This window comes from Ruegeria sp. CG3 (assembly GCF_056537205.1).
In genome coordinates this window covers 273,360-329,425 of sequence record NZ_JBQFRC010000003.1, presented here as the reverse complement: position 1 = coordinate 329,425, position 56,066 = coordinate 273,360, and the positions used below count along the sequence as shown (strand labels likewise).

The window sequence follows — 56,066 nt, the reverse complement described above, 5'->3', positions numbered from 1 at the left end:
CGCCGCTGTACAAGGTTTCACGTGGAAAGTCAGAGGTTTACCTGAAGGATCAGGCGGCGCTTGACGACTATCTGATCAACCAGGGTGTCGAGGGCGCCGTGCTCAAGTTGGGCTCGGGTGAAGAGATCGTGGGTCAGGATCTGACCCGTGTGGTGGACGAGGCGCGCCAGCTCAAGCGCGTGTTGGATGCCTTCCCGACGCATTACCCGCGGCACATCCTTGAACAGGCCGCCGTTGCCGGGGCGTTTGTGCCCGGGGCGGTGGATGCCGACCTGCAGGGCGTGGCCGACAAGGTCGCGGCGCGGCTGGACCTGATAGCGCTGGAATACGAGCGGGGCTGGCAAGGCCGGATTACTCAGGATCACGGTATCCGACTGGCGCGCATCCTGCGCGGCGTCGAGGAAGTCCGCACGCTGGACGGTCCGATGCTGCGTTCCGGCGAGGCACGTAAGACAGGCAGCTTTACCCAGAGCCTGCAGGACGTCTACAACCTGCCGGCCACGTTGGTCCGCCGCGACCGGTCGCAGGCCATCCACGGCCCGCTGGATCTGCTGCGCGCCATATTGGAAGAGGGCGAAAAAGGCCTGTCGCTCCAGCGCTACAAGGGCCTGGGTGAGATGAACCCCGATCAGCTGTGGGAAACTACGCTGGATCCGGATGCGCGGACATTGCTGCAGGTACGTGTCGATGACATGGTCGAGGCCGATGACTTGTTCACCAAGCTTATGGGCGACGTGGTCGAGCCGCGCCGTGAATTCATCCAGAAAAACGCGCTGAGCGTGGAAAACCTGGATTTCTAGTCGCTTGTAGGTTTGCGCATAACACTTCGCACACACCATAAGTTTGCGTAGTTTGCCCATAGTTTTGCGCTACTAAAAAAATGTGTAGGCGATCAGCAGTTGAGAGAAAGGCTTGGTCAAGTATCCAGAAAGCTATCGAACCTGTTTGTGCAACAGGACTGCTGACTTGCCTTAACTAAGGCAACGTTCAGCCCATTGCATGTTCCTAATATTCTCCGATCTCAGCCGCGTTATTTTGAAACCAAATGGGTCTTCATGGATCTTGGAATCATGCACTGTTATATTGCAGAATTCTCACTAGCTTCTGGATTGCGAAACAGCATGCCCTTGTACGATCTCGACGTAAAATTCTATCCGTCTTTGAAGTGGCTTGAACCCACCGTTTTGAAACTGGTCATTGTCAAGTAACGCTGTAATAGCTCCGGTTTTGACAAAATTGTACGCTACTCGGATTCCGAAGCAGCTTCTTCAACAGACGAATCAGGCTGCTCCTGAGGTGCAGACTTCAGCGTAGCGCCGAGCCAAACGCCTGCTAGTCCGATTACGGCCGAGAAAATTGTCGCCACCAAAGGTAACCACCAACGACTATCCTGCCTGTCTTGCAGTGCCTTTGAATGAAGGCTGTTGGCAACGTCGATCAACATTTGCAACTCTCCTTCTCCAAGGGGTTCTCTGGTAATTCGCGATTGTCCTTCTGCGTCGCGGCCATCGCGTTCTGCCTTAGTCACTATCTCTAGGGTGTCTACGTCAAACAGTTTAGGTTTCTGTCGACGCAACACCAAGGAAACCTTTGCATCATCCGAACTGAACCGGAAAAACTCTGGATGTTGGCGGAAAACCTTTTCCCAATGCTTGGCCATGTTTTTGTCGCCACTTATGCGCGAAGACCACTTCTCTGATGTAAGCTTATAAAATCTGTAAGTTCCGAGGGTTTGGATTGCCGACAGCACATCACCCAGTCTATCATCGTGCGCAAGATATGGAGATTTCCTCATTTCCAACCCCTAATTATTGGTGACAAATTGACTTCCAAGAGCAATTATTGTTGTTTTTTTTGTAATACTCCCACCGAAGTGTCTTAGCCCCGTAAAACTGTGCCACTATTTTGGTGTCACGGAAGGGATGATGGATGGCTCGGAAGCGGTATTCGGATGAAGATGCGTTGAAGCTTTTGCGCGAGATCGACGTGCATTTGCATGATGGTTTGGATGTTGTGAGCGCTTGTCGGAAGGCGGGGATTTCAGACAAGACGTATTACTACTGGCGCAAGAAGTTTGGCGGCATGGGGCGGTCGCAGTTGTCAGAGATGCGAGCGCTTCAGAAAGAGAATGAGCGGCTTAAGAAGATCGTGGCTGATCTTCAGCTCGACAAGCTGATCCTGAAGGAGAGCCTGGATCATTTAAAGCCCAAGGCCTGACGGTTGATGGGTTGCGTCAGGCCGTGATCCACACCCGCCAAAAGCTGGATACATCGGAACGTCGAACCTGCGCTGTGTTGGGTGTGGCGCGGTCCAGTCATCGCTATCGGTCCAAGGCTACTAGTGATGATGCGCTGCGCCTGGCGATGATCCGGCTGGCCAAGCAATACGGACGATATGGTTATCGGAAAGTGACAGCGCTTTTGCGGATAGAGGGCTGGCAGGTCAATCACAAGAAGATCGAACGATTATGGGGCGAAGAAGGCTTGCAGCTGCCACATCGGCATAAGAAACGAAGGCGGCTCTATCACAAGGGCAGCTCTGTCATCCGGCTCAGGCCCACGCATCCCAACCATGTCTGGGCGATTGATTTTGTCCATGACAAGCTGAGCAGTGGGCGGAGCTACAAGATGCTGACTGTGCTTGATGAGTACACCCGTGAGGCGCTCTGCGTGGCAGTGCGACCCAGAATGAATGCAGCTGACGTTCTGGACGTTCTGCACCGGCTGCTGATGAAACACGGTAAGCCCGAGTTTATTCGTTCAGACAACGGCCCGGAGTTCATCGCTGCACCGCTTCAGGAGTGGCTCCGACGGGTCGGTATCCAACCGATCCAGATCTACCCAGGGTCACCGTGGGAAAATGGCTACAACGAACGCTTCAACGGAACACTCCGTCGCGAAGTCCTCAACGCCGAATGGTTCCACACAACCAAACAAGCTCAGGTCGCCATCAATGTCTGGCTCAGACAATACAACCAGATCCGGCCACATCATGCTCTGAACATGCGCCCACCTGTGCCTGAAACCTTATTAGAGAAACCTCAATTTAGTGGTGCCGAACGAGGGGGCTAGACAGTCTGGGAAGACGCTAGTTGACGCGTCAGGATTGACAAAACCTGCTATTTTCAAGCTGGTTAAGAGTAAATTCTCGCAGAGCAGTGAGGTTTGGGCAGCTATAACAGAACCAGAGGAGTATCAGCCTACCGAGGCTGATCTAAGTGCCGCGATTGGAGATGGTGTAGAGTTTTGGGGCGATGCCGGTGTAGATACGCTTTCGGACATTCTCAGCGGTGATAAATTACCTTATAGAGTCGTGATCGTTGAAGAGCTTCGTTCCGACCCATCACGAAACCGTAAGCTCTGTGCATTCTCTTCAGCAAAACACGGGCGACTACTACATCTGGTTGAAGAATTTGCTTACGATGAAATTGATGTATTTGTTCCTTCAGGAAAGAGCTACCGCCACAAAGTAGCTCAAAAAACTGCCAGCATTGCTACTAGAAGCGGGGAATTGGGGTCAGCTATTGAGTTTTCAACGAGTGAGCCGGGTGGACTTGTCAGCGCTCTATTTGAGAACCACTTGGAAGCCTACCAAACACTTAGATCAAATTTCGAAATCGCACTGACTGGCGGTAAACTTGAAACAATAATATGCGGCTTGGCCGCTGCGGTTCTTCCAGTAAATAGGGTGGTCTACGTGCGGCCGGCTGAGTTTGATTCAAAGAATTTTTCAGTTGGTGTTGGCGACACAAAGGTCTTTAAGTTCTCGTTAGCGGAATGAGGCACAGACGCTATCTTCCTTCGCGAAGTAGCTCACACTGTGTAGAACGTATTGTGAACATTTTGCGCTTGGGCTAAACAAGGTTGCACCAGATTCCGCAACCTGTTGTATTGCACTGAGGAGGATCATCTACATGCTGACATCTCTGGAACTTTGTGCAGGAGCTGGCGGTCAGGCTCTTGGTCTTGAAAGAGCCAGATTTCGTCATCAAGCGCTGGTGGAGATTGACAAGCACTGCTGCAATACCCTGCGTCATAATCGTCCTAAATGGAATGTACTCGAGGAAGACATGCGTGTCTTCAAGGATGCAGCAAACCAGTTTCAAGGAATTGATCTGCTGGCTGGAGGGCTACCATGTCCGCCATTTTCCAAAGCTGGAAAACAGCTTGGGCGGGCCGACGAGCGCAATCTTTTTGATGAAGCCATTGACATCATCAGTGTTATGCGTCCGCGTGCCATCATGATTGAGAATGTACGCGGTTTCCTTGATGCGGTGTTTGAAGACTACCGGCTACATCTCAAGAAGCAGCTACGAAAGTTAGGCTATCACTCTGAACCTAAATTATTGAATGCATCAGATTTCGGCGTCCCACAGCTACGTCCGCGCGTTATCATTATGGCAGTTGAACAAAGCAGAGTAGAGCATTTTTCCTGGCCGGAACCATCAAAGCGGAGGCCTAAAACCGTCGGTCAAACTCTCAAGCAAATGATGTCTGAGAATGGCTGGAGAGGTGTCGATGCTTGGGCGAAGCAGGCAAATGAAATTGCGCCAACTATTGTTGGTGGTAGTAAAAAGCACGGAGGGCCCGATCTTGGGCCAACTCGTGCGCGTAAGGCTTGGGCTTCACTTGGGGTCGAGGGGAGGACAATCGCTCCAGAGGCACCAGGACCAGACCACGTGGGTATGCCTCGCCTGACGGTCCAAATGGTAGCCAGGCTTCAAGGATTTCCCGACAACTGGCATTTCACTGGTGCAAAGACAAACGCATATCGCCAAGTTGGTAATGCATTCCCTCCTCCTGTTGCAGAAGCAGTTGGAAAACAGCTTTTTTCCGCGCTAACCGCGCGCGCCCTCCACGCAGTTGCTTAGCGCCGAGAAGCTACGTAATTTTTCAGTCGTTTCGACTCCACATCTGACCTGGTTGCCGACAAAAAAAATTTCATGAAGATGTTACCTTCAGTTGTAGATCAGGCGCATCCAGACTTCGAAGAGCTGGATCGAATACGATTGGGAATTCTCGATATCGCTGGTGGTGAAACGGCCATAAGAATGGCGTTTCCGCAGGCAGTCCGTGATGCCATCGATTTTGTACTTGACCCAATCCGAACAGGACGAACCGAAATCGGCGAACTCGACAACGTGGAAAAGACCTTTGTGGGTCTCAAGATTGAGCACTACGTTCGCGACTTTCTTGGCGCTCCGAAGGGGATCCGCGATCTTGTGATCGGAAGTAGAGACGTCGACATCAAAAATACGCTGGACAACGCTTGGATGATTCCGCCCGAAACTTACCGCGACGAAGGGCCTTGTCTGGTAATTAACTCTAAAGAGGAAGAAAGCCAATGCTGGATGGGGGTAATGCTCGCCCGTAAGGAATACCTCAACGCTCCGAACCGCGACGGAAAACGGGGTGTGAAGTCAGGAGCAGTTGTTAATGTACTTTGGTTGGTCGAGGGTGCGAGTTATCCGACCTCCGTTTGGCGAGCGTTTGATATGAAAGCTTTCCGAGAGCTCCGAAAAGTTATGCCTGGTACTGCGCGCGCAGCGGAGTTTTTCCGTCGAAACCTTGACAAGCCTGTGCCGCGCGAAGTGGTTGAAGCGCTTCTTTTTGATCAAGATGATCCAATGAAGCGTCTGCGTAAGAATCAAGGCGCACGTGGTGTACTGGGGCCAGAAGGAATAGCTTTACTTTCAGATACCTTTGGTAACGCGCTGCTAGATGAACTGGGGCGCGGTCGACTTCCTCCGCGAACATTCATGGCGATCATGCCTAAAGATGCAATTGAAAGAGAAAAGTTGCTAAAAATCGGCGCAATTGATCCTTAGTTTTATGACTTTAGACTTCTACTCCTGAACCACCAAGTCTTCAAAATGCTTGGCTCCAGCTTCCGGTAGTGTCGCAAAACGAATTCCATCAAGACCAATTTCATCTCGAAGCTTTGCCAGATGTTTTAGGTCATAACCAGAGTCTTGAGGTACGATTAAGAGCGCCTCTGGTACAAGTCTCCTAAGGAGCCAAAGATAGCCAAGTGTGTTTATTGCGAACTGTCTTTCTACTCTCGTCCTGTGCGCGTTTATTTCGACCGCTACTTTGGGCTTCCCATCAACTTCGATGACGTAGTCAGGATACAATGAACCTAGGCTCCTTCCGTCTTTGAGCACCGCGTTATCGGATCCGAACATCTTGGGGCCATATACCCTGAGAAAAGAGAAAACAGTTTGATCAAAAATTTGCGCGCGTTGAGGAGAGGATAGTTTTGAAAGATTTGTATCCGAGTGCTTTTCTGCTCGCTCCTGTCGGAGTCGGTCGAACTCGGCCTTTAGCTCGACTTGTCGCATTTGTCCGCCGAAGACCTGGGGTGCTAGTCTTTCAGCAGTCGTCGGATCCAGTTCTTCTATTTTCATCAAAAACATGACCAGGGTCATACCCAACCAAGCGGGTCTATCTTTTTCTACGTCGGGAAATCTCTTTTTTAACCACTTGTATGCTTCGAGCGGGTTTCTCAGGGTATGAGCACGCTTCCCTCTTAGTTCCGCCACCAAATTCAGAACTTCCGAAGATGTGCGAAGGTCATATTTTATTGGGTTTTCGACCGCTTCTGCTAGGGCCTCACCAAAATCTATCCAATTATCTTTTTTTGCCACGTCTTCGAGGCCGTTGCTTTTTCGCATCGGTTAGTTCACCATTATTGTACATCGTCAACAATTATTTGCAAAAGACGACGCTGATATTGTAGGGAATACCCTATGAAAATCGACAGTAGAGCAGAAATCCCTGCGCGCCAAGCTTGGCGAAGAGGGCAAAAAAAGAAGTCGCATTTCTTGTCCACAAGAAAAGCAAAAGGCGTGATCCAGACTGAAAGTGGGTTGGAGGCAAGTTTTGCCTTTGGTTGTGACCTGCATCCGAAGGTTAAGGCTATCCGGCCGCAACCCTGCACTTTCGATCTGAAATCAGGTCGTGTTTATCCAACAAAAGCGGAGCTCATCACCAAGTTCAAGGGAACGGGATACAAACCAAAACCTTACACCCCTGATTTTGAAGTCATCTGTTTTGATGGCCGGAAGCTCTTCGTGGAAGTGCGACACTCTAGATTGTTGAAGCACAATGAGAGCACGTTGCTATTGCCAAACATCTTTAGAAGCCTCGGTTTAGAGCTTCTGATCCTCACCGATCAATTTCTTGCCAGAGATTTGGTGCACAATATCCGATCTCTGCATCCCTACATTCGGAGGGCTCCGACTGACGAGTTCCTTCGCAAACTGTCTTTAATTGAAGCACAAACGTTCCGGTTGGAATTTCTCCTGCAAGAACTGGGTTGTAGCCAGATCGATGTACTAAGTTCAATCGTATTGGGCCACATCTCAGTTGATCTTAGAGCAGGCATGCTCCGACCCAAATCTGTTGGACGGTTAGCCTACGGCCAAAAGTCTCATCTGGAGATCTTTCCACTGTGACGCAGCAAGGCCCCAACTATGTCGGATGGAATGTTCTCATCGGAACGGAAGCTTTCGTGGTCAAGGAGTTTGATCATCAACGAGACCACGTTTTGCTTCAGGATGAACAAGGGACATACAAAGAAATTACCAATGAAGAATTCAGGACGCTTTATTCTCTCGGTGTGGTAAGCAGCCCGCATCTTCATGGTACGACTTCCAAAAGACTGGGTACACCAGAGGAAAACAACGAAACGTGCTTTCGAGAACTGATCCTTGTCAGAGTAACTGAACTACAAAGGCAAGGATACTCGTGGTCTAAGATTAGAGACAAATTGGCAGATGAGTTCGCCGCGCATCCGCTTCATGTACATCGGAAGAAACCTTTTCCGACTGTAAGGACCATTCAGAATTGGCGCACGCAGTACCTACTTTCAGGAAAAGCAGGTCTACGATCCAAGACAAGTAATTCCGGCAATCGTACTCCGAGGTATAACGCGGAGTTCCGGGAGGTCGTTTTGGATCTTTTGGAAGACCATTTTCTTAACAACGACCTAAAAACTATCACTTGGATTGCCCGGCAAGCCAAGCGGCTGTACCGAAGGCAATGCGAATCCGAAGGCAAGGTGCCCGGTCCCTGCGGAAGAAAGTGTGTAGAAGCAATTGTTTACAGCCTGCCACATGCCGGACTTTTAAAACGGCGACTGGGGGACGAAGAGGCAAACAGGCGCTATCTAATGGCGCTGGAGTACCAAAGAGTATCCACCCCGCTCGAAAGGGTAGAATTGGATTGCACCACGCTCGATGTTTGGTGCGTCGATGATGATGGAACCCCAATTGGCCGCCCCCACATTTGCGTAGCAATCGACTGCGCAACCGGTGTTATTCTTGGGATGCAACTCAGCTGGAGCCGTCCCGACACTGCATTGGTTTCTCGAACCGTAAAGGAAATCTTGGAGCCCAAAACACCAGCATTTTTCATGATGCACGGTATCGAGAACGATTTTCAGACATTTGGGACGCCTCAGCTGTTGATTACAGACCAGGGCACCGAAAACAGCGGTGACGTCTTCCATACGATCATCGATTGTTCGAGCCTGGAATGGCGCAAGATGATCCCAGGTCGACCGGATAAAAAACCGTTCATCGAACGTTTCTTCTTGGAGCTGAGCCGGTTTGTCACTCAATTCCCTGGTGCTTCGCAAACGTCCCTCATCGGCCCGAGAGATCGGACGGACAAGGCACAAAAAGAGGCCCGCCTAACTCTGCAAGAGATTGAAACGCGACTGCAAAAATGGCGCTACGATGTGTACTTACGCATGCCCAGGCGACGCGTACAACACGTGCTCCGAAGACTGGAATCTCCGATGCAATCTTGGAAGAGGACTCTCCGAGAGTGCTTTGTACCAATGCCCCCAGATCCCCACCAACTCAGAGAAATGTTTATGGTTCAGGCCGCGACGAGAACTGCGCAACGGTACGGTATCTCCTACGGAGGAGTGACATACCATAGCGCTGAACTCGCCAACTACTTGAAAATGGTAGGTGTACCCACGACGGTCGATATCCGCGTTGACCCGAATGACATTCGAGAAATTGCGGTTTTGGATCGCCTGAATAATGAGCATTTCTTCGTACCCGCAAAGTATGAAGAGTGCCCGGCTCTATCCTTCGATGAGTTGGCGAGACTGCGAAAGCAAACCTTCACCCCGGAAGACGAAGAGCTTCAAGAAAAGGCGCTGATCGCTGCGATGGCTCTGCACCTTTACGAAGAAGAACCAAAGGCAAGGACAAAGACCGCAAAGTCTCGGGAGAAGGCCGCCAAAGAGGAGCGAAGACAGGAAATCTTCGCCCAATCCAAGAAAGTCATGGATAAGCACGGGCATTCAGAGCCCGCTTACAGGGCGGAAAAACCTGAGTTTGATCTGCCCAGCAAACTGCCAAGTTTTGTCTCTAAAGGAGGGTGTCCGCAATGACAGAGCGAGTGTTTGAAGTTCTGAACCGCACAATTGAACATCCGAGCTATGTGGTTGCCAAAGACAAATTGGTTGAAGCCGTCTCCATCTCTCGCAAGTTAAACGGCGCCGCAGTTTTCTTGTCCGGACCTACACGCTGCGGAAAGACGCAACTCTTGAATGACGTTCAAGTTGAACTCGGCAAGCGACCAGATCTCAGTAGCGACCTGCTTGAGTATTCTGGTTTGAGCGGAGCAAGTGATTTTGTCATCGGAAGTATTCCGACCAAACCAAACAGTAAGACACTGCTTACAGCGATGTTGGAAGCCGTTGGGGTCAAAGCCGGACCAACCCAAAGCGCGCACGATTTACAGGCCCGTCTGTGCTTCGCTGTGCGTGAAAAAGGTATTCGCACAATCGCGTTGGATGAATGTAGCCATTGCGCCGAACGAGGTGCTCATCTGTCAAAACGTGGCGCAACCGACCATTTCAAATGGCTAATCGATCAAACAGGGGTCACGTTGATCCTCGCCGGTTTGCCTAAGTTTCAGGGGCTCATTGATGAAAACGAGCAATTGAGGGACAGAACGCTGTCGACTATCGAGCTGTTTCCGTATGCTTGGTCGAATGGCGCCGATGCTACAAGCTTTGCCGCAGCGTTCTCTGAGGCTCTTTGCAACATGCAAGCCGCCGGTGGCCAGTTTGACTTTGATTTCGAAGAACTGGTGGTCAGATTGTACGGCGTAACTGGAGGTCGTGTCGGAATGCTTGTGCGCATCCTCCAAGTGGCCGCGCTCAAGATGAAGTCGAAGACGCTGACATCCAAGATTATCTCGGACAGCGCAATTCAGTTGACGCAAAAGAGCCTAAACGCTGGTTACTTTTTTGGGAAGGAAGCACCGCAGAAAATCGACCTTGTTCGATCCTACATCCATGTCATGCAGGACGCAGGCTTGGATGTAACACCAGAGTCACTCATTGACCTGGAGGCGCTAGAGGCCGCATGACATCGAGACGCTCTGACTTTCTGCGACCAGAAAATTCAGAAAGCCTGTTGGGCTATTTTAGGCGCTTAGGGCGTGCAAAAGCACACTACTTCACGTCGGATTTCTTTGCAGAACTTGGTAATAAATACGGGCGTCGACTGGTCGATGATATCGTAGCCATTGAACAGGAGTTGGGGGTCCCACCCGGGACACTTGAACGTCTCGCACCTAGCTCGCCACCGAAAGATCCTAGTCGAGACTGGCAATACGAACGTCTTCACTCTGACCCAGTTTGCCCCCAATGCCTCGCGGAAAAGAAACCATATCAAGCGCACTGGCGGCACTCCCTGGTAACTGCATGTCATGAACATCGATTGAGGCTGGTTGATGTTTGTCCAAATTGCTCGGAGAGATCGACACCACATGTGGGTGGCTATCGATTGTGCAGTTGTGGATTTCCCCTTGATAAACTGCCGCGCTATCAAGCTTCAGAACACGAATGCGATATTGCATCCGCAATCTCAGGCACCGGTCCATTGATCCCACATGCCGAAACCGGAACCAGACCCCCGAGCAACGTCGGTAAGTTCGTTCATTTCTTAGCTTCTGGGTTTCAAGCTGGCCGTACGGGTAAGTTCGGAAAAACGAAAATTCCAAAGACCGTTGAAGACGCGGTTCGACTAATGGCGCCGGTCGAATCCCTTTTGGCAAACTGGCCGCATGGTTTCGAAAATTATGTGAAAAAGCTGCTGCATGAAGGTGATCCCGATGCAACTTCCGCTCCTGAGCGGCTTGGCAACTGGTATCAGCGCCTAATGCGGTTTCGAGAACCTGAATACGATGTGTTTAAGGACGCAGTGGCACGTGTGATCGAGAGAGAATTCAGTGGCTTCCATCCGGGTCGTTTGGCGTCTACTTCATCGAGAGAGTGGTTGCCCGCAACGGAAGCGGCACGACAACTCGGAATTTCTGCACAGCGTCTCGTTGCGGCAGTCCAGAAAAAAGAGATCGCTGGCAAGATCAGTCAACGCGGATTTGGACATAATCAAACAGTCGTTCCCAAATTCGAAGTTCTCAACATTGCAGCAGATCGTCGGCGCTTCTGGAGCGCGGCAGAAACATGTGACTACCTGGGAGTTGGACGTACACAATTCCAATTTCTCAAAGAACTTGGTGTGGTCGGCGAAGTCCCAGTTTCAGATCGGCCACCGCTCGTGGATGGCCGGTTCCACTCGAATTCTGTAGAGGAACTTGTCTTTAAGATTAGAGCATCGGCCACTGAATTGACGGGAGAGGCAGTTTTGTTCAAAGAGCTTACGCTTAATCGAACAACTGACAAGACGGCGCTGAAGAAGCTCATTCGTCTCATTTGTGAAGGTTCTATCGCTGCTGAATTGGAAGATCAGGATGTCCTACTGGGTGATTTCAGGTTCCAGAAATCGGACGTCGAAAAGGTTCTGCGATCTGAGCGGCACTCGTTGGACTGGACTGCAAATGATGTCGCGAAGTTAACGGGTTGGAAGGCTCAGGCGGTGACACATTGGTGCAAGCTGGGCCTGCTCGGATCTCGCAAAGTTCCGCACGGCCCAAGCGAGTCTTTCTTGGTCAGACCACAGCAGCTTGCGATCTTTCAAAGCGAGTACATGCCCGTCGCGACACTGGCGAGGTCAAGAGGTACAACATCCCGAAAGCTACTGTCCGATTTTGAGAGCAAAGGGATTGAGACACATGGCGCGCAAATTGAAGGTAAGACGACGCGAGGGCACCTAGTAAAACTAAGTGACCTGGCTTCGCTGCTGCCTGAGGCCGCCTAGTGCTCGCCTGCACCATCCGAAAAGAACACCACTGAAATGCGTTGTCCAATTGCGGGTTCGTGGTCGCGTGATACCTGCTCAGCTTCTTCGATGACCCGGACCATCTTTTCATGGATCTCAGCGGACGCCTGATGATCGCTTTCGAGTTTTTCCAAGATAACCTGAAGCGCGATGTACCCCTTGGGAAGCTCCTCATAGGCGAAGCTGTCACGCACTTCGTGTTTCGCTTGTTCCCAGAAGGGATCAAGCTCACGGCTCCACGCCTCGCACACCATTTCCACGGCAGGCAGTGACAGATGGCCAAACCACTCTTGATCACTGAGTTCTACACCACCTTTGCGTCCCATGAACTCGGCGCAAGCTTTCATGAGGCTCTCAACGCGAGCGGGGCGCAAGTCCCACTCGGTCAGCTTGCCGATCTGCTCTGAAATCGTCTCTAGCGCTTCAGAGAGACCTTCCAGTGACATGTGGACGTGCTCCATGCCAAGGCTTCTGGTCCGTTCGTATGCAGTCTCCAGAGATTGGACGCAGGCCAGCTGGTCGCGTTCCAATATCAGGCCTGGCGCGGTATCCTTAAGAAGCAGCAGGCGAGGCGGAAAGAAGCTATTGCTCTTGCTAAGTCCTTTGAGATGTAGCGCCGTGAATTTCTCACGGGCCGATAGGAGCGCCAACTCCGCGCCCCAGGTTCCCTGGATTTTGGCTTTGTCGATGAGTTTGTAGCGGTCTTCGGGGATTGTTTGCTTGGTGCGTTCCAGAACGTCGTGAAAGTTGTTGTCGCGAAGCTGCCTTGGGGATCGCAGATACTCAACAACACTTGCAAGGATCACTTCTGCGTCTTCCGTACTTTCTTCCAGGACAGCATCGATTAACGCTTCCCCAGCCAATGTCTTATAGTTCTCTATGCGCTGGGCGATTTTTTCGTCAGATGCAAACTGACCTACTGGCACATCAACAAGGTGGTAATTGACGAGCCCGAACTCACTATCGATCCTGTCGATCCTACCCAGACCTTGGATGAGCTCTTTCAGGTTCGAGGTCAGACCAAGCAACACCAGCGTGTCTGACGACTGAAGGTTGATGCCTTCAGCCATCTTGTAAGTCAGAAAAACCGATGCGGATCCTTTTGGTTCGTTCTTTCCTCCAGGTCGGAAGTAAGACTCCACGAATTTGCCCTGTTTGATACGCTTGAAACTGTCGGGGCCATCTCCAAAGATCGCCTTCACGGCGCGATCTTCACCCTTGGTTTGGTTTCCCACGACATAGTTGGTGTGGTGGCCTCTGCGCGAAAGCGCTTCTGCAAAAATCTCGAGTGTGTCCGTCCGTTCTGCGAGAAAGACGACCCTGTCTTTTTCATTTTGTATTCTCAGGCACGCCTCATACCGCTTCTCATCAAGCTCCTTGAGAACACTGAGACCCAGTTTTTGGTTTAGAGCGTCGCATTTCTTTGTGGGTTGAGGCGCTTCTATTCCCAGTGCTGCGAACATGTCGGACTGGTCGCGGTGGGATACCTTTTTCTTCGATTTTCCACCACGCTCGAAGTCGCGAAGCGATTTGCCAATAGCTCCTTGAGACATCTCCCAATGGGCTTGGGCGGCACTCACGCGCAGAATGTTCAAAAGGTTGCGGATGTGGAGCTGATCCTGCGTGCTTTGTTGCGTGCTGACGTGTCCGAAGCGGCTTTTCTCGACTGCGGTCACCCTACCGCCAGGCGCAAGTTCTTTGCAGAGAGCAACAATCTCATCCAGGCGCGTTTGCTGAGGCTTTGTCACCTTAAGTTTCTTCGGGCGCCCGTGGTTTTCTAGTCTTGGATAACTGTGCTTGGTCGGATCTTCGTCCTCGCCAATGCATTTCCGTTGTCTGCGTGTTAAAAACGGCGAAACCAACTGAGCGAGTGCGTTGCGAGCCTCTCGCGTGAGCGTCGTGTCAGGCTCTGATAGGACGGCCAGTTGCGCATCCTGGTTGAAGATATCCTTAGGAACTTGGGTTTCGCGCTCGAACAACTCGCCCATGGCCTGAATGAAAGTCGGCGTCATGAAAATGGACGCGCGTTTCTCCTGCATATGGGTCAACCAATCGACATCGCGGTTCCCAAGTAGGGTTGCGGACAGGCAAACATTCCAGCTCGGCGGGGCAAGCTCAATAGCGGATGCCATTTGAGATGCCTGCTCAAAGCCCGGTGTAACAGTATGGCTCTCATCAATGATCAGAATGCCATATTGTTCGAGCCTGAGCCCGGGTTCCTTGTCATCCCCAGCGCCTCGCAGGTTCTGTTTTGCCAACTTGGTATTCGGCTTCGCGTCCAGAGATGGAGTTGAGTATTTTTCCCAACTTGGGATGACCTTAGGGGGTGCAATCACCACCGCATTATTGCGCGCGACACCATGCACCGGAGAGCTGGGCACGACCTTTGAGTAGGTCTTCGTCAAAGCTTCTCCCAAGTGACATCCGATCTCGGTTTTGCCCGAGCCGGTTGGCGCTTCTACGAAAGCGATACCATGGTCATAGACGATGGAACACGCCTCATAGGTCAGGTCCTGTTGATACCCAAACAGGATATGACCCGTGATCTCTTTTCGATCACCGGTGAGCCAGGGTTCAAACCCCTTTTGCTCCGAGATCGTACGCGCCATCGCGTCTTCGGCGGTCACCGGTTTGATAAGCTTTTCTAGTATCTCCAGCGCTTCGGTATTCCAATCGACAGATACATCCCAAGCCTGCTCAGCAGCTTTTGTGCGTTCGACCTGAAGTTCATGAGTGCCCGCGTCCAGGTCATCGGCATACTCGATGTTTCTGTAGAGCCCTGAGTAGGAAAAGTTTGCGGATCCGGCGACGGCACCTTTTGGCGAGCTGACGATTTTTGAGTGTAGCCGCCGATCCCCAGATATCCCCAACTTGCGTTTTGCGAGTTCCGGATCGAAGACACGCAAATCTATTTTCCCGGTTTTGATGGCGTGTTTTGCTAGCACCGCGATAAGATCGTGGTCCTCTTCCACTTGAAGCCCGGAGCGCTCCAGCCAGTAGAGTTTCATTTCTTCGGTGACTGGTTTGGGGTTGGTCAGCCTTTTGGTATTCGCTGTGTCGATCCCGAACGATATCCGTATCCGGATATCGCTGTCGTTTTCCAGAACCCGCAGTTCGGGCAATTCTTTCATCAAAATCGACAGCGAAGACAAGAAATCCTGATACCCGGTGACAATCAGACAATCCCCGGAGGTGATATGGGGTCGATAAAGATTGATGACCGGCCGGTCGATATTGGTGCCGACCTTCGCAACCGGTTCGGCACCAAGCTCGTCTTCGGGCTTTTGATTTGCTTCGGTGAGCTGCTTTGGCTTGGAACGCAGCCAATCAGGGAGTGAAAACAATGAACAAGACTTGGATTTAGGACGCTTAGTCTAATATTGATACTGCGGGCATCGTCCTTCAAGACATCACCGAAAGAAACATTCGTTTTCCTGAAACTGTCGAAAACGCGCACCGGTTTTGTGGCAGAAAGCCGGGATATCGAGATTTAACATAAGTCGCAATTATAGAGCGTTTGGGCTCTCGTCGGCCAACCACCGCCGCACGAGAAAAACGGCCAGTCGTGAGTACACTTTCAGTGGTTACCTTGAGCCCAAGGTACAAAATGTTTCACCGGAAACTAAGGTCAGCTATGCGCAGAAAGCGGACTTTGCAAAGTCTCGCTAAGGCACCAAAACGGACGCTTATCGCTGTCTCGTATGCAGCAGGTTAATATCCCAAAAATGATCGTTAGTCTTCTGTGCCGCTGACCCAAGCCACCTTCAAGTTTGGATCGAAGAGCAACGGTTTCACCTCGACTTGCCTAGTTCTAAGCCAGACAGGCTCAAATTCTCTGTTGTCCGCCAAAGCATCAAGGCTTGTATCGTGCGTAGTCGAAGTCCATATACACGAGGCTTACGTTTTTCTTTTTCGACCTGCTGTCTCCCCAATTCGGCGTTCAGTCTTTCGATTCAGACCGACCACGCCGAGTCGCCGCAATGATGCGGGCGGCAAGTATTAGGAGACTTCCACCATGGCAAATGGCACAGTAAAATGGTTCAACTCGACCAAAGGTTTTGGCTTTATCGAGCCTGAAGATGGTAAGCGCGATGTGTTCGTGCATATCTCGGCACTTGAACGTTCCGGCATCAGCGAATTGAAAGACGGCCAGAAGGTCACTTTTGACGTCGAAGCTGGCCGTGACGGACGCGACAGCGCCGCCAATCTGGCACTGGCCTGACCTTTTACGGGCACCCTTATGGGGTGCTCGTTTGCACAACGGGCTGCTAAAAGCCCTTGGAGAACAAGTCAGTTGCAACAGCAGGAATTGACCCGGGCGCTCGCGCAATACCGTGTGCCCGATACGAAGCGTAGCGTTTTTGAACTGACAATCACTGTCATCCCCTTTTTCGCGCTATGGGGCGCAGCGTGGTTTGCGCTATCCCTTAGTATCTGGGTCACTGTTCTACTGGCCATCCTGAACGCCGCATTTCTGGTGCGTATCTTCATCATCATGCATGATTGTGGTCACGGATCTTTCTTTAGAAGCCGCAATGTTTGCAATTGGACTGGCCGGGTTCTGGGTGTTCTCGCCCTGACACCCTATGACGTCTGGCGGCAAAGCCATGCGATTCACCATGCCTCAACCGGTAACCTTGATCGGCGTGGTATGGGTGACATTCCTACATTGACCATTGAGGAATACCTGAAACGGAATTGGTTCGGGCGTGCCGCTTACAGGTTAATCCGGAACCCCTTCATCCTGTTCTGTATCGTACCGGTCTACACGTTCGTTTTTCAAAATCGCTTGCCCTTTGGTTTCATGCGGTCAGGCTGGCTGTATTGGGCAAGTGCAATGGGAACAAACGCCGCGATTGCGGTGGTCCTGGCTCTGATTTTTTGGACCGGAGGCCTGGATGTACTGGTTTTTGTATTCCTTCCAACCATGATCGTCGCCGCGTCGATTGGTATTTGGCTATTCTATATTCAACACCAGTTTGAACACACGACTTGGGAGCGGGAAGAAGTGTGGAATCTTCAGAACGCCGCATTCTATGGAAGTTCTCACTATGCCCTGCCAGGCATCCTGCGGTGGTTCTCTGCCAATATCGGTGTGCACCATGTTCACCACCTTGCCAGCCGCATACCGTTTTATCGGCTAAACGAGGTATTGCGTGACCATTCCGAGTTGGAAAATTGCCAGCGTATTACTCTATATGAGAGCCTTCATTGCGCACGATTGCATCTTTGGGATGAAGAATGTCAGCGCCTGCTGACGTTTTCTCAGGCTTTGTCGAACGCCAATCCCAACAAGAGTTTAGTGTAATCTGGCGCGGACCAAATAGGCATCGACCGTATCGCCGCCCAAGGCGCGAATGGCCTCTAATCGGTGAAGGCCTTCAATCAGCACGAACCTCTTGTTGTCCGAGCGTATCTGGATCGGGGTCTTCTGGCCGTTCTTCAGGATATCTTCGGCCAGCGTCAGAACTTTTTGTTGATCAAGCGTTTTCGCCCGTTTCACAGGTACATAGATCAGGTCGAGCGGATATGGTCTTTTCTCCAACATAAGCTAAGTGAGCAACCTCTCGTGCATTTGTTCCGGTTCGAAGTTCGCTACAAAAGCTGGGGCTGGAACGTATGTCATAGAACCGAACGAACAGCGTCGCGAAGTTCCTGATGCATGATCCAGGTTGCTGGCTCATCTTCACTTTCGATGTGAGAAAATGCCAGGACCTGCGCGGATCCATCATTGTGTGCCGATCCGGCTTCAGGAAGTTCGAGCTCCAGATATTCCGCAATCAATAGTCCGATTTTCTTGAATACCTTGATGGCGGCTTCGCGCGATTTGTAACCGGCCGCCTGAGATAAGTGACCAATGGTCAGACCTTCCTTACCAGCGATTGTAAGTGCTTTGAGCATTGTGACTTGCGCAGGGGTGAGCCTGATCTGGCGCAATGCCTCGGCATATTCTCTTTCACTGGGAACGAGGGTGCCGGAGTTTCCCTCCAAACGGCGTTGACCGCTACGCTTCCTGTCTCGTTCTTCGAGAACTTCTTTTAAGGCTTCAATGGCTAATGCCGGCGTTTCGCCAACTGCATCGGCAATCATTGCCTGCGTTTTAGCTGGTGGCATGGGAAATGCCCGTGCAACACTATTACCGCTCAGAACGCCAGCCTTAATCAAGTACTTTCCAAATTCTACTTCAATCACTCCTGATACGTCAGCGTTCCGCGACTTACGAACACTGCGGTCCTGAAACGCTCTTTGTTCCAGACCATGAGCTGACATCTTTGAACCGGGAAGGGTTACCTGAGGGGCATTTTTACGCATCAGAGAAACACCACTACAATTATCGCTGCAACGCACACTGCTGACGCAATAGATATCTTAATCCCATAGGACCGGCGACGCGCCTTTTCGGCTTTGAGACTTTTACCCAGGTTTTCGTCAATCGAGTTATGGTTCACGGCTTAGTCCTTCCGGATTTGTCAGGCGGCTTTGGTTTCCACCGACTTATTGTCGCGGCACATTTTCGGTGCACTTGTCGTTCTGTCTCGTGAACGGCCGATTGCATTCCCAACCATCACCTCTTCGATTCAAATGAGCGTTTGAAGGGACAAGGATCGCAACGCACCTGTCCCGGTTTGCGCGAAAACCACGCTCGCATTTCCATCCGGAATAAGTTTCAGGCGCAAGATATGCATGCTGTGGAACAGCCACTGGCTCACAGCCGCTCTCCGCTGCCCTGTAACCTCTGAGGCATACCCAACCATCCGAGCTTCTTTTGTCGCTCAGACGACCGTTTTTTGGGACAACTATTGCAACACACTCCTGGCTTTCCTTACGAAATCCCCAGTTGCAGTGTACTTCTTGCGCACCAAACCGCGTTTCGACGTACCCATTTTGAGGTGCAATCAGTTCTTCGCATTCTTCTCCAACACGCCGGAACAGCCGATTGCATTTCCACTGATCTCCGGTTGATACAAGAAAGGCATTTTCAGGAACTCTTATTTCCTCACAGAGTTCTCCGACATTCTGAAAACCGTGATTGCATTCCCAGCCGCTGCCATAGGAGCTACCAGTTAAATATGCGTTTTCTGGTAAGTCTATTCTTTGGCACGATCCGTTCTTGTTTTCGAAACCTTCGTCACAAACCGATCCATCGGCATTGCCTGCGACTTGGGCAGGAAGCTGCGTTCCTGAGAGCAACACCAAAAGTGTCGGGATCAAACAAAGAATGCAGCGCGTAAACACGATGAATGACAGATTGATACGGAGCGTCAGACTTGATCTATCTGGCATCAAGTACGCAATTTATGAGCCATGTGCTGTTCATACGGCGCCTTCTTTCATGGGTCACGCGATGACTGGGGCTTGTCAGGTGACGGTTGCGAATGCTTGCGAGGAACGAGCTCATAGCGAAGACCCCAGCGAAACCCGTTCCTATGCTGGGGCACATGCTACAGTTAGTCTGAAGGCCATTGGATTATCGTAACCGGCAGCATCGCGGCGGCGAGTAATCTTTTACCAATGCACTCTTGTCGTTCCTAGTCTGTGAAGAGTCAAGGACGCACGCTCGTCAAGAAGCGTGTGCTGCGGAATGGTCAATTTTTGAGACCGGCGAGTTATTAGGTGGTTAAGAGAATAACTGAGAGGCAAAATTCACTTTGGGGCAATTTAGGTTGACAATTCGTCTGTGAAATCGCCGGATTTCTTGGGCAACAATCTTGGAGGTGGTGAACGCTCGCCGCGCCAGCCTATTGCCGACACCGAACTAGGAGATTCGCAATTTCTATCGACAGTTTTGCGGACACTGAGATTGGAAAACACCTCGCCGACGCTGCACGTCGTTGCCGTATGGTTTTCTTCACTGGATTACCAGCGTCTGGAAAGTCATTTCTGTTGCGCCAGCAAATATCCATTTCGGTCTCGTTGGGACGACGCGTACATATCATGCGGTGGGATACAGGACTCGCGGCGTTTCAGACCGAAGACATACTCGCAAAGTACCCAGATGTTTCAGATGGAACTCATCCGTTGATCCGAAAGGCAGCCGGATTGTGGGGCCGGAGAGCCCTAGCGCGATGGCTGACAGAGACTACCGATCCCACTGACATGATTGTCGGTGAAGTCCCTATCATCGGAAACAGGTTTTCCGAGTTCATCCAGGCGCAGCCGGATCAGGTTGAACCAGCCTTAGCATCCGAGGCAACCACCTTCATCTATCCTGTTCCTACAAAGAGTTTGCGCGCCAATCTCGAAGCCATCCGAAGGTCTACGTTTGCGAACCCAAAACACCCTGATGAGGCCAGAGATGCGCCTCCATCGACAATGGAACTGGCTTGGCGTTTGACGTGTACCAAGGCCGCAGAATTGGGTTTGATCTCTGAAGCGGACAGTCATTCTCCGTACGAGGAGATGATTTATTTGCGGTTTTTTGAGCACCTACTGCAACATCGAAACGCCATTAGAATTGGGGTCGATACGATTTATTCAAATGCCGGATCAGCCCATGATCTGGATGCGAACGTCTTAGAACTCAGTGCTAGCTCAGACGAAGTAAAGTACGCAATCGCAGAGGTAGAGACTACCTTTACAGTCGAAGCAGCCGCCCGAGAAGTTGAAAACTGGTATCGGGTGTAGCCTCGGACAAAGGTCTGTTCGGTTGGCATTTCGGAATTTGCAAAGCTTGGTTGCGAAGGTCCGCTTTGGGCTGGTTGCGGTCAACCATACTCATAGTAGAGACTGGTGGTACATAGTTCCGCAGAGCAGTGCTGGCGAAGTGCTTATCTGGGGCGCTTTGGTTCCTAGCAGGAGAGGAGCTTAGAAGAAGCACGCACTACTACGACGACAGTCGCCATAGACTTCTTATGTCAAATATTGGTTAAGAGCGGCAGGTAAGCTGTACTAGCGGTCTGGGTATGTATCGAGTTTGCCCCAGAGATCATCAACCAGATCTGAGAAGCCATCATTCGAGGCCTCCTTGTGCAGTAGACCAGCTCTTCGCCGGCGTTCGACCTCGGCCATTAGTTCTTCCTGTGTGGCTGTCTCAACCACATCACATCGAAGAGCTTCAATCTCGTCCGCTGTCCACGACTCAAATTTGTCAGCGTAGAAGCCCAGGGAATACGGCTCGTCATCAGAAATCTGCTTGATCACAGCATTCCAGTCTTCGCTCTGGTTCGATGCCTTTTCGATCCTCTCGTCTGGTTCGCGAATGGACTCACGGATCAACGGCAGCAGCTTTGCCTGAGCGCTTTCTTCACCAGCACCAGTCCCTGCAAGCCAAAGGTCTGCGATCTTGCGAACAAGCGACCAAACAGTTTGATTTCGTGGGTGGTCTTCGATTCTGCCGCCAAGGCCTCGTTCTTCAACACCGAGCTGTTCAGATGCCCTCTCATTCATGCGGATATCGTAATTAGACACGTCAGCCAGATCTGAAGCGTTCTCAGCCACAGCTCGGGCGACCTCTTGATCACCAACATAGACAACCACCTTCAACATCCCGCTACCTCTTCCTTCGCCGGTTCATCACTCGGTCCAGGTGGCTGTAGTCTAGATCTCGCATTATCCTTTGAACTCGCTTTGGATCGACTTCGCGATCTTTTCCAGCAGTGTGGACGATGTGTCTGACGTAGATCGTCAACGCGACAATGATCACGGCGGATAAGATCAAGCTGATATGCTCCGCCCCCATCACTAAGTCTTCTTCCTTGGGTCTTCGATCCCGAGGTCGTCGAACACGTTGCCGCTACCATCAGTGATCTCGACATCATCGTCGTCAGTCACTAGATCCCAGGTGTTCTCTTTGACCCATTCATCCCGCCATTTGGGCGCATCGGCCGGACGCTGTGCAAAATCGGCGATTTGCTCGAAAATCATTTTGCGCAATGCAAGCCAGACCTCCGGACCCTCTTTGCGACGAGCTTGCAACTCTGCGATCAAGTCATCCAGAGGAACATCCTGTAACGGGCGCCCGAAGATCTCGTCTTCTGAAAAATCATCTGTCATCGCTCAACATCCTCGACACTGATCGCCAAGACTAAGATCTTGTTTGGTTTTACAGTGATTTCTTTTCCTTCAATCTCTCGAAGTTTGCCGTTCACCAAAGTCTCGCAGATTACGAAAATTGGGATTTCCTCTTCTGAAGTCTCGTCACTCATCTGGCTTACCCTCCGGATCAGGCACCTTTCGCGACCGGATCTCATCCGAGGTAATCGGCTTGGTAAGTTTTGCTCGACCGGCCGCAATTTCAGCCTCCCGAAGCCTAAGCAAACGCAAGGTTTGTTCATCCAGCTCAACGTCGTCGTCATCACCCATCAGACTTCTCCCGAGTACAGTAACAGTGAGAACAGAGCACTTGAGACCTGTCGGCTGTCCGAACGATGTCACCAACGTGGCCACACTCTTCACACGTCACACCGCATCGAAATTCCATCCAGTCAGCGTACTCCTGAATGAGATCGTGGTATCGACTGAAACCGATGCAAATCTTGCCATCCTGGCCTTTCTTAATGTCCGAAATCTGAATAGTTCCAGGGTCCAGTGCCCTGAAGTCCTGACTGAAGGAAAGCTTGTGGAGTGCTTGCGAAATCAAGACGAGCCAGCCCTTTCCGACAGCAGGAACAAGATATGTGCAATCCCGAGAAACGAGGTCTGGATAGTTTTCCACAATGTCCAGCTTCAGGCTGTCGGGCCAGGATTCTTCGGCGCCCTCAAATCGCCGCCGCAGAGCATCATTGTAGCACCAGCTGCAAAGTGTCGTCACATACCCAAGGATGTTCTGGCGTTGGGCAGAATTAGAACAACCTTCACAAGTTTGCTCAATCTGATCGACACGCCATTGAATCTCTTCACTCGTAGCCTGGTTGCAGCCCGGGCCCTCATAGACGCGCAAGCCTCCCCATTTCTGTTTGATCTGAACGATGGACGGGTGTTCATCACCAAACAGGTCGGGCTGCTCGTCGATCAACCTCTTCACTTTCTCAAGTGCAAGCTTAAGCTGCTCCACCCACCCGGCACGATACTCACCAAGCTGCTTGAAGACGCTTCCATGAATATCATTCCAGTCGACAACACTGCCCATCACTGACCTCCGGGCCCGCGCCTCTTTGAGATCGTGTGAAACCTCCGCCATAGCATTCATCATACGGTCGACCACTTCGCGGTCTTCACACTCGACATGCAGACACTCCGCCGACCATGTGACGTCAGAGACGTGCGGAGCTGGGTAGTTGTGCGCCATCACCAAACGCATCTCTTCGGCGTACCAGGCGTCAAATGAGCGGAGATCATCTGGAGCTCCATGCTCCTCGATCACACCTCGAACCTTTTCCCGGAATTCCTTCCAACTCTTTTCGACATCATCCATCAGTCACATTCTCCAGAACTTGGTCTTGTTGAGATGGAAGACCCCTCTCGAGATCTGGCAAAGGGCAATCAGCGGGACATGACCGGTGGCCAGTGAGCCCGTATTCATGAGCTTCCGGGCGTAGTTCTCATCATCGTAGTCTTCCATAATCTTATTGAAGGTCACTTGTTGTTCGGCGGTCATCACCATTCCTTCTTCACGCACGCAGGGCACCGATTACGGTCATCCGTTCGGTCGATCTGACCGAAATAGCCACAAACTGAGCAGGTCATTCGATCTCGAGCAGGCTTTTTTCGAACGCCAAAAAGCCTCTTCCTTTTAGGGTGGCGCTTGCTCGCGATATCATGCGCGCACCAGCAACAAAGTGTCTTGTACCAGCCGTCCAGAAGTTGGGTCTCGGCACTATTCCCGCATCGTTCACAGCTGTGATTTGCACGCGCAATCGTCGCAGCGATCATCGACTGAATTTGTCGATCATCACACCGGTGGTAGATGCGGAGCTCGCCGATTTTCTCTTTGATCTGAAGGACAAAGGGGTAGGTGGCACCCTTCAGATCGCAGTATTCCTTAACCTCTGTGAAGAGCACCGTGACCAAGCCGGACCAGCCTTCGGGTGTGCTTCCGAGGTTCTCCTCGACCGATTGCTTGATGTCGTTGAAATCAATTGCGTTCGTGACGTCGTCCGCCATGTTGGACACCTCCTGAGAATGGTAGGAGGCGTCGGAATCGAACCGACTCGTGCACTCTAATCTGGAGCAATTACAAGGATATAAGCCTCGCCCGCATACCAATGCTGCCTCCCACGGATTTTGCGTGGGTTATCGACCTCAGGCCGATATTCGATGGCAGTGGATGCGTGTGAACGTCATGTCCGCAAGCTGAACCAGTTCGTATAACCATGTCAAGACGGAGCGTGCTGTACTTAGAAATTCACCGCGTAGTTCTGGGAACCTTCTAGCTTAGCGTGTGCCCGATACACTGATGCATGTTATTTTGCGGGTCAGTACAGCATCGAGTAGCTCTCAGACAGCGAAGCGATTCGATACCCTGTGATCCGGAATCGAACTCAGAAACTCCGTCGATAGTTCGCTCTGAACCGACGCGCGTCTTTTTATCTGCGTCTAATGCGCTCCGTTCTGGAGAAATACAAAAGTCTTGATCTGACCAAACCTCAGCGGCGGCATTGACCTGCATCTTTCGAAAATGGAGATCCCGGTTGCAAGACCTTGTAAGTCTCATTCCATTTAGCGTCTCGAGTCATTTGTGATGATACGTTCCTCACCTGAACTGCTGGCAGTTTCGAGGCGTTGGTATGAAATACTCAGAACCAAAAAGAATACTGACGAGTTGCAGGATTTTCTGTCGAAGGTAGATGAACTACGGTTTGTTGGGACAGGCGAAGGAGAGTTTTGGAGTGGGCAAGCAGTTCGCGATGGGGTTAGCGGCTTTTTCGCGGAGATCCCTGCTCCCGTCGTTTTCGAAGAAGTTGAAGCTGAGGCCTTCGAAAACGGAGACACGGGATGGTCATCCTTCGTCCATAAGATTCAGTTTGTCGGCTTTGATGAAGCCGTATTTTACCGCACCGTCCTGATTTTTGTCCTGGAGGGAGCGGCCTGGAAGATCATCAATCGCCACGCTTCAGTGCCCACTCCAAATATTGAACTCGTGGGTAAGGAACAGCTAGCCATCCAAAAATTGGTTGATGCTGCGCGTGAAGATGGACCCGAGCTGGTCCAAACCGAAGGTTTGGCTTCGGTACTTTTCACTGATGTAGAAGGCAGTACAACGTTGGCGGAGGCGTTGGGCGATCAGCGTTGGTCGGTGCTGATCGAAAACCACTTCCAAGTCTTGGCGGCGATCATTGAAAAGCATCATGGCCAGTTCGTGAAATCCCTCGGAGACGGAACGTTGTCCGTCTTTCCGTCCGCGAAAGAAGCACTGACGGCCGCTATCAAGATTCAGAAGGCCATTGCATCGGTATCCGCGGAGCCATCTTTCGATGTTCGGATTGGAATTCACACTGGTGATGTCGTGCAATCTCGTGGAGATTTTTTCGGTACGGTGGTCAACAAAGCATCACGCATAACGACCGTTGGTGCGGCAGGCGAGATACTCGTTTCAGATGCGACTCGCGCTATGGTCGGAGGACGAACCGATTTCTCTTTTTCTGAAATAGAACCCAGACTCCTGAAAGGTCTACGCGGTCACCACGTTTTGTATCGGCTGGATTGGCAAGACTAAGTCTTGGGGGCGCCGTAACTCCGGCAAATCGCCTAGTCTCGTAGGGGAGCAGCACCGCCAGTTGTTTTGAGGTTCGCGCCACAGCTCACATCGCCAGCAATTCCTGATGAATTGCGACCATTGCCCAAGTGTCGCGCGTGCAATACGCCACAAGATCAGAATAGACCTTCTCGCGCGCTGGATCATCCGGTTCGGTCAGTGTTACGTCCTTCCAAAGGCGAGACGCGCTCGCCCCCTCTTTGATGTCCAGATCATCGTATGAAAGTTCTGGCAAAAACGCTGGAAGAACGGCCTTGATAGAGGCGCTTCCTTTGAACGCAGGATCGTTGATCACTTCATCCGCAAACGGCTTCATCAGATCTACAACGCGTGCATTTAGGCCTTCCAGGAACTCTGCATGCTCTGGATAAGTTTCCGCCATTTCCGTATTGCGCGATTTCTCGAACGGCGCATACCAAACCACTAAAGAGCCAACGTCTCCTATGTCCTCACGAAGCCTTTTCAGCAAGGCTGGCATCGGGTTACTGGCGTCTCGGTGGAGATACTCCCTGTGCTCAATTTCTCCGCCAGGCTCATGCTGGACATGCAAGGAATACTGGAAAGCCACTTGCTGATAGGGACGCGTTCCGTCCCAGGGTGGCAGCAAACTCTGAGACGTCTCGTAGTCAAAATAATAAACCGGATAGACAATCTCGCTCAGAAACCTGCTCAACTCCTGATGATCGATTGTGCGCCCACCATTCGCCGTGGCTCTCAAGTAGCGTTGCGTCGACTTGCCCAACACAAATGGATCGCTGATCTCGTCAATCTTTGTGATCCCATTTGCGATGAGTTCGGAGGCTTTTTCCGAATTCATGAACGGAAGGCGGTGGATACTGTCCTGCGCGAGAGGTGGGTCGAGTTTTTCGCGAATTTCCAGCCATTCACCGTAGGATTTAAGGCGCGCACGTTCGGGGGACGGGTCAGGCATCGTACCGCTGGCAACGACGCTCAATGCCTGATCGATACGCGTGCGTGTTTTTTCGAGCTGCTCAGTCACCGCATCCGTGATGTCAGTGATGCTGACAAGCTCTTGCGGATTGATTTCGCCGTTTCTGACGTAATCACGGTTCACATGTGCCACTTCGCAGCGCGCAATGGGGAACCCCGCTGCCTCAAGCACGACACGCTGGAATGCGAGATCAAAAGTGTGTTCGGGCTTTGCAGAAGTCCCGCTCTTGATCTCTGTCAGAACGTACCCATCGCCGCTGCGGCTCACGATGTCGGAGATGCAAGTTATGGTTCCATCTTCATAGCGTCCCTGAGCCACGGCGTTCGCACCATCTCTCCAAGCATCCAGAGTGCGTGCAGGCAGAGCTTGGTATTCAGAAAAATCTGAAAAACCGAGGCGAACGAGATCACCAAAAAGCTCCTCTGCATAAGGCTCAAACGCGTGCCCCTCGTCAAAGCGTGCTTGCAATGAGGGGTCAATTGGCGGCAACAGATGCCTGGCGTGTTTTTTGATCCATAGCCAGGCAGGGTGCCTGAGAAACATCATGTAATCTGATTTGGATAGCATCGTGTAATTTGCTTCCCAGAATTGATGGAACCAGTGGAAGACCATCATGGTCAGCTATTGAGAGCAACTTTTCTTTGGTGCAGTCGGCGTCACCACTCTACCAAGGCCTCATGTAAATCGTACTGATAGCTCGGTGTCCATCACGCCACCAAAACCAGCTGACCATTCTTCACCCGGAGACACTGGCCATGCGTCTGTCAAAGTACCGGTTGTAACCAGCTCGCCTGCCTGAAGCTGGTCGGCTTGTGAGAGTAGAGACACAAGATGAGCCAGGACTTCAATTGGGCCTCCAAGCGCGTTTTCACCTTTGCCGGACTCGATGGCCTCGGCGCCCTTGAACAATGCTAGTGGCACTTCGGCTAAGCCGGTCAAGACATCATGCGTAGCCGCGATTTTGTCGCCAAGAACAAGGCAGCCGTGCAATCCTTGTGCTGCGATTGAGTCTTCGACCGAGAATTTCCAGTTGGGATAAATCGATTGAACAATTTCAAATCCCGGGGCCACCCATTCCACGCAACCTGCCAACTGCTCATTGTTCATTTCAGCCGTCGGCGCATCGCCGAGGCCAAGTACGATTTCTGGCTCGATTCTCGGTTCTGAATACCTTGCCAAGTTTACCGGCTGATCAGTCGAAAACAGCCCATCTGAGTGAACCTCTCCCCAAATGGGTTGATCCACACCATAAACAGGCCAAATCGTGCGGTTCGTGAAGCCGACTTTTCTGCCAACTCTTTCTTTGCCCAAAATCTCGCGGACACGACTAGCAATCGAATATGCGTCATCCAGCGATAGCTGTCCTGCCTCTGAAGACAGTTTAGGTATCTGCCGGGCAGAGGTCAGGGCATCAGCGATTGTCTTAGCGTTAGCTTCAATATCTCTTGTCATATTCGCATTATACGCGCCTACGGCTGGATTGCGATGCAATCAAGGTATTGAAGAACTAGGCTCCTCAATTCACAGGTATGAAAAACGATGCTAACTATTGGCCCATTCCGTTGGAGACCTGACATGACCAAACTTCGCCTTTTTGGTATCGTCATCCTTTTCCTTGCAGCACTAAGTGGGCTTTCAGAGCACCTGTTTTATGGCGGTGTCGACCCAAACGGCGTTCTGCAAGAAAGCTTCTTTTTGCCGCTGACTTTCATTCTCGCAGCAATTGGCGTCGTTGTGCTCGTAGTTTCGTTGTTCCAATCACCGCGTGACTGAGACGTGTCCGTCAGTTAGAACGCTGTTCCAAAACGCAAATCGGGTAATCTCCAGGATGGCGACCTCCGCCCAAGTCTAGGCAGGCCTCCTCATATTGGTAACGTTCGACCGCACGTCCCGCTAGGAACATGCATAACCCGACCGTCAATACGGTGAGCGCCAACAGTATCTTCGTACTCCGTGTCATTGCTCAGTTTATTGTTTCATTCTCTTGGTTTCAGTCAACCAGCTTTCAGATCTTGTCGAAAATTGGCAAACTCTGAAACTCAAAATTCAAATTGGTTTCGTCGAGTTTCTGAATAAGGGACGCGCCCTCGATAAGATCAATCTCGGTCCAGAAGTTTTGGCCTACTAGCTTGAAAAGGTGCGTATCGGCGGAGCGGTGAGCATCTGCATTGATCTTAGCTATCGACTCCGAAATCCAATGATCCATGCCTATACTCAATGGCGCTGTTCAGCGCCCGTCAAGCTCGGGAAAATCGTTTCAAGGCTTGACCTTTTGCGACGGCTTCTACGCAAAGGTGCGTATGGTCGGAATGCAAAACCCGGCTTGTCTTGCCTCGCAGTAATTGCACGAGCAGGTCTGCATTGGGCAGACCTTCCCGTGTTGTGAGTTTGCTCATATGCCACAACAAAAAATCCAAAAAGATAAACTTTGTTTTTCAAGTCCTAAGTTAAGGTAGCTTCGCTTGTACTGCGAGAGGAGAAAGTTGGTGACAAACAATAGGCCGTTCCCACTAAGTCGAATTGCTCAGCTCATCACTCTGGCGAATATCGCATTCGTAATTTTGGCTTATTTGATGTCGCCAACCAAAGCACAAGCCCAAAGCTCACAGGCCTGCGTAGAATTGGGGTCTCCTCGAATAGAGTATGCTTCTGGATCTGAAAGCACTCGCGTTAATCAAACAATCTCAACGACGGAACGCACGTGTCTGCCGATCCCAAACGGACCCATAACAGGACTTACAATTGGTAACTCCTCTATCACGTCCTCAGGTGAAATTGAGTTGTATGTTCCTGGCCAAAATACCGTTCCAAGCAATGCTTCAGTTTTAACTCTTCTGAATGTTGATGTCGCCGCAGGCAGCGGAGACTTTGTATCCCGGGAAGCATTGGCAACAAACATCAACGGGAAGCTCAGAGTGAACCTCATTGGAACTTCGATTGGTTCCGGCAGATCAATGACGTTCGTTCCGTTCAACGGCGCGAATATCGACCCCACTGAAGTTTACTTCCAGTCAGACCGACCGTTAACCTACGACAACCTGACCGTTATGGGGGCTACCGAAGTGGTTTTCGGGGCGTACTATATCCAGACCCGGGTTGCCGAGGCTTCTGATTTCACACTGACGAATAGTTCGATTTCTTCAACCAGTGACATGGCGATTGCGGCAGGCACGACTGTTCGGCTTGGTGCGGCAAGCAGTTTGAACACCGTAAACTTTGAGAATTTTGGCACGCTGGCCGGAACGGGAACCGTGAACGCATTCAACTTCACAGTTAAGAACGGAGGGGTGCTTTCGCCGGGCTTTTCAATTGGTACGCTTAACAATAGTGGCGGTATCGCATTTGAAACTGGGTCAAGGATCTTAAGTGAAGTCGATCCGACGGCCGGTCAGAAAGCCGATTTGGTGTCATCCAGCGGGCCCGTTACAGGGATTAACCGCGCCACTATACAAGTCGAAGCCGCTCGTCTCGGCCTGACTGCGCAGGACTATGCTGCTGGCAACGACTACACGGTTTTTCAAGCCTCGCGTTTCGATGGAAACTCCCCAACTCTTGTTGCCGGAGGATCTCTGCCCGCCCTATCCAGTCTGAGTATCTCAAACACGCCAACCGCGGACGGTAGAATCGACATAACGTTTTCGACCCTCCCCGTCTCGAGTTTACCACAACACCCATCAGTTGTTGGATCTCCCAATGCAAGCAACCTTGCTGGTGCGGTGGCCAACACCACAAACACGTCACCTGGAACTAATCTGACCAATGGCTCAACCTTGGGTAATACCGTTAACACGCTTACCAATTCAGGTTTGGCTGGGTTTAATCGTGTGCACGCAGAACCCTATTCCTCCAATTTGACCGTTGGGCTTGAGCAACTTGACCTGATAACCAACACTGTGCTGAGCCATGCTGACTGCCGCAAGTATCAAGCGGTTGGCTTCAGCAATGCGGATCAACCCGTTGCAGAAGGCGACATCGACTCGGCCCAGAGCCCGAGCGGCGCAATAGACTGCTCTGATCGGCGCTGGTGGATCGACACGGCCTATGTGAGCGGGGACGTTGATGGAAGCAATGGCCTTGGGACATTCGACTATTCGCTGGGCACGATTTTGGTCGGAGCGGATGTCGCAAGCACCGATAGAGGTGTGGTCGGCGTGTACGCAGGTTTTGGGACATCCTCCATGGATGAACACGATCAAGTCGATCAGGACTTTTCGACCGACAGCTATCATGTGGGCGTCTATGGGCGCACAACAACCGGAACTTGGGAGTTCTCCGGGCTGGTCGGTTACATGTTCGGTGAAACCGACGCCAAGCGAAATAACCCTTCTGTTGATGGCTTTACGGGAGGCGAGGCAAAGTCTGATTTGGACCAAGAGGGCATCCATGCCGGTATCCAGGCACGAAAGCTGTTTAACCTGGACAGCGATGCAAGGGTTTCTACGGTTTTCGGATTGAACTACGGGCGTATCCAACAAGGTTCAGGCACAGAGACGGGCGGTGGTGATTTTAATTACTCGATTGAAAAAGCGAACGCAGAATCGCTGGTCGCTTCTATTGGAATTGACTACCAGCGGGATTTCTTGACAGAGAATGGTGTGCTAACCCCAATCGCCTTTGCTCGTTACGAGTATGATTTTTTTGCCAACAAGGACAGTGAACACGAAATCACTGTCACGAGCCCGATATTTGGGACATTCACGCAAGTCGGACAAAACCGAGGCGCCAATGGTTTCGTTCTTGGGCTTGGACTGGGCTATCAGATTTCTGATCTGGCGAGACTAACGGCAGGATATGGCTATTCAGTTCGCTCCAATGGCCAAGAACATGGCCTGGGTGCCAACTTAAGTGTTCGGTTCTGATTAGGGTGGACCAACGAAGAGGAGTGGTAAGCTAGCTGCAACAACTTGCGTCAGCTATTGTGGCGATGTGAGCTTCATTCTCTAGCGATCAAAATTTGGGGATATTAAAAACATAAAGCCGCGATTTCTTGGCATCGTCTGTCAGGATATAGAGAAGCCCTCTGGTCTCATCGAGGGCGATCCCTTCGGGATGTTTAACTTCTTTTTGTTTTCCATCTTCTGTGAACGTCAAACTGATAGACTTTACGGACTTGGACACTGGATTGTAGACGAAGATCTGACGGCTTTTGTCACTCACAATCCAAAGAGAACGCGAGGACCGGGACCATGCCAGGCCACTCAAATCCAGTTCATCATCATCTACACGCTCGGAGATAAAACCTGCATCGCGGGCTAAAGGAATGATCTCAATAATTTCGTCTAGCTCTGGCGATAACACCATTAACAACCTTGGTTGTCCCTCAATGCCAACGAAGACCCGCCCGGATTCCGGGTCAACGGCGATGCCTTCGGGTCCCTTGTTCAATGGGTTGCCGACGAGTAATGCAGCGGCGGTCGGGTAACCTTTAAGAGATGCGAGAGGTATTGTCGTCAGTTGAATGGGGTCAGTTGGGTGAACGACTAGGATTGATCGGTCAGTTTCTTGAAGCACCAAAACAGACCCATCCTTTCGAGGTGCAACACCCTCCAAATCTGATCCTGCCAATGCTGGCAACTTGAAAGAGTTTCCTAATACCCCGTCGACTCCGAGTAGGTGCAGTTTAGGTTCGGCATCACTTACAGACCACAAAAAGCCTTCAGCGTTAGACATTGCCAAGCCGGAAGGCTCTGAAAATCCCTCTGATTTGTCTGCCACCTTGAATTTATCGACCAGAACCAAACCAGCACTTTCGGCGTAGGCAAAATCGGTCCAAGGCAAGAAGGCTGCCGCAACCAAGCTGGCCGTAAAAGCGAGTCGTCTAAGTTTGCAGAAACACCGTGAAATTTCAGCTTTTGACGAAAACACTCTGTTTTCTGTCATTGGATTCTCTCGCGCTTGGACCACATCCCTGTATCAGCGTTCGTATCACAGTCCGGATACGATGTCCGAAGAATGCACTGTAATCTCTTTACCTGATCCCGCCTGTTGCGATTGAATTGGACAAGATGTGCCTTTGGCGGAACGCAATCTGCCAGAGCAAGCAGGAAGGAAGTTAAGTTGAACAAGACTTTCCCACTCATGGCCGCGCTATTGATGGTGCTGTTGCCAGGCGCTGCGGTAACACAAATCGACCCCGCGACCATGTTGGCCGGTACTACGGAGTCGGAAATACTTATCGAACGACGTTGGTTACAGTTTCGGGGCAAACAGGAACTGTATTTCTTCACTCTCGACGTCATCGTAACTGTCATACTGACTGGACTAATCGTCTATCACCCCGTGAGGCGGAGAGCCCGCAGAAGTGTCAGTGATATCGTCATGCCGCGACTGTTCTTCCTATACGCGCTTGTTGGCATGGCGGTTGGGTTTCTGGTCGTACAGCACGGATCGATGATCGGGTTCGTGATATTTGGAATAGGAGCTCTGCTGCGGTTCCGGTCAAATATGGATGACCCGGTCGACACGGTGGAAATGATCATAGTCACCGTGCTTGGGCTGGCGGTAGGGCTGGGCTTGCCCTTGATGGCCACGCTGGTGGCGGTTGTTTGTTGGTGTTTCATTTGGCTTGGTGGACGCAACAAGGGTGTTGAAATTTCCCTCAAGGCCTCAGACGAAGAGCACTCATTAAAAGTCAGCGGAGCCATTGAAGCCATGGCCGCAGACGCTGGCTGGAAGCTGGTCAGAAAACACCACGTTCCGGGCAAATCTCGTGTTTCATTGCTTTTCATCACTTCGGGTGGATTGTCGGAAGCTCGGATCGAAGAGATGATAAACGATCTGGTCCCTGAAAAAGTTGAGTTGAAACTCAACTTCTAGTCATTTCACAAGGTCCAAGCGTTTCAATACCGCATTCGGGGATCTGATCTCTTTTGGGAGCGACTTGAAGTTAACCGACCTTTCGAAATCAGGCCCTCGATATACTGCTATCCCAAATTCTCCGTTTGGCTGGAACGTAACATGCGTGAAGCTGTGAGGTGATCTGGCGCTATCGCCAATAAGCCGCCGCGGGCCACCGCCCAAACAAGCCTGTGAAACATAAGCCACACCGCCTTTCCAACCCGGATAGAAGGCATGATGGTGGCCTGACAGATGCAGAACAACACCGCTTTCCAGATAGATTTTCTCAAGTGTCGGGTCACCGATGATTTCGCGTTCGCGCTGGATCGCGAAAGGCCAAAGTGGGAGGTGACTGAAAGTGACAATCGGGTCTCCATCTGAACCCAGTTCCTTTAGCCGGTCCTGCTGGTCGCCGGATAGCGGCCCTAGGGTTGTTGCATCCAAAGACGCAAATGTTACACCCTGCATCTCAAATGCGTAGAAGAACGGGTAGTCATCCGAAATCAGGAAATCGACGTCTGGCTTTCTCGGTGTCCATTGCTCTGCATATATTTTTCTTTCACGCTCGAACCCTCGGTAAGCAGAGGCATCGTGGTTCCCAGGCGTGACCGCAAATGGAATTCCGGCGGCCTCTAAAGGATCTGATACGGCTTCGTGAAAGGCATTCCACATCTCCCTGACTTGTTTGTCTGACAAGTTGGGAATGCGCTGTCCCGCGACCATATCGCCCGTCGAAATCACCAAATCGGGATCAATCTCGATTATCCGTTCAATCGCCGTATCGACCCGAGGCGCATACTTTACCGAACCGTAACTGCCGTTCAGGTCCGATATGACGATGACGTCCAATGCCGCCGCTTTGCAGGCGATTAGAGCGGTCCAAATGAACGCCGCAAAAAGCGTAGAAAGCCTACGGGTCATTACAATCCACTGTCTCTACCTCGGTGTTGTTTCTCAAAAAGAATGCGACAGGATCCAAGTCGAACATCAAATCACCATTAGAACAATTGTCCTGGAGAATGGACGTTGCCAACTCGGTGTTTTTTACAACCTGTGCAATCTGCCTATCTGACAACCCAAGGCTTCGCGACAACCAGCCGTAGACGGGACCTTGAGATTGAAGATCATTATTCAAAGCGACCAAGCGCCGGTACGTGCTTGGAGAGAAGTGCCGCATTTTCTCCAGCATTTGAGTGGATTTCGCGAAGTTGGCATACTCGACCCGCCCACCAGCATCGTTGTCGTTTAGATTGCTGCGACGGATCAATAATGCGTCGGCGGGAATATCTCCATCGTTTGGCTCATGGTGTTTGGCTTTCTTGTGCTTCAGCTTTCCGTCTTCGACCCAATACCAATAGGGTGTGAAGTCTATGTTTCCTACGCGGTCCTGCTGGCTAAAGATAAAGTCGAGGAGAACAATCTCGGTCAGTTCTTGCATCCAAAATGCCATCTGTTGGTCACTGACATCGGAACCGAGATCCTTGTTGATCATCCGGTCTTTTCGGCCTTCTTTCACGCCCTCTGCAATGGCCTCTAGCAAGGGTTTTGAAGATCGCAAAGCCAAGAAAGCGGGGGTTTCCTGAAAATCGCGGTTCTGACCTTTCCCCCAACCAGATTTGCGGGTGCCGTTGATTTCCGAGCCGTATCGATGCCCGGGACTGTCAAGCAGTACACCGTAAATTTGCGTTCGATCCGAGGTGAACAGATCATCGGTGGGTTGGTATGAATTTGGGTCGGAATCCGCAGCTGCGAAGACCCGCCAGCCTTCATGGTTCATGCGCCCGCCATGAGAGCCACCAGAAATCGCAAGGCCAGGTTCGGCAACCTCGGAAAAATGCGCCTGGGCGTCCATGCTGCGCCAAACAGCGACTGGAACTTTTACAGTCGTGTCGAAATATCTGGAGAAATGATAGTAAAGCAGCGACGAGGTGGAAAAGGTTCCGCTGGTGCCCTTTTGGTTCATGGTGGATTTGAATTTGGCCACCCTGTCCTTGGCCAGATCTTTCGCCGCCTTCCCCTCTTTGCAAGCGTTTCTCTCGAATTCAGAACGGTTCCCCGCGTAGGGCCCTTCCGAAATATCGTAGACGGCCATACCTGGGCTGGTGCTCCAGGTTTTTGGGCAAATAGCAATTTCGGAGGCATAGAAATCGATCTCGCAATAGGCCGTCTCTTCCTCGAGATCGCTTTTTTGATACGCGCCCGTTGGAACTTTTTCGATCCGAATGCAGCGTTCCGTAACGCCGTTGGGACTCTCAAATGTCGTGGCTTCACCGAGGACATCGTCGCTCGCCCACAAGGCAGTGGGTGCAATGAAAGCCAGTGACCCCAGAAGATTGAACCTCATTTGGATACTCCTCCCGATATCATTTGGGGCAAATCGCTGCCTGTTGTTCGGTAGAGATCGTCAAATTGGGGTCGACACTGAATTTGGAGAACTTTGAGTCAATCCACTGGTCACACCCGCCTGAACATGGGGCACCGTTACGGGCATCATTCCAATAATCCTTGGCCCTTTCTTCCGTCCAACCGCAAAACTGAACGAGCGCCATTGCCGACAATGCTCCCGAGGAATGAACGCCCCACATGCAGTGCACCAGAACAGGACCCTTTCTAGGGTTTTCAATCACCTCATGTATGGACGCCATGACGGCACTGGGACGGGAGGATCTGGCGCTCTGATAGTCAAAGGATCCGTTTCCACAACTGGTGCGACCGTATTCAGTGTTTTTGCCAAAGTCGGCATAAAACCCGGTTGAAAACCCTTCACCGCACAGAGTTTCGCGTTGACCTTCACTCAGGCCCGTTCGATCCTTATCGCCACCTTTGAAACCAGAGCGATACAATACTCCGCTTAAGACTGGGCGAAAGAAAGCAACGCCGTCAACGCCTCCGTCGCTACCTTTTGAGAGCATTTGACTGTTGCTTGGACCGCCATTTCGACTGGTTACGTCAGAATTCGCAGCGGTTGCGAGAACACCAATGAATATGAGGGACGCCAAAAACCGCATGCCAAATCCTTTCTATTCTTGAACCTTTAATGCTCAAACTCTTGCGACCTGATAGTCTCTCGGAAAGGCTAGTTCATGACAACCATATCAAGTGGGCAAATAGCTTTCCGCTGTGAAACTTTAGATGGGCCACACGAGATTGATGATAACGACGACTACGAAGTAGGCTAGAACAACTTTCCAGTTCCATTGGTGCTTGTTTTCTTCGTTGATCACGCCAGCCGATTTCAATGCCAGGTTAGTGATGATTAAGGCGACAACGATGACCGCCGCGTGTGCCAGGTCGAATTGCAAGTTTGGGCTCCTTCTCTTGGATTTGGGATTGATGGAAATTTGTCAGCAGTCACCTGATGGCAGCATAGCTACATCTGAGTACCTTCCCTCAGACGTCGTGATCTGAGCACATGCACCTGTATCCTTGTTAAACCAGTACGAGGTCAGCCCTTCGCTTCGGATGAGTTCAAATCCGAGACTTTGGATGCCCATTTCAGCTTGGCCCGCTCTTGCCCCTTCAAATGGCGAAAGATCGCTAGAGCTGCCCACAGTTGGTGCACTTGCATCCACCGATCCGCCACTCTCTTCGCATGCTGCAAGTGCAGAAATACATACCGCGCCGATCACCATTAGGACATTGGTTCTCATGTGTTTTTCCTGGCTGTTTTGGGAACGTGTTCAAGGGCTTCTGGTCGATCACCTATTCAATTCCGAAAATTACGTTGTAGCCGACGGAAGAGTTGCTGCGATTGATAACCTCCACAACATGATCACCAGATTGCCAAAGCTGCCCTCGATACTCCTTGTCCGCCGACATTAATCCCAACAGTTCAGAACCATCGGGGTTACGAATAACGTAGTCTAAGGAGCCATTTCGCGGAGCAACGCGGACGTAAAGAAACTGTTCGTTTTTTGCCCCGAGAACATATTGCTGTGACGCTCCGGGCGCGAGTTCACCAACGAGTTCGGCGCCGGTGGAACCAGCATCGAATTTGACACGTTGGCTACCAGTAGACCCGGCGGCGCCTGCCATGGCTCCACCGCCATCATCCATCGCTTCGACAACCGACATCTCGCCGATGCTACCATCCTTGTACGCGATGCAGCGCCAAAGTGTTCCGCCTGCGTCTCGTAGCATGACGAGCGTGCCCGCTTCTGAGAACTCTGAGCTTTCAATCGTACCTGATTGACCGTCTGGTCCTCCAACCTGTCGCAAATGATCGATACACGCGTCGTCTGCTTCAGACATTGCAAAAGAAGCCGTGCCTGCGATTGCGAACATCGGTGCGAGGAATTTGAGTACAGCGAATTTCATCAGATGGTCCCTTGCTGGCTGATCCTTAGAGTTTTGTTCCGTACAAAGCGGAACCTCACTTCGCGTCTCGTAACTTTGACAGAAATTCATCGCATGCCTGCGCGCTGCCGACGATCTCGTCCGTCGTTTCAATTCCTTGCAGTGACGCCATTTCGGAATTTACGCGGTTGAGGATCTGATCCGCTTGCTCGGCGGTGATAAGGTTCTCAGCTTGTGCTCCTTTCAATGTGGTGCAGACACCGGCGGACAAGCCTGTCGCAACGCCGACACCCACCGCGGCCCCGCCACCCAAGGTCATCGCCCCAACCACGCCGAGGACGAGCCCGATCACAATTCCCAAGATTACTTTTCCCATGTTTTCCTCCCTTTTGGTGAGAAAGAGTTCAGCCACCACTACTGGCGCAATCTGCGTGCCCATCTGCAAATCAAAACCAGCGCTAACAGGTTGAGCGCCGGAGCAATCGCCGCGAACCACGGCTTGGCGGAATCCGAAAATAAGTCCGCCACAAGTATCCAAGGTAGTCCCAACGGCAGCAGGAACACTCCGGACAAAGGGTCTCGTTCCTGTCCCAACCAGCCAAATGTGCCCGTCAAGAATGCAACCAACGCCAATAGGTACATGACCGCGAATACGATGATGGTGGTTCTACAAACCAAGTCGAGCCTCAGCTGATCAAGCCAGTGCTGCGCAGCCGTTTTCAGCTACGCAGCAGACAGGTCACAATGCGCCTTCGTCGCCCAGGAACTCGATACCAGCTGTCGCGCCATCACTGTAAGCAATGCAATTCCAAGGAGCACGATCCTCGCCAACGCCGACTGTGACCTGTGTTCCCGCCTCGCTAAACGCGGATGAGAGCACCACGACTTGTGAATTGTTCGTTGTGCTGGCTACATCTCGCAAACACGCCTGCTGAGCCGGCGTGAGTTCGGCGGACGCACTGGATGTACTCGTATCGTCGCAGGCCGCAAGCAGTGCGAAACATGTCGCGCCTGCAATCATCACCATCTTGTTAGACATTTTCTTCTCCCTCTGGTTCCCTTGAAATTAGTGAAATTGGATGCGCTTGTTTGAAGCTCCCGCGTCTGTGCAGCCAATTGAACATACCTTGATCCTGTGACTACCATTCCCAAAACTTGCCGCGGGGGGCTTGGTCGGCGGGAAGATATTTCGTTGACTATCGGGGCCGACAATAACGTGTGAAGGCCGAATGACGTCACTGGCAAATGCTAGAGCAAACTCTGGACAGAGGGCGAGTACGTTTAGTCTGAGCATCGCGTCCTCCCAGCGCTCAATCATTGTAAAGTGCCTTCCGACCGCCAGCACTCACTCCAGCAGTCGGAAGGGCTCGGCACAGCGAGCAGCAACGACAACAACGGAGGTAAAATAAAGTTGTGTCGAATTCGCATGTTTGAATCTAATTTCTAATAAATCAATATTTTTTCCGCGCGTAAATTTCTCTACGCTCTCGTACGATAGGCCTCTGCGCTCAAACAAAAAGGTAAGAGGGAGCATCCTTAGGGGCGAGTGTGTTCCCCTGAACGGCGAAGCGATTTGAGGCCGCAAAGAAAGAATGGAGTGAAATATGGGATTTGGTGAAGCCGTAAAAACGTGTTTCTCGAAATACTTCCAGTTTTCCGGGCGGGCGAAACGCTCAGAATACTGGTGGTTCGTCTTGTTTGTAGTTCTCGTGAGTGCTGCTTTAGCTGTGCTGGACACCATCTTATTCGGGACTGACCCTGAAACAGGGCAAGGATCTCGGGTCCTGTCCTCTGTTTTCCAACTGACTGTTCTCATACCTATGCTGGCCGCCGGTTGGCGGAGGCTGCACGATACAGGACGACCTGGCTGGTATTTGCTGCTACCGATGGCGCTCAGCATTACAACGCTTTTTGTTATGTTGGGTGGGGTAGCGTTTTTTTCGGTATTGGAGCAAGGGACCGAAAATCCCGATGCATTGCGAGGACCTGCGGCCGTCCTGGGTGTGACCGGTATCGTTGTTGTCTCAATTCTTCAATTGGTTCTGTCCATCCTGATGATCTGGTGGCTTACGCGACCTTCCCAAGAAGGCGCAAACGAATACGGCGAACCTGTTTCTTGACCTGGCTGCCCGGGCAATTGGCTGGAATCTCTGCTGAACGACAGCGCGAACCGTAACTCCATGGAGAGAAAAAATGAGTTTCAAAACGATTTCCACTGGGACGCTGATGGTGGTTATGGCGACTACAGCATCAGCGGAGTGGTCGTTTAGTTCCGGGCCCAATCCCAATGCATTTATTCAATCTGGAAACATGACGCTGGAACTTCAGTGTAACCGTATCCGCTTTGCACCGGCTGGATATGAGGACAGCCAGGACATTGTGGAGAAGCAGGGGCTTTCCATTCGATTTTTGAAGAACGGCACCACCGAAGTTGGGGCATTTCAAGTTGGCGCAGAAAACGCGGCTTTGCAGATCGTCGACAATTTTCCTGTCGAGGTCAGTTTCAATAGTCAGCAAGACTATGGTTTTGTGCTGGACCAGCTTGCGGCCAATGCATCGGTTAATTTGTCGATGATTGATCAAGATGTCAGCTACGGAATCTTTGACTTAAAAGGCTCCAGCGCGGCAATTCGGTCCCTTCGTTCCGCCTGCGATTCAGGTCCTAGCCAGGGGGCCTCCTACGAACCCCCCGAAGGCATCGTCTATTGTGGTGGCGGAGCGATAAAACGCGTGATCGAACCCGTGATTTTGGACAACCCTGAGGGAGACTGGGACGCGCGAGTAACAGTCAACGGTGATTCAATCAGAGCAATGACGGCCTACAGTTACTTCGGAAACTCTGAGCCGCCGGCCGGATTTGTCGTAGCCCTACTTGGGGAAGACAGGTCCGAGTTTCTGATTTTTAGCGAAGGCTCGGTAAACTGGCTGGAATACGGGGACTACAGATATGATCAGTGCAATTGATGCTGCCTTCCAAACACCTTCCCAAGTAGTGCGTCAATTGAAAGGTCCAGTTTCCAGGTTTGTGCTGGTCTCTGGTCTAGTATGGAACTCACCAGCTGTCGCGGCTGACGTTTCGCAACTTCCAACCGGTTTGCGAGCAAAGGTTGATCTGGCGGCGCAGGCATGCGCGGAGTTCAACAACGGTCAGTTTGACTTAGATTGGGGCGCGGTTGAAAGGGTCGATCTCGACGGAGATCTACAACGCGACTGGGTTTTGAATGAGTCTGGTTTTGCGTGTTCGAGCGCCGCATCTCTTTACTGCGGAACTGGCGGATGCATGTCGCACTTCTTGATTGAAGAGGAGGTTCAATCCTTGCTCAACCAGGGCTGGACGGTTGTTGATTTTGGGCGTCAACGCGTTGTTGTTGCGGATATTCATGGATCCAATTGCGACGGAATAAACCCAACGCCTTGCGTCACCGCCAGTGTTTGGGATGCGGACGCTAATACGTGGCGCTCGTCTGCTGGCGATTGGGAATAAGTTGCATTTGAGAATTGCAGATAAGCCATAGGAGCTGGTTTGTTCGATGGGTTCTCTGTGGCGCGCAAACTTATGGGCAAATCGTGCAAACTTATGCGCAATTGCTGTGCAAAATTATGGGCGAAGACACTTAGATTTTCTGAATAAAATCAATGATAGGAATGCAGCGTTATGAGCGCACCTACATCGCTTCGCAAGACTGCTGAACCGGCCTAACTGACGGCATTTTTTTACTCAGGGCGCTCCTACGGCCAAAAAACGTGGCCTGGGAGCGGACCTGAATGAGCGGTTCTGAGTGGCGCGGATCAAGGAAGTTGGACCCGATGCGGGCTTGCTTGGCTAAGTCATCCCTTCGGGGTGAGTTCCGTACAGTAGCGATCAAAACTCAGGGATATTGAAAACGTACAGGCGCGATTTCTCGGCATCGTCCGTGAGGATGTAGAGAAGCCCTTTGGCCTCATCCAAGGCGATCCCTTCGGGTTGCTTCACGACCTTTCGGTCTCCATTCTTCATATACGTCAGTTCGATCGCATCTGCTGTTCTCGTCTCCGGGTCGTACAAAAAGATCTGGCGTCCTTTGTCGCTGAGAATCCACAGCACACCTGACATGGACCAAGCCAAACCGCTTACATCCAGTTCATCGTCATTCACGCGATCCGAGACAAAACCAGATCCACGATCCAAAGGGATGACTTCCTGAATTTCAGTCAGGTCCGGTGACACGACCAGCAACAGACGCGGTTGTCCTTCAATGACAACGAATACTCGCCCAGTGTCCGGGTCGACGGTGATGCCCTCAGGCCCCTTGTTCAGCGGATTGCCGACAAGCAGTTCGGCAGCGGCCGGATACCCCTTGAGGGACGCAAGTGGGACCCTTGTCAGTTGGATAGGGTCGGTTGGGTGAACGACCAATATCGATCGATCGGTTTCCTGAAGGAGCAAAACCGACCCATCTCTTCGCGACGCGACGCCCTCCAAATCTGATCCGGCCAAAGACGGCAACTGGAAGGAGTTTCCCAATACTCCGTCGATTCCAAGGAGGTGCAGTTTGGGCTCAGCGTCGCTTACAGACCACAGGAAGCCTTCAGCGTTGGACAGCGACAAACCGGAAGGTTCTGAAAATCCTTTTGATTTATCCGCCACCTTGAATCTATCGACCAGAACCAGATCAGCACTTTTTGCATAGGCAGAGCCAGACCAAGGCAAAAACGCTGCCGCTAGGAAGCTGGCCGCAAGAGCGGATCTTCCAAATTTGCAGAAGCGCCGTGAAATTTCAGGCTTTGACGGAAACACGTGCTTTCTGCCCTTCGATTTTCTCGTGTGTGTGACACACCCCTTTATCGCATTCGTATCACAACTTGTCTGCGATGTCGGGAGAATGCGCTTTGAACTCTTTACCTGATCCTCCTTGTTGGGATTGACTTGTAAGGGGCGCGATTTGCGCGTGATGACGTGTACTGTCTGGGCACAAGCAGGAAGGACGATGAATTGAATACGATTTTCCCGTTTGTGACTGTGTTGTTGATGCTGCTGTTGCCCGCTACGGCGATGTCGCAAATCGACCCGGCAACGATGCTTGCCGGGGCATCGGAATCGGAAATTCTGATCGAACGCAGATGGATCCAGTTTCGCGGCAAACAGGAACTGTATTTCTTTTCTCTTGATGTGCTGGTCACGATCATTCTGGCCGGCTTGATCGTCTTTCATCCGGTGCGGCGTAAAGCCCGTAGAAGTGTCGGCGACATCGTCATGCCCAGGCTCTTCTTCCTCTATGCGCTGATCGGCATGGCGGTGGGATTCCTGGTCGTCCAGCACGGGTCCATGATCGGGTTCGTTATCTTCGGCATCGGCGCGTTGCTCAGATTTCGCTCCAATTTGGATGATCCGATAGACACTGTCGAATTGATCGTCGTAACCGTTCTTGGGCTTGCGGTCGGGTTGGGCCTGCCGCTGATGGCCACATTGGTGGCGGTTGTCTGTTGGTGTTTCATTTGGCTCGGAGGGCGAAACAAGGGCGTTGAAATATCGCTTAAGGCTTCGGACGAAGAGCACTCATTGAACGTCAGCAGCGCCATTGAAGCCATGGCCGCAGATGCCGGCTGGAAGCTGATCAGAAAACACCATGTTCCCGGAAAATCCCGAATTTCGTTGCTTTTCATTACCTCGGGTGGGCTTTCCGAGGCCCGCATCGAAGAGATGATAAACGATTTGGTCCCCGAAAAAGTTGAGTTGAAACTCAGCCTCTAGTCATTTCACAAGGTCTATACGTTTCAACACCGCATTCGGGGATCTGATCTCTGTCGGGAGCGACTTGAAGTCGACCGACCTTTCGAAATCCGGCCCTCGATATACTGCTATCCCAAACTCTCCGTTCGGCTGGAAGGTGACATGTGTGAAACTGTGAGGTGATCTGGCGCGATCACCGATTAGCCGCCGCGGGCCACCGCCCAAGCAAGCTTGCGAAACATAGGCCACGCCATCTTTCCAGCCTGGGTAAAAAGCATGATGGTGGCCAGACAGATGCAGAACGACACCGCTTTGCAGATAGATTTTTTCAAGCGTCGGGTCGCCTATGATTTCGCGTTCGCGCTGGATCGCGAAAGGCCACAGCGGGAGGTGGCTGAAAGTGACAATCGGGTCTCCATTTGCCCCAAGTTGCTCAAGTTCGTCCTGCTGATCCCCGGATAGTGGTCCAAGGGTCGTGGCATCCAAAGACGCAAAGGTTACACCCTGCATTTCAAACGCGTAGAAGAACGGATAATCATCCGACATCAGGAAGTTGACGTCTGGCTTTCTGGGGTCCCATTCCTCGGCATATATTTTTCTCTCGCGCTCAAACCCGCGATAGGCCGAGGCATCGTGGTTTCCAGGCGTGACCGCAAATGGAATTCCGGCAGCCTCCAGCGGGTCTGACACCGCCTTGTGAAACGCTTTCCACATCTCTCTGACCTGATTGTCTGAAAGGTTGGGGACGCGTTGTCCAGCGACCATATCGCCGGTCGAAATCACCAGATCGGGATCAATCTCGATTATCCGCTTGATCGCCTTTTCGATGCGGGCATCATATTTGACCGAGCCATAGCTGCCGTTCAGATCCGATATGACGATCACATCCAAAGCGGCCGCTTTGCTGGCCAGAACGGCGGTCCAAATGAACGCCGCAACGGTGATCGAACGCTTACGGATCATTGCAGTCCAAGCTCTCTGCCTCGGTATCTTTTTTCAGAAAGAATGCAACAGGGTCCAAGTCAAACACCAGATCGCCATTAGAGCAATTGCTTTTTAGGATGGATGTTGCCAGCGCGGTGTTTTTGACGACCTGCGCAATCTGACGGTCCGACAGTCCAAAGCTTTGTGACAACCAGCCGTAAACCGGACCTTGCGTTTGAAGGTCACTGTTCAACGCAACCAGGCGCCGGTACGTGTTTGGAGAGAAATGCCGCATTTTCTCCAGCATCTGAGTGGATTTCGCGAAGTTGGCATATTCGACGCGCCCTCCGGCATCGTTGTCGTTCAGATTGCTGCGACGGATCAATATTGCGTCGGAGGGAACGTCTCCATCATTCGGCTGATGGTGCTTCGTTTTCTTGTGTTTGAGTTTTCCGTCCTCGACCCAATACCAGTAGGGCGTGAAATCAATGTTTCCCACACGGTCCTGCTGGCTGAAGATGAAGTCGAGCAGAACAATCTCGGTAAGCTCCTGCATCCAGAATGCCATCTGCTGGTCGCTGACATCGGGCCCAAGGTCCTTGTTGATCTGCCGATCCTTTCGGCCTTCCCTGACGCCCTCTGCAATGGCCTCGGGCAAGGGTTTTGACGACCGCAAGGCCAGGAAAGCGGGTGTTTCCTGAAAATCGCGATTTTGGCCTTTGCCCCAACCGGATTTACGGGTGCCGTTGATTTCCGAGCCGTAGCGATGACCCGGGCTATCAAGCAGGACACCGTAAATCTGCGTTCGATCTGCGGTGAACAGATCATCCGTCGGTTGGTATGAGTTCGGGTTGGCATCCGCTGCCACGAAGACCCGCCAGCCTTCATGGTTCATGCGCCCGCCGTGAGATCCACCGGAAATCGCAAGGCCGGGCTCTGCAACCTCGGTAAGATGCGCCTGAGCGTCCATGCTGCGCCAGACCGCCACCGGAATTTTCACCGTCGCGTCGAAATACCTGGAGAAATGGTAATAAAGCAGCGACGAGGTTGAAAACGTTCCGCTTGTACCCTTCTGGTTCATGGTGGGTTTGAATTTGGCCACTCTGCCCTCGGCCAGTTCTTTTGCCGACTTGCCCTCTTTGCAAGCGTTTCTCTCGAACTCAGAGCGGTTCCCCACGTAAGGTCCTTCCGAAATGTCGTAGACGGCCATTCCTGGGCTGGTGCTCCAGGTTTTGGGGCAAATGGCAATTTCGGGGGCATAGAAATCAATCTCGCAATAGGCTGTCTCTTCCTCAAGATCGCGTTTTTGATACGCGCCCGTTGGGACTTTTCCGATCCGAATGCAGCGTTCCGTAACACCATTGGGACTATCAAATGTCGTGGCTTCTCCGCGAACATCGTCGCTCGCCCACAAGGCAGTGGGTGCAATTAAAGCCAATGACCCCAGAAGATTGAACCTCATTTAGATAGTCCTCCCGATATCATTTGGGGCAAATCGCGGCCTGTTGTTCGGCGGAGATCTTCAAACTGGGGTCGAAACTGAAGTTGGAGAATTTCGAGTCAATCCACTGGTCACACCCGCCCGAACATGGGGCCCCGTTTCGGGCATCATTCCAATAGGCCTTGGCCCTTTCCTCCGTCCAACCGCAAAACTGAACAAGTGCCATTGCCGACAAGGCGCCTGAGGAATGAACGCCCCACATGCAGTGCACCAGGACAGGACCCTTTCCAGGGTCCTCAATCACCTGGTGTATAGCGGCCATGACACTGCCGGGGCGGGACGATCTGGCGTTCTGATAGTCAAAGGCTCCGTTTCCACAGCTGGTGCGGCCGTATTCGGTGTTCTTGCCGAAGTCCGCATAAAACCCGGCCGAAAACCCTTCATCGCACAGTGTTTCGCGCTGAGCGTTGCTCAAGCCCGTTCGACCCTTGTCGCCGCCCTTGAAGCCAGAGCGATACAAAACTCCGCTTAGGACTGGGCGAAAGAAAGCGACGCCATCGATGCCTCCGTCGCTGCCCCTAGAGAGCATCTGGCTGTTGCTTGGGCCACCGTTTCGACTGGTGACGTCAGAATTCGCCGCAGTTGCCAGAACACCGATGAATATGAGGGATGTCAAAAACCGCATGCGTATTCCTTTCTGTTTTCAGCCGACGATGCTCACGCTTTTCCTGCCGGAAATCCCGCGGAGAGACGCGTTCACGGTAACCAGGTCAGGTCGGCGGTTGGATTCCCGCTCTGAAGCTTTAAATCGGCCACACTAGGTTGATGATAAAGACGACCACGAAGTAGGCCAGAACAACTTTCCAGTTCCATTGGTGTTTGTTTTCTTCGTTGATCACGCCGGCCGATTTCAAGGCCAGGTTGGTGATGATCAAGGCGACAACGGTAATCGCCGCATGTGCCAGGTCGAAATGCAAGTTGGAGCTCCTTTTTGAAGATTTGGGATTGATGAATGTGTGTCAGCAGTCACCTGACGGCAGCATCGCTACGTCCGAGTATCTTCCCTCAGATGTCGTGATCCGAGCACAGGCACCGGTCTCCTTGTTGAACCAGTACGAGGTCAGCCCTTCGCTTCGGATGAGTTCAAACCCAAGACTTTGAATGCCCATTTCAGCCTGACCCGCTCTTGCGCCTTCAAATGACGACAGATCGCTGGAACTGCCCACAATCGGTGCACTTGCTTCCACTGATCCGCCACTTTCGTCGCATCCTGCAAGCACAGAGACACTGACCGCGCCGATCGCCACTAGAGTCTTGGATTTCATCTGTTCTTCCTGATTGTTTTGGAAATGCGGTTCAGGGTTTCAGGTCGATCACCTACTCAATTCCAAAAATGACGTTGTAGTCGACGGCAGAGCTGCCGCGGTTGATGACCTCGACAACATGATCGCCGGATTGCCACAGCTGTCCGCGATACTCCTTGTCCGCAGACATCAATCCCAACAGTTCCGACCCATCGGGGTTGCGAATGACGTAGTCCAGGGGTCCATTTCGCGGAGCAACGCGGACGTAAAGAAACTGTTCGTTCTTCGCGCCAAGAACGTATTGCTGCGATGCCCCTGGCGCGAGTTGGCCGACGAGCTCGGCGCCGGTTGACCCGGCATCGAATTTGACGCGCTGGCTACCTGTAGACCTGGCAGCGCCGTCCATGGCTCCGCCACCATCATCCATCGCCTCGACAACCGACATCTCGCCGATGCTTCCGTCCTTGTACGCAATGCAGCGCCAAAGTGTTCCACCCGCGTCACGCAGCATGACGAGCGTGCCGGCTTCCGAGAACTGTGAGCTTTCAATCGTGCCGGATTGACCGTCCGGTCCACCGACTTGCCGCAGATGGTCGATACAGGCGTCGTCGGCGTCTGACATGGCCAAGGCGGCTGTTCCGCTGATCGCAAGGGCGGGCATTAAAAGGTTCAAAAAACTGCGTTTCATAAGCAGGTCCTCTGTTGGTCTATCCGAAATGTTCCGTTCCTCGTGGGCATGAGCCTCAATTTGCTTCGCGCAACTTTGCCAGAAACTCGTCGCATGCCTGTGCGCTGCCGACGATCTCGTCGTTCGTTTCAATTCCTTGCAATGATGCCATCTCGGAGTTCACGCGATTTAGGATCTGATCTGCTTGCTCGGCGGTGATCAGGTTCTCGGCCTGAGCTCCCTTCAATGTGGTGCACACACCGGCGGACAAGCCTGTCGCAACGCCGACACCCATCGCGGCCCCGCCGCCCAAGGTCATCGCTCCAACCACGCCGAGGATGAGCCCGATCACAAGCCCCAAGATCACTTTTCCCATGTATTCCTCCAATTTTGAGGGAAAGAGTTCCGCCTTCATTCCTGGCGCAAACCACGTACCCATCTGCATATCAAAACCAGTGCCAACAGGTTGAGCACCGGTGCAATCGCCGCGAGCCACGGTTTGGCCGACTCTGAGAAAAGGTCCACCGCAAGGACCCAAGGCAGACCCAGCGGCAAAAGGAACACGCCGGACAACGGGTCTCGTTCCTGTCCGAACCAGCCAAAAGTGCCCGTCAGGAACGCAAACAACGCCAACAGGTAAAGGGTCGCGAACGCGATGATGGTTATTCTGAAGACCAAGCCGGACCTCTGCGTATCAAGCCAGTGCTGCGCAGCCGATTTCGGCTACGCATCAAACGGGTCACAACGCGCCTTCGTCGCCCAGGAACTCGATACCGGCTGTCGCGCCATCACTGTAGGCAATACAATTCCACGGAGCCCGATCCTCTCCAACCCCAACGGTAACTTGTGTTCCAGCCTCGCTGAACGCGGATGAGAGCACGACCACTTGCGAATTGTTGGTTGTTTTGGCCACGTCTCGCAGACACGCCTGTTGAGCGGGCGTCAGTTCGGCAGGTGCGCTTGACGTGCTGGTGTCGTCACAGGCCGCTAACAGTACGAAACACGTCGCGCCTGAAATCATCATGACTTTGTTAATCACTTTCTTCTCCTCATAGGTTTGTCGATACATGTGGATTAGGTGGCCTCATTTTCGCGCGCTCACGTCTATGCAGTCCCCCGGTTTTGCCGCCAATGACATGATTGGCAGACAGTTAATCTGCTGATCCCCGGGATCGTGAACAAAGAGTGCTGACGCAATGACGTCATGGGCAAAAACCGGTGCGAAGCTTCGAGGAAGGGTTCGTACGTTAAGTCCGGGCACCGCGTCCTCCCAACGCTGATCTTCGTGAAATGCCTTCCGACCGCCAGCACTCACTCCAGCAGTCGGAAGGGCCCGACGAAACGGGCGACAGCGACAACAACGGAGGTAAAGCTAAAGTTGTGTCGAATTCGTATGTTTGAATCAATCACAGGATAAATCAATGATTTTCCGCGCGTAAATTTTGTACGCTTGCCAACGATAGGCTTCTGCATTCAAAGGGAAAGGGCGAGGCCGTTCATGGAGGCTTGGCATACTGGCTGGACTGCGAAGACTTCATCTGCGATCAATGTAGTTGATGCCGCCGAAAGGGCTGCTACCCTATTGCTTCGCAGCTAGAATGCTAGTTGTCTGGAAGTGTGCTAGTGTGGGTGCTCGTTTTCGACCTAGATTTCAGCTGGCGGTTTAGTTTCACACAGAGCTCAGCGACAGCAAGTTTGGCTCAGACTGCGGCGCGATGATCTGCGTCGAACTCCACGGAGATCTACAACCTAGTCGGTTTCTCAAGGAGACTCATTTTGCACGCTCGAACGCCGGTCTTGTTGCCGTGGCGTTGGCGGGTGAACGTTACATTGCTGGGTCAACAAAGGATCTGCTCTTTAAGCTGAACCTAAGCTCGACGAGCATCGGTTTTGCTGTCAACGCAGTGTCTTTGCGAACATACAAAGGTCTAATTGGGACGTTATGAACCTGATGTCATTCATCGCGGGCATTGCTCGGGATGCCTAAACAAGGCTTTGCACTAGCCAGTATGCAAACTTTTTGCCAATCGCGAAGAGTTATTCGCAAATAACGCGCAAAACTGTTTGCGTCCCTGCAAGACTTATCAGACTTTTAGGATGTCGGTTTATCAGCGAATATCGCGCGCAAACATTGAAGATAGACTTTGAAGAATTGGGTCGTGTTAGACCCGCACAGCGACCTTGCTTTTTCCGTGGAAAAACACGAATGAGATTGAACCGGAGTTTTTGGGGCCGCTGCCTGAAAAAATTCAAAAGGTTCTCGAAAATCGGCGCTAGCACGTACGCCGCCTAGAACACCGTCAATACAACCGCACAAAAAATTCGAGGAAAGAACTTTGTGTGACTCCAGCAACGTCACCAAAGATGGCTAACCTGTCAGCGTTAGCTCAAATATTGCAATCAATGCAGATATCAATGCAGATATCAATGCAGATATCGGCAACGTGAGTCCGAAACCGTCCGTCCGACAAGCCGAAGGTCAGTCGCACACTAGTAGGTACAAATTACCAGTCAGTTCAGAATTCCCACGTTCTTGACGGTTATTAAGGGCGAGAAACTACGCCTTACCAAAGCATCCTAGTGTAACCATTTACCTTTGGCGCCAGGTATGTGGTGCTCTAACACTGGTCGCGAAGAGTTTCGAAAAAGCAAACTTTGAGCGCTTACGATTTCTACGTCATCAAATCAGCCAGATATTTACCATATGCGTTCTTCGCAAACATCTCAGCACGCCTGCGCAACTGTTCTTCGTCGATCCATCCCAGTTGCCAGGCGATCTCTTCCGGACAGCCGGTCTGCAATCCCTGTCGCTCTTCTAGCGTGCGCACGAAATTGCCTGCATCCAATAGACTGGCGTGGGTGCCAGTATCCAGCCACGCATAGCCGCGCCCCATGGTTTCGACCCCAAGCTGACCTTTTTCTAAATACATTTGTAGCAGATCCGTGATTTCAAGTTCACCCCGCGAGGATGGCTTGACTTGTCGGGCGCGCTCTGGCGCAGAACCGTCCAGAAAATACAAGCCCGTAATGGCGTAGTTCGATGGCGGAACAGATGGCTTTTCTATGATCTCACTTGCTCGACCTTCGGAATCAAATGCGACCACGCCGTAACGTTGGGGGTCGGCCACGTGGTATCCAAACACTGTTCCACCCTCAGTTTTTTTGTCCGCCGAAGCTAATAGTCTTGGCAAACCGTGGCCAAAAAAGATGTTGTCGCCCAAAACCAGGGCAGAGTGAGCACCGGCAAGAAACTCTTCGGAAAGGATAAAAGCTTGCGCCAGACCGTCCGGGCTGGGTTGCACCACATAGGTCAGGTTAATTCCCCATTGGCTGCCATCTCCCAGCGTGCGAACAAACTGATCTTGGTCTTGCGGGGTGGTGATTACACAGATCTCTCGAATACCAGTCAGCATAAGCACCGAAAGCGGGTAATAGATCATCGGCTTATCATAAAGCGGTAGCAACTGCTTCGATACGGCCATCGTGATCGGATATAGCCGGGTTCCCGATCCTCCAGCGAGTATGATACCTTTCCGTTTCGTCATTTTGTGGTTTCCAGTTGCCTTTGAATATCTCTTAATCCCTGTCTCCAGTCGGGACGGCAGAGGCCAAAAGTTGTTTCAAATGAAGAACAATCCAGGCGAGAGTTCAGCGGCCGTCGCGCGACGGTTGGAAATTCTCTGGAAGAGATATCAGTTACATCACAATCGATTTCCAACTTGGCTAATATCGCGCGCGCGAACCCGGCCCAGCTGACATTCGGTGTGCCTGCAAAGTGGTAGATACCCGCCTTGCTTGCGTCTTTGGCCAATGCGCGCGCCATCAATAGGCAGGAGGCTGCAATATCTCGTGCTGGGGTGGGGCCGCCGACTTGATCTGCCACGACGGACAATTGGCTCCGCTCGGTTCCCAACCGTCGAATTGTCTTGACGAAATTGTTCCCGTGGGCCGAAATTACCCAAGAAGTGCGAAGAATGCCGTAGGCACCGCCAGCCTGAACGATCTTTTGCTCTCCAGCGAGTTTTGACCGACCGTAAGCACCTAATGGCCCAGTATGATCGTTGGGCCTCCACGGTGTCTCTCCCGAACCGTCAAAAACGTAGTCCGTAGAAATGGAAACGAAAGGGATCCCCAACGCGGCGCATTCCTGAGCCATCGCAGCAGGCGCGACCGCATTGATAACGGTTGCCAGCGCCTCTTCCTCCTCAGCTCGGTCCACGGCCGTATAGGCAGCCGCATTGATCACCGCGTGCGGAGCAGCAGAGCGGATGGCCTCCCTACAGGTTTCCGGATTTTCGAGATTTACCTCGGATCTGTCGACACATGTGACACCGTCAAAAGTCGACAGTTCCTGCCCAACTTGACCGGTTTTGCCGAAAACAAGGAGGGTCATACTGGAGTCCCTAGCCGCTTACCAACGCCCTTTCGGTTTTGCAATGCACGCCACCAGGTTTCATTGTCCATGTACCACTGAACAGTTTTCATTAGACCTTCGTCGATGTTGACGGATGGACGCCAACCTAACTCTTCGCGGATGCGCGTTGGATCGATTGAATAGCGAGCATCGTGGCCAGGGCGGTCGGAGACGAATGTAATCAGTTCGTTGTAGGGAGTTTCCCTTGGGCACAGACGATCCAATACACCACACAACTTTTGCACGAGCTGTAGGTTGGTGCATTCGTTTTCACCACCGACATTATAGCTGCGTCCAACTTGGCCCTTCTGGACCACTAGCAACAGAGCTTCAGCGTGGTCCTCTACATACAGCCAGTCCCTAACGTTTGAACCGTCGCCATATATTGGTAGCGGTTTTTCGGCCAAGGCGTTCAGAATGGTTACCGGAACCAGCTTTTCCGGGAACTGATAAGGGCCGTAATTGTTGGAGCAATTTGTTAATACGACCGGCAGACCATAGGTCTCGGCCCAAGCTCTCACCAAGTGATCACTCGCTGCTTTGCTGGCCGAGTAGGGTGACCTTGGGTCATAGGGGGTGTCTTCGGTAAATTGCCCATCTGGTCCCAACGAGCCATATACCTCATCAGTTGAAATATGGTGAAATCTGAACCAGTTAGGCCTTCCCTTACCTTGCCAGTACGCTCGGGCGGCTTCCAGCAAAACAAACGTGCCGGTCACGTTGGTATCGATAAAGGCGCCAGGCTCGTCAATCGAGCGATCCACATGACTTTCCGCCGCCAGATGCATGACAGCATCCGGGGTATAGTCGGCCAACGCTCGATCCACGGCGGCCCGATCACGAATGTCAGCTTCAAGAAAGGTGTAATTCGGGTTATCGTCCACTTCAGCCAGATTTTCGAGACAGGCTGCATAAGTGAGCGCATCCAGATTTACCACCTGATGCCCTTCCGCAATTGCGCGACGCACCACAGCCGAACCAATAAACCCTGCACCTCCTGTCACCAGTAACTTCATGGCGTGTTTTCCCAAGAAAAGGGGCTGTCGAACTCTGCCAATGTGGTTGCTTCAGTATCCTTGCTGGACATTATCGGATCGCGATCTATTCCCCAGTCGATGGCACAACTGTCCCAGCGCACGATCCCTTCGCATTCAGGTGCGTAGTAGTCGGTGCATTTGTAGCAGATTTCAGTTTCAGGGGCCCGCGTGACAAACCCGTGCAAGAACCCCTTGGGCACCAAAATCTGTTTTCCGTTCTCTGCAGTCAATTCGACCCCCAGCCACTTTCCAAACGTGGGTGAACCCTTGCGTACGTCGACGACCACATCGAACAGCGCTCCTCGCCCGCAACGCACAAGCTTGTCTTGCGCATGAGGTGGTGACTGAAAATGCATACCGCGCAAGGTACCGACGTTCGAGGAAACCGAATGGTTGTCCTGTACAAAATCCAAGGTAATCCCATGCTTCTCTAGTGTTTTTCGATTCCAGGTTTCGGAAAAAAAACCGCGTTGATCACCAAACCGTTGCGGTGTCAGGATCAAAATACCGGGTAAGTCTGTTTTTTCAATCTGCATGCACTTAAGATCCTGTTTTCTCCAGCAGTAACACAGCAACTGACCGATGTGTCGCAAACTCCTGGAGCAGCTAGTGCCAGTTGGTAACCGGATACACTTATCCTGCAGTCTCCGCAAACCTGTCGTGTCGTTTAGCCAAAAGCGCTTCAGTGCGCCCTTACGTGGGTGCGCCATCGCCGCAGTAACCCAGAAATTCTTCATAGCCCAGCTGTTGCCAGTGGTATTGAAGAACTTCAAGTAGCCTATGTCCTTGACCTCGTTCGAATTTCAATTTGCCACTGTGTAAGGCGAATGGAAAAGTACATAGACTTTAGGGCGAGTGCAGCGTTTGAAAGTAATATTGCTCAAACTACTCGAGGAGCTTTTTCCATAATCGCCACTCAAACCTGCAGGCTGATCGATTCAGACATAAGGTTTGCGACACTTCTCAAAATATGCGTCCAATCCAAGGCTTTGTGAAAACCACAACTTCAATTGAGTGGTATGATAGGTTTTCTTGGGTAAGAACTGGCAGCGGCAGCAAAATTGATCTGGTCATGCCTCCATTGTCACACTTAGCAAAACACAGTCTTTGCTTTTCCGTTCAAAGATCAGCAAGTAGGTTAAGTGGGTAATCCTGTCGCCAATCCAGCTTTTGCATTTCGGACCCGGAAACGGCCAGTTTGATTTTTTTATCCAAGCCTCCATTTAGCCAAGACTTCAACTTGTATTTATAGCGCTTAAGACCTCGGCGGTTGAGCGTCTCCTCATGAAACATCTCGGCTAGTCTGTGCGGGACAGAAGCACAGACTCTTAAACGTGAATTCCAAGCATTTTGGAATTGTGCATCCGTCTGCAGTAATATCCCAAACAGATGATGAACCCAAAAATACGGATAAGGCATTGCAGGGTTAGTTTGGAATGGCTTCATTACTTTTTCCGGTTCTTCTGGAACAAAATATGTTTCTTGACCGGTCGTCAAAGGCGAGCGCTCACACAGCCAATAGGTCTTAGAGAGATCGTGCCACCTTTTTGGAATAAGAGCGTCCGGTTTGGCCGCCAAAAACCATGATGACAGCGGTAGAGTGTAGCCCGCCCTTTCGTAAGCAAAAAAATCGGATTTCGATAAGGCAGCTTCCAGCCAATCGTCAAGTGGCCGCAATGGCAAAACTGACGCGTCAGTCCAAATGCCTCCGTGCTGGCTAAGTAAAGACAACCTAATTATGTCTGATCGGGCTTGGTGGGTGAGACAGTTGGCATCGAACGGCAAGTGTTCTAGGTAGGGCTCGCAAGTTTCGGAGTCTAAAATCACCAACTCGTATGATGGGTTCAGTTCACGCCACTTTTTCCAGTTCAAGCGGACAAGTTCGGGAGCGCTATCAATCCCCTGATACCAGAGAGAAAAAATCCGCTTTGGGAACTTACCTGTCCGCACTACGAATCTTCCCTACGAGCAAAAAGCACGTTGTGTCTTCTGCGCCAAGAATACCCTTTCGCATCCAACCGTGTCTGTAATTCTTCCGCAGGGCTCTGACCAACTCTTTCCGGGCTTACATCAATGGCGATTTTCTTCGGCCGAAGTTTTTCTAAGCCGTCGAACACCTCAATCTCCACACCCTCTGCTTCAATTTTTACAAAATCGGGCTCGCAGCCGACTTCCTCAAAATATGTACTCAGACGTTTGACCTGAATCCTTCGAGTGAACAATACCGCACCATCATCGGGCTCCAGCACCGAGTGTTCCACCGCAGATTCGGAAATATTGAAAGTCAATTCTGTATCGTCGTTGTAGAGGCCAAACTCGTTGATGGTGACGTTGGAATACTGTGAAAGGTTGGCTCTTGCGGCCCTAGCATTCATTTTGTCTGGTTCAAAGAGATGTACGTGTTTGGCCAACTTTGATGCGCTAAGGCTAAACCCGCCGACAAAACCACCACAATCCACCACAATATCATCTCTCTCCACTTCGATATATTGGGGAAGCGTGTACTTTCTTTTTAATATTTCCTCATACCCATAGGCAACATGTGAGTACTTGATCAACGGCATCGGGCTGGGGAACGCGATCGTTTCACCATTTTGGCACACAAGAACCAGTCCATTGCCTTCTTCGAAATTGCTAGCA

At 51.7% G+C, this 56,066-nt stretch carries 60 protein-coding genes, 1 tRNA gene and 1 pseudogene (2 of these 62 cut by a window edge); 22 read left to right on the top strand and 40 right to left on the bottom strand.

Features of this window, described 5'->3' with window-relative positions; all coding sequences use genetic code 11:
* Nucleotides 1–800: the end of a DNA topoisomerase (ATP-hydrolyzing) subunit B gene (gene gyrB, locus ACR0NB_RS14990; protein WP_170369894.1), read on the top strand. 1,618 nt of this gene lie to the left of the window's left edge; the window shows 800 of its 2,418 coding nt (coding positions 1,619–2,418); the start codon falls outside the window, past its left edge; it ends in the stop codon at nt 798–800.
* A 443-nt stretch (nt 801–1,243) separates the two neighbouring features.
* Here gyrB and ACR0NB_RS14985 read toward each other — a convergent pair whose 3' ends face one another.
* On the bottom strand, nt 1,244–1,795 hold the full coding sequence (locus ACR0NB_RS14985) for a hypothetical protein (RefSeq protein WP_480776098.1): 552 nt from the start codon (nt 1,793–1,795) through the stop codon (nt 1,244–1,246).
* A gap of 134 nt (nt 1,796–1,929) precedes the next feature.
* Here ACR0NB_RS14985 and ACR0NB_RS14980 point away from each other — a divergent pair, with 134 nt between their 5' ends.
* From ACR0NB_RS14980 to ACR0NB_RS14960, 5 genes are all read left to right on the top strand, one after another.
* Nucleotides 1,930–2,217 (top strand): transposase, encoded by a 288-nt coding sequence (locus ACR0NB_RS14980; RefSeq protein ID WP_170612381.1) that lies wholly within the window; start codon nt 1,930–1,932, stop codon nt 2,215–2,217.
* A gap of 23 nt (nt 2,218–2,240) precedes the next feature.
* Nucleotides 2,241–3,071 (top strand): IS3 family transposase, encoded by an 831-nt coding sequence (locus tag ACR0NB_RS14975; RefSeq protein ID WP_170612379.1) that lies wholly within the window; start codon nt 2,241–2,243, stop codon nt 3,069–3,071.
* A gap of 34 nt (nt 3,072–3,105) precedes the next feature.
* A complete protein-coding gene (locus tag ACR0NB_RS14970) occupies nt 3,106–3,780 on the top strand; it encodes a hypothetical protein (protein ID WP_480776097.1) in 675 nt (224 codons plus the stop codon).
* Between the two features lie 133 nt (nt 3,781–3,913).
* Complete coding sequence (locus ACR0NB_RS14965) at nt 3,914–4,870, top strand: DNA cytosine methyltransferase (RefSeq protein ID WP_480598377.1); 957 nt, start codon at nt 3,914–3,916, stop codon at nt 4,868–4,870.
* Nucleotides 4,871–4,942: 72 nt separating this feature from the next.
* Nucleotides 4,943–5,827 (top strand): NaeI family type II restriction endonuclease, encoded by an 885-nt coding sequence (locus ACR0NB_RS14960; RefSeq protein WP_480776096.1) that lies wholly within the window; start codon nt 4,943–4,945, stop codon nt 5,825–5,827.
* Nucleotides 5,828–5,845: 18 nt separating this feature from the next.
* Here ACR0NB_RS14960 and ACR0NB_RS14955 read toward each other — a convergent pair whose 3' ends face one another.
* Entirely contained in the window at nt 5,846–6,673 is an 828-nt protein-coding gene (locus tag ACR0NB_RS14955) for a hypothetical protein (protein WP_480776095.1), read from the bottom strand.
* A 75-nt stretch (nt 6,674–6,748) separates the two neighbouring features.
* Between ACR0NB_RS14955 and ACR0NB_RS14950 the strand changes: the two genes are divergently transcribed.
* From ACR0NB_RS14950 to ACR0NB_RS14935, 4 genes and pseudogenes are all read left to right on the top strand, one after another.
* Nucleotides 6,749–7,456 carry a hypothetical protein gene (locus ACR0NB_RS14950; protein WP_480776094.1) on the top strand — a complete coding sequence of 236 codons (708 nt, stop codon included), beginning with the start codon at nt 6,749–6,751 and terminating at the stop codon, nt 7,454–7,456.
* A complete protein-coding gene (locus ACR0NB_RS14945) occupies nt 7,453–9,411 on the top strand; it encodes a Mu transposase C-terminal domain-containing protein (RefSeq protein WP_480776093.1) in 1,959 nt (652 codons plus the stop codon). The genes ACR0NB_RS14950 and ACR0NB_RS14945 overlap by 4 nt, the downstream gene beginning before the upstream one ends.
* A complete protein-coding gene (locus ACR0NB_RS14940) occupies nt 9,408–10,397 on the top strand; it encodes a TniB family NTP-binding protein (protein ID WP_480776092.1) in 990 nt (329 codons plus the stop codon). Before ACR0NB_RS14945 ends, ACR0NB_RS14940 begins: the two co-directional genes overlap by 4 nt.
* A pseudogene (locus ACR0NB_RS14935) lies at nt 10,394–10,699 on the top strand (TniQ family protein); the annotation flags it as partial. The gene ACR0NB_RS14940 and the pseudogene ACR0NB_RS14935, both read left to right, overlap by 4 nt.
* On the opposite strand, the gene ACR0NB_RS14930 reads toward ACR0NB_RS14935, so the two are convergent.
* Nucleotides 10,626–10,889 (bottom strand): hypothetical protein, encoded by a 264-nt coding sequence (locus ACR0NB_RS14930; RefSeq protein ID WP_480776171.1) that lies wholly within the window; start codon nt 10,887–10,889, stop codon nt 10,626–10,628. The pseudogene ACR0NB_RS14935 and the gene ACR0NB_RS14930 sit on opposite strands and share 74 nt — an antisense overlap.
* Before the next feature lie 170 nt (nt 10,890–11,059).
* Here ACR0NB_RS14930 and ACR0NB_RS14925 point away from each other — a divergent pair, with 170 nt between their 5' ends.
* Nucleotides 11,060–12,190, top strand: a complete 1,131-nt coding sequence (locus ACR0NB_RS14925) for a hypothetical protein (protein ID WP_480776170.1) — start codon at nt 11,060–11,062, stop codon at nt 12,188–12,190.
* Here the strand turns inward: ACR0NB_RS14925 and ACR0NB_RS14920 are convergent.
* Nucleotides 12,187–15,555, bottom strand: coding sequence for a DEAD/DEAH box helicase family protein (locus ACR0NB_RS14920; RefSeq protein WP_480776091.1), 3,369 nt, complete (start codon nt 15,553–15,555; stop codon nt 12,187–12,189). The genes ACR0NB_RS14925 and ACR0NB_RS14920 overlap by 4 nt on opposite strands.
* Before the next feature lie 671 nt (nt 15,556–16,226).
* On the opposite strand from ACR0NB_RS14920, the gene ACR0NB_RS14915 reads away from it, so the two are divergent.
* Nucleotides 16,227–16,433 (top strand): cold-shock protein, encoded by a 207-nt coding sequence (locus tag ACR0NB_RS14915; protein ID WP_170430361.1) that lies wholly within the window; start codon nt 16,227–16,229, stop codon nt 16,431–16,433.
* A gap of 72 nt (nt 16,434–16,505) precedes the next feature.
* Nucleotides 16,506–17,519, top strand: a complete 1,014-nt coding sequence (locus ACR0NB_RS14910; protein WP_260026608.1) for a fatty acid desaturase — start codon at nt 16,506–16,508, stop codon at nt 17,517–17,519.
* Here the strand turns inward: ACR0NB_RS14910 and ACR0NB_RS14905 are convergent.
* Both ACR0NB_RS14905 and ACR0NB_RS14900 read right to left on the bottom strand, forming a co-directional pair.
* Nucleotides 17,511–17,759, bottom strand: coding sequence for a ParB N-terminal domain-containing protein (locus ACR0NB_RS14905; RefSeq protein WP_170759970.1), 249 nt, complete (start codon nt 17,757–17,759; stop codon nt 17,511–17,513). The genes ACR0NB_RS14910 and ACR0NB_RS14905 overlap by 9 nt on opposite strands.
* Nucleotides 17,760–17,833: 74 nt before the next feature.
* A complete protein-coding gene (locus ACR0NB_RS14900) occupies nt 17,834–18,523 on the bottom strand; it encodes a hypothetical protein (RefSeq protein WP_480776090.1) in 690 nt (229 codons plus the stop codon).
* A gap of 1,785 nt (nt 18,524–20,308) precedes the next feature.
* On the opposite strand from ACR0NB_RS14900, the gene ACR0NB_RS14895 reads away from it, so the two are divergent.
* Entirely contained in the window at nt 20,309–20,836 is a 528-nt protein-coding gene (locus tag ACR0NB_RS14895; protein WP_170380624.1) for a hypothetical protein, read from the top strand.
* A 264-nt stretch (nt 20,837–21,100) separates the two neighbouring features.
* Here ACR0NB_RS14895 and ACR0NB_RS14890 read toward each other — a convergent pair whose 3' ends face one another.
* From ACR0NB_RS14890 to ACR0NB_RS14855, 8 genes are all read right to left on the bottom strand, one after another.
* The gene (locus tag ACR0NB_RS14890) at nt 21,101–21,697 is read right to left on the bottom strand and encodes a hypothetical protein (protein ID WP_170603680.1); all 597 of its coding nucleotides are present in this window, start codon (nt 21,695–21,697) and stop codon (nt 21,101–21,103) included.
* A gap of 195 nt (nt 21,698–21,892) precedes the next feature.
* Complete coding sequence (locus tag ACR0NB_RS14885; protein ID WP_170603678.1) at nt 21,893–22,204, bottom strand: hypothetical protein; 312 nt, start codon at nt 22,202–22,204, stop codon at nt 21,893–21,895.
* Nucleotides 22,201–22,356: a hypothetical protein gene (locus ACR0NB_RS14880; protein WP_170603676.1), complete on the bottom strand. Its 156-nt coding sequence runs from the start codon at nt 22,354–22,356 to the stop codon at nt 22,201–22,203. The genes ACR0NB_RS14885 and ACR0NB_RS14880 overlap by 4 nt, the downstream gene beginning before the upstream one ends.
* Entirely contained in the window at nt 22,349–22,513 is a 165-nt protein-coding gene (locus ACR0NB_RS14875; RefSeq protein ID WP_170603674.1) for a hypothetical protein, read from the bottom strand. The genes ACR0NB_RS14880 and ACR0NB_RS14875 overlap by 8 nt, the downstream gene beginning before the upstream one ends.
* Nucleotides 22,506–23,564, bottom strand: coding sequence for a hypothetical protein (locus ACR0NB_RS14870; protein WP_480776089.1), 1,059 nt, complete (start codon nt 23,562–23,564; stop codon nt 22,506–22,508). The genes ACR0NB_RS14875 and ACR0NB_RS14870 overlap by 8 nt, the downstream gene beginning before the upstream one ends.
* A gap of 3 nt (nt 23,565–23,567) precedes the next feature.
* Complete coding sequence (locus ACR0NB_RS14865) at nt 23,568–23,747, bottom strand: hypothetical protein (RefSeq protein WP_170408637.1); 180 nt, start codon at nt 23,745–23,747, stop codon at nt 23,568–23,570.
* A complete protein-coding gene (locus ACR0NB_RS14860; protein ID WP_170619610.1) occupies nt 23,747–24,253 on the bottom strand; it encodes a eukaryotic translation initiation factor 4 gamma in 507 nt (168 codons plus the stop codon). Before ACR0NB_RS14860 ends, ACR0NB_RS14865 begins: the two co-directional genes overlap by 1 nt.
* 19 nt (nt 24,254–24,272) lie before the next feature.
* Nucleotides 24,273–24,366 (bottom strand) — tRNA-OTHER (locus ACR0NB_RS14855).
* Nucleotides 24,367–24,830: 464 nt separating this feature from the next.
* Here ACR0NB_RS14855 and ACR0NB_RS14850 point away from each other — a divergent pair.
* Entirely contained in the window at nt 24,831–25,805 is a 975-nt protein-coding gene (locus ACR0NB_RS14850) for an adenylate/guanylate cyclase domain-containing protein (RefSeq protein WP_170619611.1), read from the top strand.
* A gap of 85 nt (nt 25,806–25,890) precedes the next feature.
* On the opposite strand, the gene ACR0NB_RS14845 is transcribed toward ACR0NB_RS14850, so the two are convergent.
* Nucleotides 25,891–27,411, bottom strand: coding sequence for a DUF2779 domain-containing protein (locus ACR0NB_RS14845; RefSeq protein ID WP_170619612.1), 1,521 nt, complete (start codon nt 27,409–27,411; stop codon nt 25,891–25,893).
* A 60-nt stretch (nt 27,412–27,471) separates the two neighbouring features.
* Entirely contained in the window at nt 27,472–28,248 is a 777-nt protein-coding gene (locus ACR0NB_RS14840; protein WP_480776088.1) for a 2-keto-4-pentenoate hydratase, read from the bottom strand.
* Between the two features lie 123 nt (nt 28,249–28,371).
* Here ACR0NB_RS14840 and ACR0NB_RS14835 point away from each other — a divergent pair, with 123 nt between their 5' ends.
* The gene (locus ACR0NB_RS14835) at nt 28,372–28,569 is read left to right on the top strand and encodes a DUF3955 domain-containing protein (RefSeq protein WP_170408632.1); all 198 of its coding nucleotides are present in this window, start codon (nt 28,372–28,374) and stop codon (nt 28,567–28,569) included.
* A 1,007-nt stretch (nt 28,570–29,576) separates the two neighbouring features.
* Complete coding sequence (locus ACR0NB_RS14830) at nt 29,577–31,655, top strand: autotransporter family protein (RefSeq protein WP_480553356.1); 2,079 nt, start codon at nt 29,577–29,579, stop codon at nt 31,653–31,655.
* An 88-nt stretch (nt 31,656–31,743) separates the two neighbouring features.
* Here ACR0NB_RS14830 and ACR0NB_RS14825 read toward each other — a convergent pair whose 3' ends face one another.
* Nucleotides 31,744–32,676 (bottom strand): SdiA-regulated domain-containing protein, encoded by a 933-nt coding sequence (locus ACR0NB_RS14825; RefSeq protein WP_170619933.1) that lies wholly within the window; start codon nt 32,674–32,676, stop codon nt 31,744–31,746.
* 177 nt (nt 32,677–32,853) lie between these two features.
* On the opposite strand from ACR0NB_RS14825, the gene ACR0NB_RS14820 reads away from it, so the two are divergent.
* Nucleotides 32,854–33,612 carry a hypothetical protein gene (locus ACR0NB_RS14820; protein ID WP_170418903.1) on the top strand — a complete coding sequence of 253 codons (759 nt, stop codon included), beginning with the start codon at nt 32,854–32,856 and terminating at the stop codon, nt 33,610–33,612.
* Here the strand turns inward: ACR0NB_RS14820 and ACR0NB_RS14815 are convergent, their stop codons facing one another.
* The 8 genes from ACR0NB_RS14815 to ACR0NB_RS14780 form a co-directional block, all read right to left on the bottom strand.
* Nucleotides 33,613–34,554 carry a metallophosphoesterase gene (locus ACR0NB_RS14815; protein WP_170619935.1) on the bottom strand — a complete coding sequence of 314 codons (942 nt, stop codon included), beginning with the start codon at nt 34,552–34,554 and terminating at the stop codon, nt 33,613–33,615.
* Nucleotides 34,544–35,977 (bottom strand): hypothetical protein, encoded by a 1,434-nt coding sequence (locus tag ACR0NB_RS14810; protein ID WP_480776087.1) that lies wholly within the window; start codon nt 35,975–35,977, stop codon nt 34,544–34,546. Before ACR0NB_RS14810 ends, ACR0NB_RS14815 begins: the two co-directional genes overlap by 11 nt.
* 19 nt (nt 35,978–35,996) lie before the next feature.
* Entirely contained in the window at nt 35,997–36,641 is a 645-nt protein-coding gene (locus ACR0NB_RS14805) for a protein-tyrosine phosphatase family protein (protein ID WP_480776086.1), read from the bottom strand.
* A 120-nt stretch (nt 36,642–36,761) separates the two neighbouring features.
* Entirely contained in the window at nt 36,762–36,935 is a 174-nt protein-coding gene (locus ACR0NB_RS14800) for a hypothetical protein (protein WP_157054209.1), read from the bottom strand.
* A 42-nt stretch (nt 36,936–36,977) separates the two neighbouring features.
* Nucleotides 36,978–37,283, bottom strand: coding sequence for a hypothetical protein (locus ACR0NB_RS14795; RefSeq protein ID WP_170418736.1), 306 nt, complete (start codon nt 37,281–37,283; stop codon nt 36,978–36,980).
* A gap of 52 nt (nt 37,284–37,335) precedes the next feature.
* The gene (locus ACR0NB_RS14790; protein WP_170408626.1) at nt 37,336–37,950 is read right to left on the bottom strand and encodes a hypothetical protein; all 615 of its coding nucleotides are present in this window, start codon (nt 37,948–37,950) and stop codon (nt 37,336–37,338) included.
* Nucleotides 37,951–38,005: 55 nt separating this feature from the next.
* Entirely contained in the window at nt 38,006–38,368 is a 363-nt protein-coding gene (locus ACR0NB_RS14785) for a hypothetical protein (RefSeq protein WP_170470484.1), read from the bottom strand.
* Between the two features lie 300 nt (nt 38,369–38,668).
* Nucleotides 38,669–38,968 carry a hypothetical protein gene (locus ACR0NB_RS14780; RefSeq protein ID WP_170756245.1) on the bottom strand — a complete coding sequence of 100 codons (300 nt, stop codon included), beginning with the start codon at nt 38,966–38,968 and terminating at the stop codon, nt 38,669–38,671.
* A gap of 565 nt (nt 38,969–39,533) precedes the next feature.
* On the opposite strand from ACR0NB_RS14780, the gene ACR0NB_RS14775 reads away from it, so the two are divergent.
* The 3 genes from ACR0NB_RS14775 (at nt 39,534) to ACR0NB_RS14765 (ending at nt 41,413) form a co-directional block, all read left to right on the top strand.
* The gene (locus ACR0NB_RS14775; RefSeq protein ID WP_171621540.1) at nt 39,534–40,049 is read left to right on the top strand and encodes a DUF805 domain-containing protein; all 516 of its coding nucleotides are present in this window, start codon (nt 39,534–39,536) and stop codon (nt 40,047–40,049) included.
* Nucleotides 40,050–40,122: 73 nt separating this feature from the next.
* On the top strand, nt 40,123–40,893 hold the full coding sequence (locus ACR0NB_RS14770; RefSeq protein WP_170817441.1) for a hypothetical protein: 771 nt from the start codon (nt 40,123–40,125) through the stop codon (nt 40,891–40,893).
* Complete coding sequence (locus ACR0NB_RS14765) at nt 40,877–41,413, top strand: hypothetical protein (protein WP_170617475.1); 537 nt, start codon at nt 40,877–40,879, stop codon at nt 41,411–41,413. Before ACR0NB_RS14770 ends, ACR0NB_RS14765 begins: the two co-directional genes overlap by 17 nt.
* A gap of 378 nt (nt 41,414–41,791) precedes the next feature.
* On the opposite strand, the gene ACR0NB_RS14760 is transcribed toward ACR0NB_RS14765, so the two are convergent.
* Nucleotides 41,792–42,706 (bottom strand): SdiA-regulated domain-containing protein, encoded by a 915-nt coding sequence (locus ACR0NB_RS14760; RefSeq protein ID WP_170601057.1) that lies wholly within the window; start codon nt 42,704–42,706, stop codon nt 41,792–41,794.
* Between the two features lie 195 nt (nt 42,707–42,901).
* Between ACR0NB_RS14760 and ACR0NB_RS14755 the strand changes: the two genes are divergently transcribed.
* Nucleotides 42,902–43,660 carry a DUF4956 domain-containing protein gene (locus tag ACR0NB_RS14755; protein WP_480776085.1) on the top strand — a complete coding sequence of 253 codons (759 nt, stop codon included), beginning with the start codon at nt 42,902–42,904 and terminating at the stop codon, nt 43,658–43,660.
* Here the strand turns inward: ACR0NB_RS14755 and ACR0NB_RS14750 are convergent, their stop codons facing one another.
* The 14 genes from ACR0NB_RS14750 to ACR0NB_RS14685 all read right to left on the bottom strand — a co-directional run.
* Nucleotides 43,661–44,524, bottom strand: a complete 864-nt coding sequence (locus tag ACR0NB_RS14750; protein ID WP_480776165.1) for a metallophosphoesterase family protein — start codon at nt 44,522–44,524, stop codon at nt 43,661–43,663.
* 67 nt (nt 44,525–44,591) lie between these two features.
* On the bottom strand, nt 44,592–46,025 hold the full coding sequence (locus tag ACR0NB_RS14745) for a hypothetical protein (RefSeq protein WP_480776084.1): 1,434 nt from the start codon (nt 46,023–46,025) through the stop codon (nt 44,592–44,594).
* 782 nt (nt 46,026–46,807) lie between these two features.
* A complete protein-coding gene (locus ACR0NB_RS14740; protein WP_170359951.1) occupies nt 46,808–46,981 on the bottom strand; it encodes a hypothetical protein in 174 nt (57 codons plus the stop codon).
* Between the two features lie 42 nt (nt 46,982–47,023).
* Entirely contained in the window at nt 47,024–47,329 is a 306-nt protein-coding gene (locus tag ACR0NB_RS14735; RefSeq protein ID WP_170365536.1) for a hypothetical protein, read from the bottom strand.
* Nucleotides 47,330–47,381: 52 nt separating this feature from the next.
* Nucleotides 47,382–47,996: a hypothetical protein gene (locus ACR0NB_RS14730; RefSeq protein ID WP_480776083.1), complete on the bottom strand. Its 615-nt coding sequence runs from the start codon at nt 47,994–47,996 to the stop codon at nt 47,382–47,384.
* Nucleotides 47,997–48,051: 55 nt separating this feature from the next.
* Nucleotides 48,052–48,351 (bottom strand): hypothetical protein, encoded by a 300-nt coding sequence (locus tag ACR0NB_RS14725; RefSeq protein WP_480776082.1) that lies wholly within the window; start codon nt 48,349–48,351, stop codon nt 48,052–48,054.
* A gap of 35 nt (nt 48,352–48,386) precedes the next feature.
* Nucleotides 48,387–48,653, bottom strand: a complete 267-nt coding sequence (locus ACR0NB_RS14720) for a hypothetical protein (RefSeq protein WP_480776081.1) — start codon at nt 48,651–48,653, stop codon at nt 48,387–48,389.
* A gap of 61 nt (nt 48,654–48,714) precedes the next feature.
* Entirely contained in the window at nt 48,715–49,044 is a 330-nt protein-coding gene (locus tag ACR0NB_RS14715; protein ID WP_217357365.1) for a hypothetical protein, read from the bottom strand.
* A 1,603-nt stretch (nt 49,045–50,647) separates the two neighbouring features.
* The gene (gene rfbA / locus ACR0NB_RS14710; protein WP_480776080.1) at nt 50,648–51,520 is read right to left on the bottom strand and encodes a glucose-1-phosphate thymidylyltransferase RfbA; all 873 of its coding nucleotides are present in this window, start codon (nt 51,518–51,520) and stop codon (nt 50,648–50,650) included.
* Nucleotides 51,517–52,368 carry a dTDP-4-dehydrorhamnose reductase gene (rfbD, locus tag ACR0NB_RS14705; RefSeq protein WP_480776079.1) on the bottom strand — a complete coding sequence of 284 codons (852 nt, stop codon included), beginning with the start codon at nt 52,366–52,368 and terminating at the stop codon, nt 51,517–51,519. The genes rfbA and rfbD overlap by 4 nt, the downstream gene beginning before the upstream one ends.
* Nucleotides 52,365–53,405, bottom strand: coding sequence for a dTDP-glucose 4,6-dehydratase (gene rfbB, locus ACR0NB_RS14700; RefSeq protein ID WP_170440221.1), 1,041 nt, complete (start codon nt 53,403–53,405; stop codon nt 52,365–52,367). Before rfbB ends, rfbD begins: the two co-directional genes overlap by 4 nt.
* The gene (gene rfbC / locus ACR0NB_RS14695) at nt 53,402–53,962 is read right to left on the bottom strand and encodes a dTDP-4-dehydrorhamnose 3,5-epimerase (RefSeq protein WP_480776078.1); all 561 of its coding nucleotides are present in this window, start codon (nt 53,960–53,962) and stop codon (nt 53,402–53,404) included. Before rfbC ends, rfbB begins: the two co-directional genes overlap by 4 nt.
* A gap of 583 nt (nt 53,963–54,545) precedes the next feature.
* Nucleotides 54,546–55,376, bottom strand: a complete 831-nt coding sequence (locus tag ACR0NB_RS14690; protein WP_480776077.1) for a capsular polysaccharide synthesis protein — start codon at nt 55,374–55,376, stop codon at nt 54,546–54,548.
* Nucleotides 55,376–56,066, bottom strand: the 3' portion of a protein-coding gene (locus ACR0NB_RS14685; protein WP_480776076.1) for an FkbM family methyltransferase. 140 nt of this gene lie beyond the right edge of the window; the window shows 691 of its 831 coding nt (coding positions 141–831); the start codon falls outside the window, past its right edge; its stop codon occupies nt 55,376–55,378. Before ACR0NB_RS14685 ends, ACR0NB_RS14690 begins: the two co-directional genes overlap by 1 nt.

Coding starts and splice junctions, on each gene's coding strand:
- ACR0NB_RS14895 (WP_170380624.1), top strand. CDS start 20,309: ATGATTGTCGGTGAAGTCCCTATCATCGGAAACAGGTTTTCCGAGTTC.
- ACR0NB_RS14925 (WP_480776170.1), top strand. CDS start 11,060: ATGGCGCCGGTCGAATCCCTTTTGGCAAACTGGCCGCATGGTTTCGAA.
- ACR0NB_RS14775 (WP_171621540.1), top strand. CDS start 39,534: ATGGGATTTGGTGAAGCCGTAAAAACGTGTTTCTCGAAATACTTCCAG.
- ACR0NB_RS14940 (WP_480776092.1), top strand. CDS start 9,408: ATGACAGAGCGAGTGTTTGAAGTTCTGAACCGCACAATTGAACATCCG.
- ACR0NB_RS14860 (WP_170619610.1), bottom strand. CDS start 24,253: ATGGCGGACGACGTCACGAACGCAATTGATTTCAACGACATCAAGCAA.
- ACR0NB_RS14930 (WP_480776171.1), bottom strand. CDS start 10,889: ATGCAATATCGCATTCGTGTTCTGAAGCTTGATAGCGCGGCAGTTTAT.
- ACR0NB_RS14730 (WP_480776083.1), bottom strand. CDS start 47,996: ATGAAACGCAGTTTTTTGAACCTTTTAATGCCCGCCCTTGCGATCAGC.
- ACR0NB_RS14950 (WP_480776094.1), top strand. CDS start 6,749: ATGAAAATCGACAGTAGAGCAGAAATCCCTGCGCGCCAAGCTTGGCGA.
- ACR0NB_RS14915 (WP_170430361.1), top strand. CDS start 16,227: ATGGCAAATGGCACAGTAAAATGGTTCAACTCGACCAAAGGTTTTGGC.
- ACR0NB_RS14825 (WP_170619933.1), bottom strand. CDS start 32,676: ATGACAGAAAACAGAGTGTTTTCGTCAAAAGCTGAAATTTCACGGTGT.
- ACR0NB_RS14875 (WP_170603674.1), bottom strand. CDS start 22,513: ATGGGTGATGACGACGACGTTGAGCTGGATGAACAAACCTTGCGTTTG.
- ACR0NB_RS14815 (WP_170619935.1), bottom strand. CDS start 34,554: ATGACCCGTAGGCTTTCTACGCTTTTTGCGGCGTTCATTTGGACCGCT.
- ACR0NB_RS14965 (WP_480598377.1), top strand. CDS start 3,914: ATGCTGACATCTCTGGAACTTTGTGCAGGAGCTGGCGGTCAGGCTCTT.
- ACR0NB_RS14960 (WP_480776096.1), top strand. CDS start 4,943: ATGAAGATGTTACCTTCAGTTGTAGATCAGGCGCATCCAGACTTCGAA.
- ACR0NB_RS14785 (WP_170470484.1), bottom strand. CDS start 38,368: ATGGGCACGCAGATTGCGCCAGTAGTGGTGGCTGAACTCTTTCTCACC.
- ACR0NB_RS14840 (WP_480776088.1), bottom strand. CDS start 28,248: ATGACAAGAGATATTGAAGCTAACGCTAAGACAATCGCTGATGCCCTG.
- ACR0NB_RS14890 (WP_170603680.1), bottom strand. CDS start 21,697: ATGTTGAAGGTGGTTGTCTATGTTGGTGATCAAGAGGTCGCCCGAGCT.
- ACR0NB_RS14745 (WP_480776084.1), bottom strand. CDS start 46,025: ATGAGGTTCAATCTTCTGGGGTCATTGGCTTTAATTGCACCCACTGCC.
- ACR0NB_RS14805 (WP_480776086.1), bottom strand. CDS start 36,641: ATGCGGTTTTTGGCGTCCCTCATATTCATTGGTGTTCTCGCAACCGCT.
- ACR0NB_RS14715 (WP_217357365.1), bottom strand. CDS start 49,044: ATGTATCGACAAACCTATGAGGAGAAGAAAGTGATTAACAAAGTCATG.
- ACR0NB_RS14795 (WP_170418736.1), bottom strand. CDS start 37,283: ATGAGAACCAATGTCCTAATGGTGATCGGCGCGGTATGTATTTCTGCA.
- ACR0NB_RS14985 (WP_480776098.1), bottom strand. CDS start 1,795: ATGAGGAAATCTCCATATCTTGCGCACGATGATAGACTGGGTGATGTG.
- ACR0NB_RS14780 (WP_170756245.1), bottom strand. CDS start 38,968: ATGTCTAACAAGATGGTGATGATTGCAGGCGCGACATGTTTCGCACTG.
- ACR0NB_RS14955 (WP_480776095.1), bottom strand. CDS start 6,673: ATGCGAAAAAGCAACGGCCTCGAAGACGTGGCAAAAAAAGATAATTGG.
- ACR0NB_RS14980 (WP_170612381.1), top strand. CDS start 1,930: ATGGCTCGGAAGCGGTATTCGGATGAAGATGCGTTGAAGCTTTTGCGC.
- rfbB (WP_170440221.1), bottom strand. CDS start 53,405: ATGAAGTTACTGGTGACAGGAGGTGCAGGGTTTATTGGTTCGGCTGTG.
- ACR0NB_RS14850 (WP_170619611.1), top strand. CDS start 24,831: ATGATACGTTCCTCACCTGAACTGCTGGCAGTTTCGAGGCGTTGGTAT.
- ACR0NB_RS14905 (WP_170759970.1), bottom strand. CDS start 17,759: ATGTTGGAGAAAAGACCATATCCGCTCGACCTGATCTATGTACCTGTG.
- rfbC (WP_480776078.1), bottom strand. CDS start 53,962: ATGCAGATTGAAAAAACAGACTTACCCGGTATTTTGATCCTGACACCG.
- ACR0NB_RS14870 (WP_480776089.1), bottom strand. CDS start 23,564: ATGGATGATGTCGAAAAGAGTTGGAAGGAATTCCGGGAAAAGGTTCGA.
- ACR0NB_RS14790 (WP_170408626.1), bottom strand. CDS start 37,950: ATGAAATTCGCTGTACTCAAATTCCTCGCACCGATGTTCGCAATCGCA.
- ACR0NB_RS14885 (WP_170603678.1), bottom strand. CDS start 22,204: ATGACAGATGATTTTTCAGAAGACGAGATCTTCGGGCGCCCGTTACAG.
- ACR0NB_RS14865 (WP_170408637.1), bottom strand. CDS start 23,747: ATGACCGCCGAACAACAAGTGACCTTCAATAAGATTATGGAAGACTAC.
- ACR0NB_RS14770 (WP_170817441.1), top strand. CDS start 40,123: ATGAGTTTCAAAACGATTTCCACTGGGACGCTGATGGTGGTTATGGCG.
- ACR0NB_RS14880 (WP_170603676.1), bottom strand. CDS start 22,356: ATGAGTGACGAGACTTCAGAAGAGGAAATCCCAATTTTCGTAATCTGC.
- ACR0NB_RS14725 (WP_480776082.1), bottom strand. CDS start 48,351: ATGGGAAAAGTGATCTTGGGGCTTGTGATCGGGCTCATCCTCGGCGTG.
- ACR0NB_RS14765 (WP_170617475.1), top strand. CDS start 40,877: ATGATCAGTGCAATTGATGCTGCCTTCCAAACACCTTCCCAAGTAGTG.
- rfbA (WP_480776080.1), bottom strand. CDS start 51,520: ATGACGAAACGGAAAGGTATCATACTCGCTGGAGGATCGGGAACCCGG.
- rfbD (WP_480776079.1), bottom strand. CDS start 52,368: ATGACCCTCCTTGTTTTCGGCAAAACCGGTCAAGTTGGGCAGGAACTG.
- ACR0NB_RS14810 (WP_480776087.1), bottom strand. CDS start 35,977: ATGAGGTTCAATCTTCTGGGGTCACTGGCTTTCATTGCACCCACTGCC.
- ACR0NB_RS14900 (WP_480776090.1), bottom strand. CDS start 18,523: ATGCGTAAAAATGCCCCTCAGGTAACCCTTCCCGGTTCAAAGATGTCA.
- ACR0NB_RS14735 (WP_170365536.1), bottom strand. CDS start 47,329: ATGAAATCCAAGACTCTAGTGGCGATCGGCGCGGTCAGTGTCTCTGTG.
- ACR0NB_RS14845 (WP_170619612.1), bottom strand. CDS start 27,411: ATGATGGTCTTCCACTGGTTCCATCAATTCTGGGAAGCAAATTACACG.
- ACR0NB_RS14835 (WP_170408632.1), top strand. CDS start 28,372: ATGACCAAACTTCGCCTTTTTGGTATCGTCATCCTTTTCCTTGCAGCA.